General features: G+C 59.6%; 46 protein-coding genes, 1 tRNA gene and 1 pseudogene (1 of these 48 cut by a window edge). 18 read left to right on the top strand and 30 right to left on the bottom strand.

Annotated features, from left to right (window positions below; genetic code table 11):
• Positions 1 to 235 carry the 3' end of a magnesium transporter gene (gene mgtE, locus BWR59_RS29105; protein WP_081569153.1) on the top strand. Its footprint begins 1,208 nt before the window's first position, so only the last 235 of its 1,443 coding nucleotides appear in the window; its start codon lies off the left edge, out of view; the stop codon is at positions 233 to 235.
• 139 nt (positions 236 to 374) lie between these two features.
• On the opposite strand, the gene BWR59_RS29110 is transcribed toward mgtE, so the two are convergent.
• The 3 genes from BWR59_RS29110 to BWR59_RS29120 all read right to left on the bottom strand — a co-directional run bounded on the left by BWR59_RS29110 (position 375) and on the right by BWR59_RS29120 (position 1,629).
• Positions 375 to 701 carry an Arc family DNA-binding protein gene (locus BWR59_RS29110; RefSeq protein WP_081569154.1) on the bottom strand — a complete coding sequence of 109 codons (327 nt, stop codon included), beginning with the start codon at positions 699 to 701 and terminating at the stop codon, positions 375 to 377.
• A 443-nt stretch (positions 702 to 1,144) separates the two neighbouring features.
• On the bottom strand, positions 1,145 to 1,342 hold the full coding sequence (locus BWR59_RS29115; protein ID WP_081569155.1) for a PA3371 family protein: 198 nt from the start codon (positions 1,340 to 1,342) through the stop codon (positions 1,145 to 1,147).
• 53 nt (positions 1,343 to 1,395) lie between these two features.
• Positions 1,396 to 1,629, bottom strand: a complete 234-nt coding sequence (locus BWR59_RS29120) for a hypothetical protein (protein ID WP_081569195.1) — start codon at positions 1,627 to 1,629, stop codon at positions 1,396 to 1,398.
• A gap of 462 nt (positions 1,630 to 2,091) precedes the next feature.
• On the opposite strand from BWR59_RS29120, the gene BWR59_RS29125 reads away from it, so the two are divergent.
• From BWR59_RS29125 to BWR59_RS29135, 3 genes are all read left to right on the top strand, one after another.
• Positions 2,092 to 2,163: transfer RNA gene (locus BWR59_RS29125), tRNA-Arg, on the top strand.
• 393 nt (positions 2,164 to 2,556) lie between these two features.
• Positions 2,557 to 2,928, top strand: coding sequence for a DUF3302 domain-containing protein (locus tag BWR59_RS29130; protein WP_081569156.1), 372 nt, complete (start codon positions 2,557 to 2,559; stop codon positions 2,926 to 2,928).
• A gap of 3 nt (positions 2,929 to 2,931) precedes the next feature.
• On the top strand, positions 2,932 to 3,891 hold the full coding sequence (locus BWR59_RS29135) for a biotin/lipoyl-binding protein (RefSeq protein ID WP_081569157.1): 960 nt from the start codon (positions 2,932 to 2,934) through the stop codon (positions 3,889 to 3,891).
• A gap of 84 nt (positions 3,892 to 3,975) precedes the next feature.
• Here BWR59_RS29135 and BWR59_RS32980 read toward each other — a convergent pair whose 3' ends face one another.
• From BWR59_RS32980 to BWR59_RS29180, 11 genes and pseudogenes are all read right to left on the bottom strand, one after another.
• Entirely contained in the window at positions 3,976 to 4,761 is a 786-nt protein-coding gene (locus BWR59_RS32980; protein ID WP_230982111.1) for a bifunctional aspartate transaminase/aspartate 4-decarboxylase, read from the bottom strand.
• 46 nt (positions 4,762 to 4,807) lie between these two features.
• A pseudogene (locus tag BWR59_RS32985) lies at positions 4,808 to 5,680 on the bottom strand (bifunctional aspartate transaminase/aspartate 4-decarboxylase); the annotation flags it as partial.
• 82 nt (positions 5,681 to 5,762) lie between these two features.
• On the bottom strand, positions 5,763 to 7,448 hold the full coding sequence (gene aspT, locus BWR59_RS29145; protein ID WP_081569158.1) for an aspartate-alanine antiporter: 1,686 nt from the start codon (positions 7,446 to 7,448) through the stop codon (positions 5,763 to 5,765).
• Between the two features lie 38 nt (positions 7,449 to 7,486).
• Positions 7,487 to 8,896: a TrkA C-terminal domain-containing protein gene (locus BWR59_RS29150; RefSeq protein ID WP_218191300.1), complete on the bottom strand. Its 1,410-nt coding sequence runs from the start codon at positions 8,894 to 8,896 to the stop codon at positions 7,487 to 7,489.
• Positions 8,884 to 9,186: a hypothetical protein gene (locus BWR59_RS32675; RefSeq protein ID WP_218191303.1), complete on the bottom strand. Its 303-nt coding sequence runs from the start codon at positions 9,184 to 9,186 to the stop codon at positions 8,884 to 8,886. The genes BWR59_RS29150 and BWR59_RS32675 overlap by 13 nt, the downstream gene beginning before the upstream one ends.
• A gap of 360 nt (positions 9,187 to 9,546) precedes the next feature.
• Entirely contained in the window at positions 9,547 to 9,966 is a 420-nt protein-coding gene (locus BWR59_RS29155) for an organic hydroperoxide resistance protein (protein ID WP_081569159.1), read from the bottom strand.
• 115 nt (positions 9,967 to 10,081) lie between these two features.
• Positions 10,082 to 10,795: an SDR family NAD(P)-dependent oxidoreductase gene (locus tag BWR59_RS29160; RefSeq protein ID WP_081569160.1), complete on the bottom strand. Its 714-nt coding sequence runs from the start codon at positions 10,793 to 10,795 to the stop codon at positions 10,082 to 10,084.
• Positions 10,796 to 10,865: 70 nt separating this feature from the next.
• On the bottom strand, positions 10,866 to 11,522 hold the full coding sequence (locus tag BWR59_RS29165) for a DsbA family oxidoreductase (RefSeq protein ID WP_081569161.1): 657 nt from the start codon (positions 11,520 to 11,522) through the stop codon (positions 10,866 to 10,868).
• Positions 11,519 to 11,734 carry a 4-oxalocrotonate tautomerase family protein gene (locus BWR59_RS29170; RefSeq protein WP_081569162.1) on the bottom strand — a complete coding sequence of 72 codons (216 nt, stop codon included), beginning with the start codon at positions 11,732 to 11,734 and terminating at the stop codon, positions 11,519 to 11,521. The genes BWR59_RS29165 and BWR59_RS29170 overlap by 4 nt, the downstream gene beginning before the upstream one ends.
• A 220-nt stretch (positions 11,735 to 11,954) precedes the next feature.
• The gene (mqo, locus tag BWR59_RS29175) at positions 11,955 to 13,592 is read right to left on the bottom strand and encodes a malate dehydrogenase (quinone) (protein WP_081569163.1); all 1,638 of its coding nucleotides are present in this window, start codon (positions 13,590 to 13,592) and stop codon (positions 11,955 to 11,957) included.
• Between the two features lie 351 nt (positions 13,593 to 13,943).
• Complete coding sequence (locus BWR59_RS29180) at positions 13,944 to 15,584, bottom strand: methyl-accepting chemotaxis protein (protein ID WP_081569164.1); 1,641 nt, start codon at positions 15,582 to 15,584, stop codon at positions 13,944 to 13,946.
• 464 nt (positions 15,585 to 16,048) lie between these two features.
• Between BWR59_RS29180 and BWR59_RS29185 the strand changes: the two genes are divergently transcribed.
• Positions 16,049 to 17,653 carry a tetratricopeptide repeat-containing response regulator gene (locus BWR59_RS29185; RefSeq protein ID WP_081569165.1) on the top strand — a complete coding sequence of 535 codons (1,605 nt, stop codon included), beginning with the start codon at positions 16,049 to 16,051 and terminating at the stop codon, positions 17,651 to 17,653.
• Positions 17,650 to 18,342: a HAMP domain-containing sensor histidine kinase gene (locus BWR59_RS29190; RefSeq protein ID WP_081569166.1), complete on the top strand. Its 693-nt coding sequence runs from the start codon at positions 17,650 to 17,652 to the stop codon at positions 18,340 to 18,342. Before BWR59_RS29185 ends, BWR59_RS29190 begins: the two co-directional genes overlap by 4 nt.
• A gap of 261 nt (positions 18,343 to 18,603) precedes the next feature.
• Here BWR59_RS29190 and BWR59_RS29195 read toward each other — a convergent pair whose 3' ends face one another.
• From BWR59_RS29195 to BWR59_RS29205, 3 genes are all read right to left on the bottom strand, one after another.
• The gene (locus tag BWR59_RS29195) at positions 18,604 to 19,830 is read right to left on the bottom strand and encodes an alkaline phosphatase family protein (RefSeq protein ID WP_168184547.1); all 1,227 of its coding nucleotides are present in this window, start codon (positions 19,828 to 19,830) and stop codon (positions 18,604 to 18,606) included.
• A 249-nt stretch (positions 19,831 to 20,079) separates the two neighbouring features.
• Positions 20,080 to 20,802, bottom strand: a complete 723-nt coding sequence (locus BWR59_RS29200; RefSeq protein ID WP_081569168.1) for a FadR/GntR family transcriptional regulator — start codon at positions 20,800 to 20,802, stop codon at positions 20,080 to 20,082.
• Positions 20,803 to 21,026: 224 nt separating this feature from the next.
• A complete protein-coding gene (locus BWR59_RS29205) occupies positions 21,027 to 22,769 on the bottom strand; it encodes an IlvD/Edd family dehydratase (RefSeq protein ID WP_081569169.1) in 1,743 nt (580 codons plus the stop codon).
• Positions 22,770 to 22,991: 222 nt separating this feature from the next.
• On the opposite strand from BWR59_RS29205, the gene BWR59_RS29210 reads away from it, so the two are divergent.
• The 7 genes from BWR59_RS29210 to BWR59_RS29240 all read left to right on the top strand — a co-directional run bounded on the left by BWR59_RS29210 (position 22,992) and on the right by BWR59_RS29240 (position 30,873).
• The gene (locus BWR59_RS29210; protein ID WP_081569170.1) at positions 22,992 to 24,305 is read left to right on the top strand and encodes an MFS transporter; all 1,314 of its coding nucleotides are present in this window, start codon (positions 22,992 to 22,994) and stop codon (positions 24,303 to 24,305) included.
• Positions 24,306 to 24,512: 207 nt separating this feature from the next.
• Positions 24,513 to 25,505: an AraD1 family protein gene (gene araD1 / locus BWR59_RS29215; protein ID WP_081569171.1), complete on the top strand. Its 993-nt coding sequence runs from the start codon at positions 24,513 to 24,515 to the stop codon at positions 25,503 to 25,505.
• A 78-nt stretch (positions 25,506 to 25,583) separates the two neighbouring features.
• Positions 25,584 to 27,170, top strand: a complete 1,587-nt coding sequence (locus tag BWR59_RS29220) for an aldehyde dehydrogenase (NADP(+)) (RefSeq protein WP_081569172.1) — start codon at positions 25,584 to 25,586, stop codon at positions 27,168 to 27,170.
• Between the two features lie 212 nt (positions 27,171 to 27,382).
• Positions 27,383 to 28,708, top strand: coding sequence for an MFS transporter (locus BWR59_RS29225; protein WP_081569173.1), 1,326 nt, complete (start codon positions 27,383 to 27,385; stop codon positions 28,706 to 28,708).
• An 88-nt stretch (positions 28,709 to 28,796) separates the two neighbouring features.
• Positions 28,797 to 29,090 (top strand): DUF5629 family protein, encoded by a 294-nt coding sequence (locus tag BWR59_RS29230; protein ID WP_081569174.1) that lies wholly within the window; start codon positions 28,797 to 28,799, stop codon positions 29,088 to 29,090.
• Positions 29,091 to 29,351: 261 nt separating this feature from the next.
• Positions 29,352 to 30,521, top strand: coding sequence for a lactonase family protein (locus BWR59_RS29235; protein WP_081569175.1), 1,170 nt, complete (start codon positions 29,352 to 29,354; stop codon positions 30,519 to 30,521).
• A gap of 172 nt (positions 30,522 to 30,693) precedes the next feature.
• Positions 30,694 to 30,873 carry a hypothetical protein gene (locus BWR59_RS29240; protein WP_081569196.1) on the top strand — a complete coding sequence of 60 codons (180 nt, stop codon included), beginning with the start codon at positions 30,694 to 30,696 and terminating at the stop codon, positions 30,871 to 30,873.
• Between the two features lie 316 nt (positions 30,874 to 31,189).
• On the opposite strand, the gene BWR59_RS29245 is transcribed toward BWR59_RS29240, so the two are convergent.
• Genes BWR59_RS29245 through BWR59_RS29255 form a run of 3 tightly spaced genes read right to left on the bottom strand, consistent with a single transcriptional unit; the run spans position 31,190 to position 36,430 of the window.
• Entirely contained in the window at positions 31,190 to 33,307 is a 2,118-nt protein-coding gene (locus BWR59_RS29245) for a TonB-dependent receptor (protein ID WP_081569176.1), read from the bottom strand.
• A complete protein-coding gene (locus BWR59_RS29250; protein WP_081569177.1) occupies positions 33,304 to 34,521 on the bottom strand; it encodes an MFS transporter in 1,218 nt (405 codons plus the stop codon). The genes BWR59_RS29245 and BWR59_RS29250 overlap by 4 nt, the downstream gene beginning before the upstream one ends.
• Entirely contained in the window at positions 34,511 to 36,430 is a 1,920-nt protein-coding gene (locus tag BWR59_RS29255; RefSeq protein ID WP_230982112.1) for an IucA/IucC family protein, read from the bottom strand. The genes BWR59_RS29250 and BWR59_RS29255 overlap by 11 nt, the downstream gene beginning before the upstream one ends.
• Positions 36,431 to 36,776: 346 nt before the next feature.
• Between BWR59_RS29255 and BWR59_RS29260 the strand changes: the two genes are divergently transcribed.
• The 4 genes from BWR59_RS29260 (at position 36,777) to BWR59_RS29275 (ending at position 38,803) form a co-directional block, all read left to right on the top strand.
• On the top strand, positions 36,777 to 36,968 hold the full coding sequence (locus tag BWR59_RS29260; protein ID WP_081569178.1) for a hypothetical protein: 192 nt from the start codon (positions 36,777 to 36,779) through the stop codon (positions 36,966 to 36,968).
• Entirely contained in the window at positions 36,965 to 37,195 is a 231-nt protein-coding gene (locus BWR59_RS29265) for a hypothetical protein (protein WP_081569179.1), read from the top strand. The genes BWR59_RS29260 and BWR59_RS29265 overlap by 4 nt, the downstream gene beginning before the upstream one ends.
• Before the next feature lie 269 nt (positions 37,196 to 37,464).
• Positions 37,465 to 38,439: a hypothetical protein gene (locus BWR59_RS29270; RefSeq protein WP_081569180.1), complete on the top strand. Its 975-nt coding sequence runs from the start codon at positions 37,465 to 37,467 to the stop codon at positions 38,437 to 38,439.
• A complete protein-coding gene (locus tag BWR59_RS29275) occupies positions 38,429 to 38,803 on the top strand; it encodes a hypothetical protein (protein WP_081569181.1) in 375 nt (124 codons plus the stop codon). Before BWR59_RS29270 ends, BWR59_RS29275 begins: the two co-directional genes overlap by 11 nt.
• Before the next feature lie 63 nt (positions 38,804 to 38,866).
• Here BWR59_RS29275 and BWR59_RS29280 read toward each other — a convergent pair whose 3' ends face one another.
• From BWR59_RS29280 to BWR59_RS29325, 10 genes are all read right to left on the bottom strand, one after another.
• Positions 38,867 to 39,478: a glutathione S-transferase gene (locus BWR59_RS29280; protein ID WP_081569182.1), complete on the bottom strand. Its 612-nt coding sequence runs from the start codon at positions 39,476 to 39,478 to the stop codon at positions 38,867 to 38,869.
• Positions 39,478 to 43,119, bottom strand: coding sequence for an AAA family ATPase (locus tag BWR59_RS29285; RefSeq protein WP_081569183.1), 3,642 nt, complete (start codon positions 43,117 to 43,119; stop codon positions 39,478 to 39,480). The genes BWR59_RS29280 and BWR59_RS29285 overlap by 1 nt, the downstream gene beginning before the upstream one ends.
• Entirely contained in the window at positions 43,116 to 44,357 is a 1,242-nt protein-coding gene (locus BWR59_RS29290) for an exonuclease SbcCD subunit D C-terminal domain-containing protein (RefSeq protein ID WP_081569184.1), read from the bottom strand. Before BWR59_RS29290 ends, BWR59_RS29285 begins: the two co-directional genes overlap by 4 nt.
• Positions 44,358 to 44,545: 188 nt before the next feature.
• Positions 44,546 to 46,222: a BatD family protein gene (locus BWR59_RS29295; protein ID WP_081569185.1), complete on the bottom strand. Its 1,677-nt coding sequence runs from the start codon at positions 46,220 to 46,222 to the stop codon at positions 44,546 to 44,548.
• Positions 46,219 to 47,940 (bottom strand): VWA domain-containing protein, encoded by a 1,722-nt coding sequence (locus tag BWR59_RS29300; RefSeq protein ID WP_178111256.1) that lies wholly within the window; start codon positions 47,938 to 47,940, stop codon positions 46,219 to 46,221. Before BWR59_RS29300 ends, BWR59_RS29295 begins: the two co-directional genes overlap by 4 nt.
• A gap of 8 nt (positions 47,941 to 47,948) precedes the next feature.
• Positions 47,949 to 49,016: a VWA domain-containing protein gene (locus BWR59_RS29305; RefSeq protein ID WP_081569187.1), complete on the bottom strand. Its 1,068-nt coding sequence runs from the start codon at positions 49,014 to 49,016 to the stop codon at positions 47,949 to 47,951.
• Positions 49,009 to 49,503: a DUF4381 domain-containing protein gene (locus tag BWR59_RS29310; protein WP_081569188.1), complete on the bottom strand. Its 495-nt coding sequence runs from the start codon at positions 49,501 to 49,503 to the stop codon at positions 49,009 to 49,011. Before BWR59_RS29310 ends, BWR59_RS29305 begins: the two co-directional genes overlap by 8 nt.
• Positions 49,500 to 50,444 (bottom strand): DUF58 domain-containing protein, encoded by a 945-nt coding sequence (locus BWR59_RS29315; RefSeq protein ID WP_081569189.1) that lies wholly within the window; start codon positions 50,442 to 50,444, stop codon positions 49,500 to 49,502. The genes BWR59_RS29310 and BWR59_RS29315 overlap by 4 nt, the downstream gene beginning before the upstream one ends.
• A 4-nt stretch (positions 50,445 to 50,448) precedes the next feature.
• Positions 50,449 to 51,408 carry a MoxR family ATPase gene (locus tag BWR59_RS29320; RefSeq protein ID WP_062390247.1) on the bottom strand — a complete coding sequence of 320 codons (960 nt, stop codon included), beginning with the start codon at positions 51,406 to 51,408 and terminating at the stop codon, positions 50,449 to 50,451.
• A gap of 322 nt (positions 51,409 to 51,730) precedes the next feature.
• A complete protein-coding gene (locus BWR59_RS29325) occupies positions 51,731 to 52,090 on the bottom strand; it encodes a hypothetical protein (protein ID WP_081569190.1) in 360 nt (119 codons plus the stop codon).
• Positions 52,091 to 52,543: 453 nt separating this feature from the next.
• Here BWR59_RS29325 and BWR59_RS29330 point away from each other — a divergent pair, with 453 nt between their 5' ends.
• Complete coding sequence (locus BWR59_RS29330) at positions 52,544 to 57,400, top strand: NAD-glutamate dehydrogenase (RefSeq protein ID WP_081569191.1); 4,857 nt, start codon at positions 52,544 to 52,546, stop codon at positions 57,398 to 57,400.
• Positions 57,401 to 57,671 lie beyond the last annotated feature (271 nt).

The raw sequence follows: 57,671 nt of genomic DNA on the forward strand, positions 1-57,671 counted from the left end.
GGTGATCGGCGTTGTGGCTTATCTGCTTTACCACAGCTGGTCGCTGGGCGTAGTGATGACCGCGGCCATGACACTGAATCTGCTGCTCGCGGCCTTCATGGGCGTAGCGATCCCCATGACCCTGGCGCGATTCGGGCGTGACCCGGCGATGGGCGCCAGTGTCATGATCACCGCCATGACCGACAGCGGAGGGTTCTTTATCTTCCTCGGGCTCGCGACAGTGTTCCTGCTGTAGGCCTTGCGCAAAAACAAAGAACCGCCGCTGAGGCGGTTTTTTTTGTCTGTGTGTTAACCGCGATCAAGCGAGTTCGACCAAACGGCAGGCACAAAAAAGCCAGCTCAAGGCTGGCTTTCAAGTCTCTGGCAAGTGCGACTTATTCGTCGTCGTTCGCCAGGCTGGTGTCATGAGCGATCAGGGAAACCAGAGCGTTTTGCTGACGATGGGCGAGCTGGCGGAAGCGTTGCAGCAGTTCGCGCTCATGCAGCGACAGCTCGGGGCTGTCCAGGCGCAGCTTTGGCTCGTCACCGAGCGCGCCTTCTTGAATCAGGCTTTGTTCGAGACGCGCAATGATTTCAGAGTTCATGCTGCGATGGTTGTCCTTGGAAACCTCCGCAATACGCTCGCGCATGCCTTCAGGGAGACGGACAACGAACTTGTCAGCTGTGCGACTGGAATAATTGGCCTGTTTCATAGGGCTCATATATTTAACCGATTTAGTTCAAAGGGGAGGCGGTTCTTGCATTAGGCCGCGAGATGTCATCGTCTGACTGTCTTTTTGGCGAAATGTTCAACCGGCCAACATAAAGGTCCGTCATCATGCATCAATCCGTCGGAACCTTGGCGTCAAATCTGTGACAATATTGAACTAGATAAAGGCGTTTAGCCAGCACCAATTATCAGAAATGCGTTCTGGTTTGCAAAGTTCCCGGACACCACTCATCCGGACGATAGCCGCAGGGTACGTGGGTTTGCGCCATGATGGCTATCTGTCTTCAGAGTAGAGGTGTCTGGGGAAATTTTCGAGAAAGCTGACAAGAAAGAGACGAAGGGTCTGTCAAAGAATAGATAGCAGGTGTGTCACGAGTGTGCACAAACCGTATCAGATCGCGCTACAAAAGCCGGATCAGGCTGTTTCAACACCGGTCAAGGCTTGGCCTGGCGCAACACCGGGTCGAATTTGATCCGTCGGCCTACGAACAAGGCAGCCACGAACAGACTGGCAAAGATCCCCGCAACTGCCTTCGCTACGGTCCCCAAGGTATCCATTGACGATGGGAGCAGTTGATCGACTGCAAGGGCCATGATGGTGAGAATCATGAAAGACAGTGCTGCTTTTGACATGGCGGTTCTCTTGACGGTGGACAGATTGGCAAATCCCGTTTCAAGTCGAGGGGTCAGAATACCCAGCGTTCCGAACGATCCACTGGAATGGCTTCATCAGTGTCATTAGCCAGCATGGCGTCGGAGCGGTGCGCCGGCATTGCGGCGAAACGCGGGGCCTGCTTCATCATGTAGTGGGGTTGAGCCTGAACGGCGACGCTCTCGGTTTTGCTGCCATCGTCATGGAAATGGAAAGCCACCAGTGCGACGAGGGCTGCAGCATTCAACAAGGAGAGAGTCATGTTCATCTCGGGTACCTTCGCTTGGACTTGGTTATAGAAGGGATTTGCACGAGCAAGAAGAATGCAGTCTGCATGCCAAGCGAATTCAGATAAAAAATACAATTGAATCAATAACTTATATATCGGATAGGTGGCATTCGGGTTGCAGATTGCAATGATGTCATTTTGCGGTATTGCAAATTGCATGATGCGGATTCCAGAACACCTTGGTGTTCAACGGACTACAGCCTGAAAAGACAATGACGACATGACAAATCGGGGGCTTGCCGTTAACATGCTCGCCGTCCCGCTGGCACGGTTTTGAGCGCTGGCGCCGGGTTTTAGCCTATCGATCAGGGTCTCAGATTCGGCCGGTAGCGCAAGACACCGCAAGAGGGTTCGTTCGGCTTTCAGGGAACTGTAACCCGATGATAACGCTGAAAAATGCTTGATCGGTTTGTCTGAAAACCGGAAGATGTCCGCCGCAGTGCTCCCTTAGTTCAATGGATAGAATAAGCCCCTCCTAAGGGTTAGATGCTGGTTCGACTCCAGCAGGGAGCAATACCCATGGCCTGCTCAAGGCATGGCGGCTACGGATTCCCTCGGGGCATCCCTCCGGATGCCACCCCGACACGCCGGACGATAAATTCCTGATACCCCCCAAAAGCTTCCAGACAGTCCCGGCCACGTCGTGGTCCAGGTGAACTTGCGCTATACCTATTGAAGTTAATCACTGGCAAGAGTGGAAACAATCCGGTGGCTCAACACCTCTACTAATGGCAAGGGCACATGCAAAGTGCACCCTATTCATTAGTTACCTATCCATTCTCTGCTTTGCTGCAAAGGCGCGGTCTTCCTTTAACGCAAGCGGATGAGTTTTCTGTTGTCAGGGGGCGCAGCTATCGGAGGAGGAACTTGCAGAGACCGTTCGCGTCTGCCGAACAGGGAGAACCCATGCTGGACTACTTCGCTCTTGGGCTATTGATCTTCGTAGGCATCGTACTTTTCTATGGGATTATCGTATTGCACGATATCCCTTATGAGATTGCTGTGCATCGTAATCACCCCCATCAAGATGCAATCCATGCAACCGGATGGGTAAGCCTGTTTACGCTGCATGCGCTTTGGCCGTTTTTATGGATCTGGGCGATGTTGTATCGAGAGGACAGGGAGTGGGGGTTCGGTGATGGAAAATCCCCCCGCAGTCATGTCGTGCATCTTGAGCAGCAGGTCGCGGATTTGCAGCGTCGGCTCGACAGGCTTGAAGGCGGGGGGACTCCCACGCCATCGGCGCCGGAGTCATATGACGATGGTGTGGGTATCTGAATCATGGATCTTCTACTCATCCTCACCTACGCCGCGTTCTGCATTGCGTTATTCAAGATATTCCGTATACCACTTAATAAATGGACGGTGCCGACAGCGGTGTTAGGCGGCGTCGTTCTTATTGGCGCGCTTATTTTCACGATGAACTACAACCACCCCTACTCGGAGGTGGCGCGTTCCTATTTCGTTTCTGTGCCCGTCATTCCGGTTGTCAGTGGTTTGGTGGTCGAAGTTCCTGTGCAATCCAACCAACTCCTGGCCAAAGGCGATGTGCTTTTTCGCATTGACCCTACACCCTTTGAAAACCGCATGAAGTCGATCAAGGCACAGTTGGTCGCCGCAAAAGGGGACTTGTATCGCATCAGAGAATTGATCAGGCGAAACTTCGGAACCCAGCGTGAACTGGAAGCGGCTATTGCCAGGACGGACGATCTACAGGCTCAACTGGCTAATGCGCAGTTCGAACTGGACAACACGGTTGTCCGGGCGCCGAGCAAAGGCTTTGTCACCCATGTAGCGCTACGCCCCGGGGTGATGGCGACCAAATTGCCGCTGCGGCCCTCAATGATTTTTATCCCTGATGAGGGCCAGTATTTCGCAGCCTGGATGCGGCAGAACAGCCTATTGCGTCTGTCGGTTGGAGATGAGGCGGAGGTAGCGTTCGATGGCATCCCTGGCAAGGTTTTCGAAGGACGGGTGAAAAGTGTCATTGCAGTGATCGCCGAGGGGCAGGTTCAGCCATCCGGCACCTTGATCGGTTTTACCGGTTCGCCACCCGCCGGACGTGTGCCGGTGATCATCGAGATCACCGATCCCGACTATGCGCAATACAGCAAACAGATGCCCGGTGGCTCGTATGGTCAAGCTGCGCTGTACAGCAAACACTTTCATCACATCGCTGCGATGCGCAAGATTCTGCTACGCATGTCCGCCTGGATGAACTACATCTTCCCGTTTCATTGAGTCGACTTCGGGCTCAGATGCATTGCTGTGGCGCGACCAGCATCAATGGCGCAGGTCTGCGCCATCGATGCGTGTTGAGGCGGTCTATTTCTTGGTGCGCTTGGGTTTGGCGAGCGCTTTTGGCGTTTCGTCGGCTGCGCCTTTCACGCCCGCGTTTGCCGCTGCATTTTCGGCTGCTTTTGCTGCCGGTGTCGGGACCTTGGCGCCGGTTGCCTCGACGAATCGGTCGTAATACTCCTGGGACAGTTTGCGTATCGCCTTACCGATATTGGCGTAGTCATATTCGTTGAGGTTGGCCAGCGAAACGCGCCACGAAGGGTGCGGTGTGCCGAATCCTTTGCCTGGCAGCAGAATCACGCCGGTTTCTTCGGCCAGACGGAACAGCGCCTGATTGGGCTTGAGCTGGCCCAGCATCCACTTGACGAATTCGGCGCCGTGCATCTGTGTCGCCAGCTCTTCCAGATCGATGAGGTGGTAGTAACGTACCGAGTTGGCGTCGTACGGCAGTGGCAGGCCCAGCTCCCGGTACAGGGCCTCTTTGCGTCTGAGCACGATGCGTTTCATCTCGGCCTTGTAAGCGCCGGGTTCGTCCATCAGGCAGAACAGTGAGAACAACGTCATTTGTGCCTGAACGGGGGTCGACAAGCCGGCGGTATGGTTCAGCGCCACTGTGCGGGTGTCGGCCACCAGGCGGTCGATGAATTTGAGCTTTTCGGGCGCCGTGGTGATCGAGCTGTAGCGGTGATTCAGTTGCTCGCGCTTGGCCTTGGGCAGGGCGGCGATCTTGGCGTCGATGATGTTGTCTTCGTGGGTCGCGACCACGCCCATGCGCCAGCCGGTTGCGCCGAAGTATTTGGAGAACGAATACACCAGGATGGTGTTGTAAGGGCAAATGGCGCAACAGCGAGACGAAATTGTCGGAGAACGTGGCATACACATCGTCGGTCAGGATGATCAGATCAGGGCTTTTTTTGACGATTTCGGCGATGTAATGCAGTGTCTCGTGATCGATCTTCACGGAAGGAGGATTGCTCGGATTGACCAGGAAGAACGCCTTGACCTTGGGATCCAGCAGCTTGTCGAGCTCCTCGTGCGTGAACTGCCATTTGTTGGACTGTGGCGCATCGACCGACAACAGCACCAGGTTGTAGTCGCTCAGTTGCGGGATTTCGATGTACGGGGTGAAGATCGGCATGCCGAGCGCAATGGTGTCTCCGGCGCTGATGACGTGGTTGGCCTTCAGGCTGGCGAACAGATAGGTCATGGCCGCCGTCCCGCCTTCCAGCGCGTACATGTCGAAGTTGCCGACGAAGGGGTAGGTGCCAATCATTTCTTCATGGATGTAATTGCCGACGATGACCTCGCTCATCACCAGCATGCGGTCGGGCACCGGGTAATTGCAGCCAAGAATCGCCTCGCACATTTCATAGATGAAGTCGCCCGCATTGAGCCCCATCTGGTCGCGAACATAAGACACCGCCGCTTCGATGAAACGCACGCCGGGAACGCTTTCATGTTGTTTGGCGAACAGCTCGAAGCGCGCCTCGATCCCCTCTCGTTTCGGAAAGCCGCCGACATGCTGCATGTACATGTAGGAGCGTTCGGCTTCGGTCATGGCAAACAGGCCGAACTGGAAAAAACCATGGCGTGGCGTGGTCGCCAGGAAGTTGGGGTTGCCACGTCCAGCGTTCAGCATCAGCTGGTTGCTCTGGGCTGCACGCTGCATCAGGGCGTCTTTCAGTTCGAAAGGGCTCAACAGCGCAAGTTTGTCCGGGTCGCTAAAATCCATCTCGCTTCTCCTTGACGCATCAATGACAAAGCAAATTGCCAACCTCGTTCAGGTACGCGCCGGCCACCAAAACATCACCTCTTCACATCAGGGCCACAATCAGTGGGCCCAACAACGTCAGAAACACATTCGCCAGCGCGTAGGTAATGGCGAACGGCACAGTGGGCACCGTGTTCTCGGCCTTATCCAGAATCTCGCCGAAAGCCGGGTTGGCGCTGCGTGAGCCGCTCAGCGCACCGGCGAAAATCGCGGTGTTGTCATAGCGCAGAACGTAGCGTCCGGAGAGCATGGTCAGGATCAACGGCAACACCGTCACCACCACCCCGATGCCAAAAATCAGCAAGCCTTGGTTGGCCACGGTTTGCACCGCCTGCAGGCCTGAGGAAATCCCCACCACCACCACGAAACCCGCCAGGCCCAGATCCTTGAGGATCTGCACCGCGCCGCTCGGCATTTCGCCGAAGGATTGGCGGCGCGAGCGGAACCAGCCGAACAGCAGACCCGACAGCAGCGCACCGCCGCCGCTGCCCAGCGTCAGTGGAATGGAGCCGATACGCGCAGTCAGCAGGCCGATCAGCAGGCCACAGACCAGGCCCGCGCCCATGTACACGAAGTCGGTTTTGGCGCGGGGAACGATGGCGTGGCCTACTTGCTCAACCACGCGTTTGACGTCCTGGTCGGCGCCGAACAGCGTCACCACGTCGCCCAGCATCACCACGGTCTCAGGCACCAACGGCATGGCCTTGCCTTGTCGTGAAATCTGCGACACGTAGACGCCGTGGCGAACGTCTTGCGCGGCGGCATCGCGAATATCGCCAAAGCTGCGTTTGTTGTACTGAGTATTGGTGATCACCACATCGCGGCGCTGCATGGTCAACTCCATGCCTTCCACAGCATGCAGCTCAGTCCCCAGTGTTGGCGCGATGGTCACGACAGCGGGGCGTTTGCCGACCACCAGCACGATGTCACCCGCTTGCAGCAGCATGTCGGGGCTGGGCTGCAGGATCTGGTTGTCGCGCTTGACGCGCTCGATGGTGATCGCCGCCGCTGTGCTCTGTTCGATGGCCTCGATGCTGGTGGAGGTGTTGGCAGGCAGCTGGAAAATCCGCCCCACCAGATCCGGCGCTGCGGCCTGCTGGCCCGGCCCGTACATTTGCACTCCGGCCTGGGTGGCCGTTTCGGCTTTCAAGGCGTCTTCCTTGATGCTGCGGCCCATGAATTTGGGCAGCACGTTGACGCAGACCAGGATGGCGCCGAACGAACCGAACACATAGGTGACCGCGTAGCCGATGGCAACATTGCCCTGAAGGCGCTGGACCTCGTCGGCCGCCAGCCCCAGCCTTGCAATGGCGTCGCCGGCGGTGCCGATGATGGCCGACTGGGTGAGGGCGCCAGCGGCCACTCCGGCGGCCAATCCCTTGTCGAGATCGAACCACTTGGCCAATACCACCACGGTCAGCAGACCGCTGATGGAAAGCACGGCCGCGAGGATGATTTCCTTGACCGACTGTTTGCCCAGCGACCTGAAAAAGTCCGGACCACTTTCATAGCCCACGGCGTAGATGAACAGGGCAAACATCACTGACTTGACCCCGGCATCGATTTCGACGCCCACCTGGCTGACCAGTACTGCCACCAGCAACGAGCCGGCGACGCCCCCCAGCTGGAACTTGCCGAACTTGATCTTGCCGATGTAGTAGCCCACGGCAATCGACAGAAACAGTGCGATTTCCGGCGACTTGTGGAATAGATCGTGTAACCAGCTCATGAGCCCACCTCGAATGAATGGATGAAACTGTCTGACGGCTATCCGGACTGCATGGAACTGGTCAGTTCGACAATCAAAGGCCCCATCAGGGGCAGTACGACATTGGAAATCGCGTAGGTGATGGTGTAACCCAGCAATGGCGTGGAGTTGCCGCAGGCGTTCTGGATCGCGCTGAGCGCCGGGGTGCTGCACTGCTGTCCGGCGATGGCGCCCAGCAGCACGGGGGCGCTGAGCTTGAGCAGGAAATGACCCGCGAGCAGTGACACCGTGGCCGGCACCACAGCAATGAGAACGCCGAGCATCGGCAGCGTGAATCCGTACTGCTTGACCAGTTCGATCGCCTGGGGGCCGGAGGACAGGCCGACGCCGGCAATGAAGCCCGCCAGACCCAGGTCTTTGAGCAACGCCAGCGCGTCGGGGTTGACCGTGTGCAGGTCAGCGCGGCGAGCGTGATACCAGCCCAGTGCAAGTCCGGTTACCAGTACGCCGCCGCCGGTTCCGGCAGAGAAAGGAATGCCGCCGATCTTCAGCGTGAAGCTTCCCAGCCAGGTGCCCAATGCGATGCCGAGTCCGATGATGCCGATGTTGCTGGTGAGGCGGTCGGGCAGCGATTTGCCGATGCGGCTGAGCAGTGGCTCGGAGGTACGGCGCCCGAGCGCCGTTGCATCGTGAATCTGCAAGACGTCCTGCAGTTGCAGGCGCGTCGCGGGCAGGGCGGGCAAAACCTGATCGCCACGACGAATCGCCGCCACATGAACACCCGCTGGAAGAGGTAACTCTGCCAGCTGCAAGCCGGCCAGGTCAGGTTCCAGCAGCACGATGTCGTAAGTATCCAGCGCGACCGACAGGGTACTGGTGTCGGCTATTTCGGTGCCCAGCCAGTCCGCCGCTTCGATCAACGAGCCGCGATAGCCCATCAACAGCACTTGATCGCCTCGGTGCAGCTTGATCGAGGACGACAACGCCAAAGGGTACCCTTTGCGCTTTACCAGCACGATGCTGCTCTGTTGGCCCAGCCGCTGCTGAACAGCTGCAACACTCTGTCCTGCGGACGTCTCTATGCGATAAGCCCGGCCGACGACAGTGGGCGCGGCCGACACACCGTCTTGTTCTACGCTGCCGCCCATCGCTGCCCAGAGTTTTTCTGCTTCGCCTTTCAGATCGATGCGCAAGAACAACGGGAACAGTTGGCTGGTGACAATCACGATAGTGATCAGGCCGCAGATGTACGTGATGGAGTAAGCGGTCACCACATTACTCTGCAAACGGACAATCTCGGTGGCGGGCAAGTCCAGGCGTGATATGGCATCGGTTGCTGTGCCTACGACCGCGGACTCTGTAGTGGCGCCGGCCATCATGCCCGCCGCAGTGCCAGGGTCCAGGTTCATGATTTTTGTCGCCAGTAATACCAGGGCCAGCACGACAATCACTTCAATCAGACAGAACATGCCCATTGAATGCCTTTGGCATTAAGACTGGCAAAGAACTGCGGGCCGCCGCTATAGCCCAGTGCAAAGATGAACAACATGAAAAAAACATTTTTGATATCTGCATCGACCGAGATATTCAGTTGCCCGATCAGCAGTGCCGCAACCAGTGTGCCGCACACGCCCCCCAGTTGAATGGGGCCGAGGCGGATCTGCCCGATGGCATATCCGAAAGCCAGCGCTAAAAAGAGTGCCAGCCCAGGCACTTGTTGCAGTGCCTGGGTGATAAAGGTGAGCAGTGCTCCGTCCATTTAACATCCCATGTTAGTTGGCGGTGAAAGCGAGTAAGTGGTGGTTTTGAGGGTGATGCTTTGGGCAGCGCTAGTGCAGAAGACTGATATGAGGGATAGCAGAAGCGTTGCTATTGGACACGCAAGCCGACCAGCGTTAGTGCATTTAGAGGTCGTGTAGTTGCGCCGAAATTGCAGCCAGAGCGCTGTTTTCCTGAAGTTTACGGCCGGGTTTTCGAGAGCTCGAAATCAAAGGCGGCTTGAGCAATCGTCAATGACTCTTCGCTCAATAACTGCGCGCCGATGCCTGGCCAAACGGGGGAGGGTGGCATGCTTGATGACGTGACCGTTTCGGCGCGCAGAACTTTATCGTGTCAGGCGTTAGACCAACGTCACGACCGCATTGATGTTACCCCGCGTCGCCTTCGAATAGGGGCAGGCTTCATGCGCCGCATCGACGACCTTCTGCGCGGTCTCGCGATCCAGGCCCGGCAGGGAGACATTCAATCGCCCCTGAATCAGATAGCCGCCGGAATTAGTGCCCAGATCCACTTCGGCATCGACAGTGGTGTCGGCGGGCATCGCGACTTTCATCTTGGCGGTCACGACTCCGATGGCGCCGATGAAGCAGGCCGACCAGCCCGCCGCAAACAGTTGTTCGGGGTTGGTGCCTTCGCCTTTCGCGCCAGGTGAGGACAGCTTGATGTCCAGACGCTTGTCCGAACTGACAGCAGTGCCATCGCGTCCACCGGCGGTGTGGGTCTTGGCGGTGTACAACACTTTTTCCAGATTCTTGTCCATGTTGTGCTCCTTAACGATAAGTGCGGGCCACGTTGGCTGACGCGGCTTCATGTGTGCCGTCTCCAACAGTAGCCCGCTTTGTGCAGATATCGAGTTTCGCCAGGCAATCAGCGACTCAGTGGCCGGCGCTTTGGCCGCCGTCGACGTGGAGGATTTCCCCGGTGACGAACGCAGCGCTGTCCAGATACAGAACCGCGCCGACGATGTCTTCGACTTCGCCCATGTGGCCCATCGGGTGCAGGCTGCCAAGCGCTGCGTGGGTTTCTTCGCCGTGCATCGGGGTCTTGATGATGCCTGGGGAGACCGCGTTGACACGGATGCCGCGCTTGGCGTACTCGATGGCCAGCGAACGGGTTGCTGCGTTCATGCCGCCTTTGGTCAGCGACGCGAGCACCGAAGGCACCCCGTCGATGGCGTGGTCGACCAGCGTGGTGGTGATGCTGACGACGTGACCGCCGCCACCCTGTTTTTCCATCTGCGCAATGGCGTGCTGCGACATGTGGAAGAAGCTGCCCATGTTGGTGGCCACGGTGTTTACGTAGTCCTCGCGGCTGTACTCGGTGAACGGCTTGGCGAGAAAGATCCCTGCGTTGTTGACCAAGGTGTCGATGCGGCCAAAACGGGCCACGCCTTCACGGATGATCTTCTCGGCGGTCGCAGGGTCAGCGATGTCACCGGCAACGGTGAGGATGTCCGGATCGCTCGATGGCTTGATCGAGCGCGAAGTGGCGATGACCTGGTAGCCGAGTTTGCGGAAACCCGCGACGATACCTGCGCCCAGACCCTGGGATGCACCGGTGACAATGACGACTTTTTTCGAATGGCTCATGATGTGTTCTCACTAAGTTAAAAGATTGATTGGGTAAACGGGTAGATCAGGTAAACGGTTAAATCAGGCATCAGGCGGCTGCGGACTCGCGTGCCATTTGCCGGATGACTTCTTCGTAGTGCTCGACCGACTGTGATCCGGTCACCAGTTGCCGGTCGTTCAGCACCATCGCTGGCACCGAGTTGATACCGCGCTGTTGGTAAAAGCGCTCAAGTTCACGGACTTCGCTGGCGAATTCGCCCTTGGTCAGCACCTCGCGAGCGCGGTTGCTGTCCAGGCCCACTTCATCGGCCAGGCGCACCAGCGTTTCCTGATCGGCGAGGTTCTGCCCGTCGCTGAAATACGCCTTGAGCAATGCTTTCTTCAGAGCGATCTGCAGACCTTCAGCGTTCGCCCAGAACAACAGGCGATGGGCATCGAAGGTGTTGTAGAAGTGACTGCGTTTTTCCAGGTCGAAGTGAAAGCCGACTTCCAGGCCTCGGGCGACGACCATCTCATTGCGCGAAGCGACCTGATCCGCCGTGCGACCGTATTTGCGCATCATGTGCTGGACGGCGTGTTCGCCCTCGGCCGGCATGTCCGGGTTCAACTCGAAGGGTTTGAACGTCAGCTCGACCACCACTTCGCCAGCCAGATTTTCGATGGCCTGTTCCAGCGCGGTCGCGCCCAGCGCACACCATGGGCAGACGACGTCCGACACGAAGTCGATTTTGACGACCCGGCTCACGAGCCAGACTCCGTCAGGTTCTTGCGGTACTCGGTGGTGGAGATGCCGGCATAGCCCCAGTTATCGGTGTCGACTTCTTCGATCACGACGTGGGTCAGGTGCGGATCCTTGTTGAGCACGGTCTGCATGGTCTGGGTAATTTCGGCGATGACCTGGGCTTTCTGTTCCCTGGTCACACCATCGCGGGTGATACGGACGCTGATGAAAGGCATGGAAAAGTCTCCAGTGTGCTTTCCACCGAAATGGTGGAAGAGCAAGTGGTGTGGACTTTAGAAACTTGCCTCGGCGGGATAAAGACGGGGGCGGGTACTTCATTTGTGACGCGGTGTAATGAATCGAGCAGAAGGCTTGATCGAGGTCTGAATTCCGCAAACGAAAAAGCCACGGGATTTGAGCCCCGTGGCTTTTTTTTACAGCGGCGACCGTGCTGTTTTACAGCGCCATGTCGTTCGCAGGTTTGCTCTCAACCGGCTTGCTCGGCGCGGGGCTGGTGCCGACGCTCTGATCGAGCACCGGAGGCGTGCCCAGTTGCAGGACTTCGGCGGTGTAGTTCCACTCTTGCTGTACGGCTGCAGGCGAGTCGTTCAGCTTGGTGCCGTAGCTTGGAACGATCTGACGGATCTTCGCTTGCCATTCCGGTGTGGCGACCTGGGTTTTGAAGATCTTTTCCAGTACGTTCAGCATGATCGGTGCAGCGGTGGACGCGCCCGGCGATGCGCCCAGCAGCGCGGCGATACTGCCGTCCTGGGAAGAAACGACTTCGGTGCCCAGCTTGAGCACGCCGCCTTTGTCGGCATCACGCTTGATGATCTGCACACGCTGACCGGCTTGCCACAGACGCCAGTCTTCTTTCTTGGCGTGCGGGAAGTATTCCTGCAGTGCCTTGAAGCGGTCGTCGTCGGACAGCATCAACTGACCGGCAAGGTACTCGACCAGCGGATACTGCTCGACACCGACTTTGGTCATCGGCCAGAAGTTGTGGGTGGTCATGCTGCTGAACAGGTCCAGGTACGAACCCTGTTTCAGGAACTTGGTGGAGAAGGTCGCGAATGGGCCAAACAGGATCACGCGCTTGCCGTCGAGCACTCGGGTATCCAGGTGCGGAACCGACATGGGCGGCGCGCCAGTGGAGGCAATGCCGTACGCTTTGGCCATGTGTTGCATCGCAACGGTCGGGTTTTCGGTCACCAGGAACGAACCGCCAACCGGGAAGCCGGCGTAGTCGCGAGCCTCGGGAATGCCCGACTTCTGCAGCAGCTTCAGAGCGCCGCCGCCTGCACCGATGAACAGGAACCTGGCGTCGGTACCGGTGGTAGTGCCGTCCTTCAGGTTCTTGTATTCAACGTGCCAGGAGCCGTCTTCGTTACGCGTGATGTCGTTGACTTCGCTGGACAGCTTCAGGTCGAAGTTGGGGCGGGTCTGCAAGTACGACACATACTGACGGGTGACTTCGCCCCAGTTGACGTCGGTGCCGATTGGCGTCCAGGTGGTCGCCAGCTTCTGAGAAGGATCGCGACCTTCCATCATCAGCGGGACCCACTTGGCGATCTGCGCCGGGTCTTCGGAATACTGCATCGGACGGAACAGCGGGCTTGCCTGCAGGGCGTCGTAGCGCTTCTTCAGGAACTTGATGTTGTCATCGCCCCAGACGAAGCTCATGTGCGGCGTGGTGTTGATGAACGACGGCGGGTTCTTCAGAACGCTCTGCCGGACCTGCCAGGAAAGGAACTGGCGAGTAACCTGAAAGGCTTCGTTGATCTCGATGGCCTTGGAGATGTTGACCTTGCCGTCTTTGTCTTCAGGCGTGTAGTTCAACTCGGCCAGGCCTGAGTGGCCGGTACCGGCGTTGTTCCAGCCGTTGGAGCTTTCTTCGGCGACGGCGTCCAGACGCTCGACCATTTCCATCGACCAGCCCGGTTCCAGCTCATTGAGCCAGACGCCCAGGGTCGAACTCATGATACCGCCGCCGATCAGCAGCACGTCCACTTTCTTGGTTTCAGCGGCGTGTGCCTGAAGCATGCCTACCGAAATCGCCAGGCCCAGCAGAGCCTTGCTCGTCGTTTTGATCATTGCGCAATCCAATTGGTAAAACGTTATCCGCCTGCCGCTTGTGTCGAGGCGATACCAGTGCTGTTCGCGTCAGTTCTGACATGAACGATAGTCCGGTTTCGCGCCCGGCGGGCGAGGGGTAGGGGTTCAAGGTCGATGGGGCAGACCTCGAGTGCTGTGTCCCTCCGCGCTGGCTTCTTGTTAGATCATTGGATTCAGCAGCTTGAGTAACATCAAACCGTCGCAGCACCTGGTCATCAGGTCCAGGCGCTTTGCGACGGGGGCGGGATTGTACCCGAAATGTGATTTACGACAAAACACATGACGATTTAGTCAATACGCCAATGTGTCACAGGTGGCGAAGGGGTGGCTTCAGACTGTGAACTTGCCCACCATCGTATTGAACGACACCGCCAGACGCGACAGTTCCTGGCTGGATGCGCTGGTCTGATTGGCACCTGCGGCGGTCTGAGCGGACAGGTCCTGGATGTTCACCAGATTGCGGTCGACTTCCCGCGCCACTTGAGCCTGTTCTTCGGCGGCGCTGGCGATGACCAGGTTGCGTTCGTTGATCTGGCTGACGCCTTCGCTGATGCGTTCCAGCGCCAGCCCTGCTTCGGTGGCCAGGGTCTGGGTATTGACCGCAATCGCCTGACTCTTGCCCATGGCCTGCACGGCTTCGTCGGCGCCATTGCGCACCAGGGTGATCATCGCTTCGATCTCGCCAGTGGACGTCTGAGTACGATGGGCGAGGGCGCGGACCTCATCGGCAACCACGGCGAAACCCCGACCCTGCTCACCGGCACGGGCAGCTTCGATGGCAGCGTTGAGCGCCAGCAGGTTGGTCTGTTCGGCGATGCCGCGAATCACGTCCAGCACTTTGGTGATGTCACGAATCTGACCGGCGAGGGCCTCGACGCGTTGGGTCGAATCGTTGATCTCCACGGTCATGGTGTTCATCGCGGTGACCGCTTGCTGCACCTGACGCTGGCCCTTGAGCGCATCGTCGGCGGTCTGGGTCGAGACTTGGGAAGCACTGGCGGCGTTGCGGGCGACTTCTTCGACAGCGGCGGTCATCTGATTGACTGCCGTCGCAGCCTGCTGAATCTCGTCGTTCTGGCGCTGCAGCCCACGGGTGCTGTCGTCGGTGACGGCGGTCAGTTCTTCTGCGGCTGACGCCAACTGGTCCGAGGCATTGGCGATCTGCTGCACAGTGCCCTTCAGGCTGCCTTGCATGTTGGACAGCGCCTTGAGCAACTGACCGGTCTCATCCTGGCCGCCGACGGCGATCGCTTGAGTCAGGTCTCCGCTCGCCACACGAGCCGCGCTCTCGACAGATTGATAAATCGGCCGGGTAATCATCCGCGTGACGATCAGGCCCAGGGCAATGGCACAGATCACGGCCAGCAGCGAGCCGATGATCAACACCCAGGTCACCTGGCGATCAGTGTCCACACCGGCCTGGGTGGCTTCGTTGGCCTGGCGTGCGTTGGATTCGATGATGATTTTCAGCTCGGCCATGGTCTTGCGGTACGTCGGCGTGACGCTGCTGGCGGCCAGTTTGCTGGCTTGTTCGATGTCGCCGCTCTGGATGACCGCGAGGGTGTTCGCAACCGCTGCCACATAGGCCTGCCAGTCACGCTCGAAGTCATCACCGGCCGCTTTTTCGTCAGCCTGCAGTGGCGTGCTGCGGTAAATCCTGAAGTCGGTTTCTGCCTGAGCCTGGTTTTCCTTGAGTGACTGAATCGCCGCATTGACTTCATCCGGGCTCGCCTTGATAGCGCTCAGGCCGATGGCTTTGAAGAAGTCGCGGTTGGTGGCGATGACGTTGGCTTTCACCGAGTCGACTTTGGTGATCGACAGCAGGTTATTGGTAACAGTGCTCTGGAACAGGTCATACAGGCGTGAAATACCCATGTGTCCTAGCACGCCCACTGCGACCGTAATCAGCGCGCACAGGCAGAAGGCAGACAAGAGCTTGGACTTGAGTTTCAGGTTGGTCAGCCAGGACATTGAATGTTACTCGGGCAGGAGAGGATGTAGCGACAGACGCAAGCCGCTTTCACTCCCTATCGGCGGGGGTATGACGGACTTTACACATTTCGGAACAGCGACGACGAGCGCCCTGTTTCGTGGGTTTTATTCGCCGTTTCGGATCCATGATCGACTGCACGAAAGGACATTCATGTTTGGTGATTCGCGACCGACAAACTGCGTCACAGATCGGTCGTCGGTATTCACGGCGTGCAGCCTGGCAGTCGCTTTTTCCCGTTGCGATCACCTAAGCTTTACCCCTGCGCCGCCGATAACCCGGGCAAGCGGCGTCTTGCCGCACCCGAAGTCGCCCAGGCGTGTGTGAAATAGCTTGATGGCAAATTGATGTTGGCTATCATCTGCCCCCGCAAAAAAACGGGCGCCGTGAAGTCGATCCGTTGTATAGCCCTTGGGCTGACTTTTCTCCCGTGACAGGAATCTCGATGCTGGCGTGGAACCAAAAAAGCTTTCTGATCGTCGATGATTTCTCCGATTTCCGCAGTTCGGTCAGGTCGATGCTGCGCGAGTTGGGCGTCAAGGAAGTGGACACTGCCGATACCGGCGAACAGGCGCTGAAGATGTGCTCGCAGAAGCGCTATGACTTCATCCTGCACGACTTCAATCTGGGCGACGGCAAGAAGAACGGCCAGCAGGTCCTGGAAGACTTGATGACCGACAAGCTGATCAGCCACGAAAGCGTATTCGTCATGGTCACTGCCGAAAACAGTCAGGCCATGGTCATGAGTGCGCTGGAATGGGAGCCCGATGCTTACCTGACCAAGCCTTTCAATCGCGCGAGCCTGGCTCAGCGTCTGGAGAAGATCGTCCAGCGCAAAAACTTGCTCAAGCCGATTCTTCAGGCGCTGGATCGCGGCAAGCCGGCCGAGGTGCTGGCGGCCTGTGTCAACCTGACCAAACAGGACCCGCGTTTCGCGCCGCTCTGCCTGCGCTACAAGGCAGACGCCCTGCGCGACCTCAACCAGAACGAGCCGCTGGAAGCCTTTCTCAAATCGATTCTCGCCGATCGCCCGCAGCCATGGGCATATGCGGCGCTGGGCAAGTTGCTGTTCAAGCGAGGCCGTAACGCCGAGGCGCAGGCGGTGTATGAAGACGCCATTCGTGCCTTCAATGCCATGCCGGTTCTGTTCGACGGTCTGGCCGATGTCCTGATGGCCAGTGGTGACAATCGGCGGGCGCAGAAAATGCTCGAAGAGGCTGTGCGTCTCTCGCCTTATGCGGTGCGCCGTCAGCGTCTGTTGGGCAAGCTGGCACTGGAAAACCAGGATTTCGACGGTGCATCGAAGGCCTTTCGGCAGGCGGTTTCCCAAGGGCAGTTCTCGCGCTTCAAGGACCCTGAAACCAACCTCGGCCTGGCCCAGGCCTTGATCAGCCGTGGCAGTGAGCGCGGACTGGATGCGCGCACCCGCGTCGAGATCAACCAGACCTTGGGCGAAGTCGCCAAGGAACACACCAACGATGCCGGCCTTCAAGTGCGTGCGCGCTTGATGAAGGCCACCAGCGTTGCCAGTTCCGATCCGGAAATGGCCGCCAAGTTGACCGAGCAGGCCATGGCGCGTCTGGAAGGCATGGAGCAGTTCCTGAGTGCCGACGCTGCCCTGGCTGTGGCCTCGCAACTCAAGCAACTGGGGCAGGAAGCGGCCGGCGCAGGCATTCTGAAAAGCTGTGCGGAGATCTACGGCGACGACCCTGCGGTCATGCAGAACATTGCCAAACAGACCGACGATCCGGAAATCCTCAGCGCCGGCAAGGCCGCTGTCGATCTGAACATGCAAGGCATTCGCAGTTACCGCGCCGGCAAGCTGGGCGAGGCTCAGGATTTCTTCCGCCAGGCGCTGGCGTTGCAGCCGAAGAACATCAGTATCGCGTTGAACATGGCGCAATCGCTGCTGCACGTGGGTGTGCAGAACCTCGATACCGCCAGCCTTCAGGAGTGCCAGAACAGTCTGAAAATGGTGGGCAAGATGCCCGACACCGATCCACGTTACGACCGTTATCAGAAACTGCGACTCAGGGCGTTCGGCGAATGACAGATCAGGATCAGGGGCTCGACTTCTCCATGGTGATTGCCTCCACCGTGCACGACATGAAGAACTCGCTCGCCTCGCTGATTCAGGCGCACGGGGAGTGGGTCAAGGCGTTGCCCGAGACGCAGCGGGGCACTGCGGAACAGGGCGTGATCGATTACGAATTCGCGCACCTCAACGGCATGCTGGTCCAGCTGCTGGGGCTGTACAAACTCGGGGTCAATCAGCTTCCGTTGCGCCCGGATTATCACGAGCTGGACGACTTCATTGAAGCGCAACTGGCGTTCCATCAGGAAGTGCTCGACAGCCGCGGCATCGTTGCTCGTTACAGCGTGGATGACTTCGGCCTGCCGGGGTTCTTCGACCGCGAGCTGATCGGTTCAGTGGTGTCGAACGTGGTGATCAACGCCATCCGTTTCGCGCGCCATGAGGTGTTGATCACGGCGGGGCAGGTCGGTGAGCAACTGGTGATCAGCGTCAACGACGACGGCCCGGGTTTCCCTGAGCACATGATCGAGCACCAGACCGATTACGTCCTGGGCATCAACCAGAGCAGCGGCAGCACCGGATTGGGCCTGTATTTTGCGGCCAACATTGCGAAACAACATCAGCGCCAGGGTGTACCGGGACACATCGAGATCGCCAACGGCGGTGAGCTGGGCGGTGGGTTGTTCAGTATTTATTTGCCGTGATTCTTGCGTCAGACGGCACACCGGCTGACTTCACGGTAAATGCGGTTCCGTGGGAGGGAGCCTGCTCGCGAATACGATTTTTCAGTAAAGGTGAGTGAACTGACACCCCGCATTCGCGAGCAAGCTCCCTCCCACAAGTATCCGCGCCAGCCGACAGATCTCGCTTGGCATTCGCCGCATTTAGCTGGGGGGTGTCCAGTTGCCACCGAGGGTCTTGTAGAGGTCGATCTGCTTGAGCTCCCGTTTCGTGTGCCAGGGCTCTCAGCGCTTCACCGGCACCTCTGACACCAGCCGTGAAACCGGCACTTCATTGAGCACCACGGTGTAGTTCAACTGGCCGATGGTTGGCGGCAGTTCGCTGTCGATGTATTCGTTGGATGAGTCGGTGAGTTTGGCGATCAGTTGTCCTGAGCGATAGATCCGCAGCGGTTGCTTGCTGCCCTCGGTGACGCGCCAGCGCAAACGCACTGTTCGGTTGGCGGAGTTCAGGCTCGCGGTCAATTGTCGAACGCCCACGTGGCCAAGCAAAGGCACGCCGTCAATGGCGTACCGTTGCGGGTCAGTGTTGACCCCCAGATGCACGAGGATGGTTGGCGCGATGTCGGCCACGCTGGCAAACCCATAAAGGCCTTCAAGGCCGGGATCGATCGGGTCCTCGATGGGACGGGTCAGTTCTTCGTTGGCGGGTTTGTCGAGGGCGATGAAGGTGGTTTTCTCGCTGTAGCTTTGCTCGCCATGGTCATAGCCATCCGGTGGTCGCCTTCCGTGATCGGTGGTCAGCATGACCAGCCAGTCTTCCTCGGGGTTGTCGTGCTTGCGCTTGGTGAGCGCCGCGAGGATCTGCCCCAGCTGTTGGTCGGTACGGGTTATTGCTTCCTGATAACGCGGACCGAAACCGTTTTCGTGGCCCGCGCCGTCAGGCTGATCGAGGTGTACGAAGATGAAGTCGAAATTGCCGGTGCGTAACTCCTGGACAGTGCGATCGGTCGTGCATTGATCGTCGCCCCCGCACTTGACCCCCAACTCGATGAACCCGGCGTTGATATCGTCGACAAAATTGTCGTTGATCGGATTCCAGCTGACGATGCTCGCGGTGTGCCTCGTGGGTGAGGAGAGGCTGATCAGTTTGAACAGGCTGTCGGTCTTGTTGCGCAGGCCACTGTCGTTGCTGCCGACCCTGTGTCGATTGGCCCACGCGCCGGTGAGGATCGTCGCCCAGCCGGGGCCGCTGAGGGTGGGTTGTTGAGTGACGGTGCCTTTGATGCCGCCTGTATAGCTTTTGCCCAGATGAAATAGCGCGATGTTCGGCGCTTTCCCCGCCTCGATGACCTGTTTGAGCTGCTCGTACTGCACGCCGTCGATGCCCACCAGCATGGCCTTGTGCCGATGGAAGTCGACCGCGTCTCCCAGCAGCATGTTTTTTAGCAACAGAGTGGCCAATAACCCCAGGAGCAAACCGATGCCGCAGAGCTTGGCGATTGGATACATGATGAGCCTCATTTTTTGCACTGAGGTCGCGGGCAATAAGGCATGGAAGGGCGACTAATCCGTGTCGGTCGTGAATGGGAATGTATTGGTTATAGCGGAGTTTTGAAGAGGCGGGAGGGCACCGGAAAATTTGTGTTCATCAGTGATTCCTGTTGCAGCCTGGCTTCCCGGCGCAAGCGATTTCAACGGTGGCATGGCCGGCAAACAGAACGCGGTCCGGCCGTACTGTTAAAGACGTGCGTAACCAGGTCACAACTTCATCCCTTGCCCCAACACCACATTCAACGCATTGCGCGCATCGTCCAGTTGCACGAGGGTCGCGTGATGCGCACCCAGAGCGTCGCGGTTTTCGATGGCGGTGAGAATCGCCTTGTGCCGGGGCAGGGCCAGTTCGTGCAGGTTCGGGCGTTTATTGGAATGCTTCAGTGCTTCGCGCAGCGCCAGCGACAGCATGTTGCACAGGTGTGCCAGCAAGTCGTTGTGGGTGGCGTCGGCAATGCGACTGTGGAAATCCAGGTCCGGTTGCAGCACGGCCTCCACGGTAGGCGCGGCTTCCATACGCTGGTAAGCCTCGCCTATCGCGGCGATCTCGTCCGTAGTGGCGTGCTGGGCGGCGAGCGCGGCTGCGGCGGGTTCGATGATGCTGCGCACGCTGGTCAGCAGGGCGAAGAACTCGTTCTGCGGTGAACTCTGCATCAGCCAGTGCAGCACGTCCGGGTCGAGCATGTGCCACTCACGGCGGGGTTTGACCACCGTACCGACACGCGGACGCGAATACACCAGCCCCTTGGCCACCAACACTCGCGTGGCTTCACGCAACACCGGCCGACTCACGGCATATTCTTCACAGAGCAGGGCTTCGGCGGGGAGCTTGTCGTCAGGTTTGAAACGGCCTGAAACGATCTGCATGCCGATGTCCTGGACAATGCGTGAATGCATGCTTTTGCGGTCGGAGGGCTTACGGTAATCCATGGGGGCGCGAGGCAATCCTGAGCGGTGAATGCCGCGCATCATAGCATTGGCGGATAAAGGGGGGCGTAGCTGGAAAATTCAGAAGCATCATGTGGATAACTGATCGTGCCCACGCTCCGCGTGGGCATGCAGCCTGGGACGCTCCGCGTCCGCTGCTGAGGGACGCCGAGCGTCCTGCCCTGCATTCCCACGCGGAGCGTGGGAACGATCAAGCACCCGGTGGATTAGTGCGAGTGCCTTGGCACTTCCGACCCGCGCATGCCCACCAGGAAGTCGAAGTCGCAACCCTGATCCGCCTGCATCACATGGTCGATGTACAGCTGACGATAGCCGCCGATCAACAGCTGTTGCGGCGCTTGCCAGTCCGCCAGACGCGCGGCCAGTTCTTCCTCGGAAATATCCAGGTGCAGACGCCCGGTCGCGCAATCCAGCTCGATGTAATCGCCTTCCTGCACCACCGCCAACGGGCCGCCCGCTGCCGCTTCCGGCGCAACGTGCAGAACCACGGTGCCGTAGGCCGTGCCGCTCATGCGCGCGTCGGAAATCCGCACCATGTCGGTCACGCCCTGAGCCAGCAGCTTGGCCGGCAGACCCATGTTGCCGACTTCCGCCATGCCCGGATAACCCTTGGGCCCGCAGTTCTTCATCACCAGAATGCTGCTGGCGTCGACGTCCAGCTCAGGATCGTTGATCCGCGCCTTGTACATGTCGAAGTTCTCGAACACCACTGCACGACCGCGGTGTTTCATCAGCGCAGGGGTGGCGGCGGACGGTTTGAGCACGGCGCCCAGCGGCGCCAGATTGCCACGCAAGACGCAAATGCCGCCGTCGGCCACCAGTGGATTGTCGATGGCACGGATGACTTCATCGTCGCCGTAGATGGGCGAGTTCTTCACGTTTTCCCAAAGCGACTTGCCGTTCACGGTCAAGGCTTCAGGGTTAGGGATCAGGTTGTTCTCGCCCAGGCGACGCAGCACCGCAGGCAGACCGCCCGCGTAATAGAACTCTTCCATCAGGAAGCGCCCGGAAGGCTGCAGGTCCACCAGGGTAGGCGTGCCGCGACCGATGCGGGTCCAGTCGTCCAGCTCCAGGTCCACGCCGATACGCCCGGCGATGGCCTTGAGGTGGATCACGGCGTTGGTCGAGCCACCGATGGCTGCGTTGACGCGAATGGCGTTTTCGAAGGCTTCGCGGGTCAGGATCTTCGACAGGCGCAGGTCTTCATTGACCATCTGCACCGCACGCATGCCAGACATATGCGCCAGCACATAACGACGGGAATCCACAGCCGGAATCGCAGCGTTGTGCGGCAGCGAAGTACCCAGTGCTTCGGCCATGCAGGCCATGGTCGAGGCCGTACCCATGGTGTTGCAAGTGCCTGCCGAGCGCGACATGCCGGCTTCGGCGGACAGGAATTCATCCAGGCTGATCTGCCCGGCCTTATACGACTCGTGCATCTGCCAGACGATGGTGCCGGCGCCGATGTCCTTGCCTTTGTGTTTGCCGTTGAGCATCGGGCCGCCGGTGACGACGATGGCCGGTACGTCGCAGCTGGCAGCGCCCATCAGTAGAGCAGGGGTGGTCTTGTCGCAACCGGTCAGCAGCACCACGCCATCGATCGGATTGCCACGAATCGCTTCTTCCACGTCCATGCTCGCCAGGTTGCGGGTCAGCATGGCGGTTGGACGCAGGTTCGATTCGCCGTTGGAGAACACAGGGAATTCAACCGGGAAACCACCGGCTTCGATGACGCCACGTTTGACGTGTTCGGCGATGGTGCGGAAGTGGGCGTTGCACGGGGTCAGTTCGGACCAGGTGTTGCAGATGCCGATGATGGGCTTGCCCTGGAACTGGTGGTCGGCGATGCCCTGGTTCTTCATCCAGCTGCGGTACATGAAGCCGTTCTTGTCGGCGGTACCGAACCATTGGGCCGAGCGCAGGACAGGTTTCTTATTGGAATCAGACATAAATCAGCACTCTTATTGTAAGACTAAAAGCTTCGTGTGCTGACTAAAATAGGCCGAAAATCGTCTGAGTGGAAGAGTTGTAACCTTAAATAGTATTACTATATAGTCGTTTCCCATCGAGGGACGACCCTGCCAGCCCGACTCACAGCAGTAAGGCGCACACGAAGGCCGCGGCGATCCCCGTAAAGCTTCCATAACAAAAACAACGTGGAGACCGCATACATGAGCCAGGAACTCAGGCTTATTCGTCGCATCACCCTGAAACTCATCCCCTTTCTGATCCTGTTGTACCTGATCGCGTATGTGGACCGTTCCGCCGTGGGCTTCGCCAAGCTGCACATGGGCGCGGACGTCGGCATCGGCGATGCGGCTTATGGCCTGGGCGCGGGTCTGTTCTTCATTGGCTACTTTCTCCTGGAAATCCCCAGCAACCTGATGCTCGAACGCTTCGGCGCGCGGCGCTGGTTCGCACGGATCATGGTCACCTGGGGCGCGATCACCATGGGCATGGCCTTCGTTCAGGGCCCGACCAGCTTCTACGTGATGCGCTTTCTGCTCGGCGCGGCCGAAGCGGGCTTCTTCCCAGGCGTGCTGTACTACATCACTCAGTGGTTCCCGGTGCGCCATCGCGGCAAGATCCTGGGGCTGTTCATCCTTTCGCAACCCATCGCCATGATGATCACAGGCCCTATTTCCGGCGGGCTGCTGGGCATGGAAGGCATTGGCGGTCTGCACGGCTGGCAGTGGCTGTTCCTGTGCATCGGTGCGCCGGCAATCCTGCTGACCTGGCCGGTCCTGCGCTGGCTGCCGGACGGTCCCAAAGACGTGAAATGGATGGACCCGGTGGAGAAAGACTGGCTGGCCGGTGAGCTGAAAAAGGATCTGGACGCCTACGGCCAGACCCGACACGGCAACCCGCTGCACGCCCTGAAGGACAAACGCGTGCTGCTGCTGGCGCTGTTCTATCTCCCCGTAACCCTGAGTATCTACGGCCTGGGCCTGTGGCTGCCGACGTTGATCAAACAGTTCGGTGGCACTGATCTGGTCACTGGCTTCGTGTCCTCGGTGCCTTACATCTTCGGCATCGTCGGCTTGTTGATCGTGCCGCGCAGCTCCGACCGCCTGAACGATCGTTACGGTCATCTGGCCGTGCTGTATGTGATCGGTGCGCTGGGCCTGTTCCTTTCTGCTTACCTGAGCGTGCCGGTGCTGCAACTGGCGGCGCTGTGTCTGGTGGCGTTCTCGCTGTTTTCCTGCACTGCGGTGTTCTGGACCTTGCCGGGCCGTTTCTTCGCTGGCGCCAGTGCGGCGGCGGGGATCGCCTTGATCAACTCGGTGGGCAATCTGGGTGGCTACATCGGCCCGTTCGTCATCGGCTGGCTGAAGGAAATCACCGGCAACCTGGCGTCCGGCCTGTATTTCCTTTCGGGTGTGATGGTTTGTGGATTGATCCTGACCGGCATCGTGTATCGCGTTCTGGAGCGCAAGCATGTGCTGCCGGAATCCGAATTCTCGGCCAGCGCCCGGTCGCGATAACGCGCGCGCCCCTGTAGCAGTCCGGCTTGCCGGCGGCAGCGATTTCGAAGCCGTCATCGCCAGCAAGCCCGACTGCTACAGAATCGGTTTCGTATGAGGGTTCCGGAAACACCCCGGAACCTGTAGCAGCACGGCTTGCCGGCGGTGGCGATGTTGAATCAGCCGCCGCAGCGAGCCACGACGCATTAATCTGGAAAGGAGAATTTCATGCATTTGGTTCAATTCGAATTGGGCAACGGCGAGCGCCGTGTCGGTCTGGTGGATGGCGCGCTGGTGCGTGAAGTGCAGGGCGCGACCAGCACCCGCGAACTGGCGCTGGCCGCCATCGACAAGAAAATCTCCCTGGCCGAACAGGTCGACAGCCTGGGCCTGGGCGACAGTCACGACTACTCGCAACTGCGCGCCGACCTGATGATCCTTCCGCCGCTGGACCATCCGGACCCTGCGCATCTGCTGGTCAGTGGCACCGGCCTCACTCACCTGGGCAGCGCCTCGGCTCGCGACAAAATGCACCAGCATGGCAATGACGAGTCGGCCATGACCGACACCATGCGCATCTTCAAGTGGGGCATCGAAGGCGGGAAACCGGCCGCTGGCCAGGCTGGCGTGCAACCGGAATGGTTCTACAAAGGCGACGGCGGCATCGTCATTCGTCCCGGTGAAGCCTTCCCGCAGCCGCCGTTTTCCGAAGATGCAGGCGAAGAGCCGGAGCTGAGCGGTCTGTACGTGATCGGCAACGACGGCAAGCCTTATCGTCTGGGTTTCGCCATCGGTAACGAGTTCTCCGACCACGTCATGGAGCGCAAGAATTACCTGTACCTGGCGCATTCAAAACTGCGCGCCTGCTCGTTCGGCCCGGAGCTGCGCGTAGGTGATCTGCCGCAGAATCTGGCAGGCACCAGCCGCATCCTGCGCGACGGCGAAGTGCTGTGGGAGAAGGAGTTTTTGAGCGGCGAGGCCAACATGTGCCACAGCCTGGAAAACCTCGAATACCACCATTTCAAATACAGCCAGTTCCTGCGCCCGGGCGATGTGCATGTGCATTTCTTCGGCACCGCGACCCTCTCGTTCGCCGACGGCATCAAGACCCAGCCGGGCGACAAGTTCGAGATCAGCCAGAGCGAGTTTGGCGCGCCATTGGTCAACGGCATCGCGCCGACCGAGGCGGTGTTTGTGCCCGGTGGCATCAAGCAGCTCTAAAGACCTGATCAAACGCTGATCCCAATGATCCTTCTCACGCGCAGCGTGGGAACGATAAAAGTTACCGGAGTACCTTTCATGCCTCAGATCCTGGGCCACAACTACATCGGCGGCGCGCGCAGCGCCGCAGGCAATGTGATTGTCTACAGCGTCGACGCCAGCACCGGCGAAAACCTGCCGCACGATTTCTACCAGGCGACAGCGGAGGAGGTCGACGCCGCTGCCAAAGCTGCTGCATCCGCCTACCCGACATACCGCTCGTTGAGCGCTGAAAAGCGCGCGCAATTTCTCGACGCCATCGCCGACGAACTGGACGCGCTGGATGACGACTTCATCGCCACTGTCTGCCGCGAAACCGCACTGCCGACCGCGCGGATTCAAGGTGAGCGCGGCCGCGTGACCGGTCAGATGCGCCTGTTCGCCAAAGTCCTGCGTCGAGGTGATTTCTACGGGGCGCGCATCGATCTGCCGCTGCCGGATCGCAAACCCGCGCCGCGTCCGGATCTGCGCCAATACCGTATCGGCCTCGGCCCGGTGGCCGTGTTCGGCGCCAGCAACTTCCCGTTGGCGTTTTCCACGGCGGGCGGTGATACCGCATCGGCTCTGGCTGCCGGGTGCCCGGTGGTGTTCAAGGCCCACAGCGGTCACATGGCCACCGCCGAGCTGGTCGCGGATGCCATGCTGCGCGCCGCCGACAAGACCGGCATGCCAAAAGGCGTGTTCAACATGATCTACGGCAGCGGCGTCGGCGAATGGCTGGTCAAGCATCCGGCGATTCAGGCAGTGGGCTTCACCGGATCGCTGAAGGGCGGTCGTGCGTTGTGCGACATGGCGGCTGCACGCCCGCAGCCAATCCCGGTGTTCGCCGAAATGTCGAGCATCAACCCGGTGATCATCCTGCCTCAGGCGTTGGGCCTGCGCAGCGAACGTATTGCCGCGGAACTGGCGGCCTCCATCGTTCAGGGCTGCGGCCAGTTCTGCACCAACCCCGGCTTGATCATCGGCCTGCGCTCGCCTGCGTTCAGTGAGTTCCAGAAGCGCCTGGCGGCACAGGTCAAGGATCAGTCGCCACAGACCATGCTCAACGCCGGCACGCTGAGCAGCTATGTCCGGGGTCTTAAAGCGCTGCACGCTCACCCTGGCATCGAACATCTCGCAGGCGACGAACAGCAGGGCGATCAGGCTCATCCGCAGTTGTTCAAGGCCGACGTCAGCCTGTTGCTCGGTGGCGATGAATTGCTGCAGGAAGAGGTGTTCGGGCCGACCTCGATCATCGTCGAGGTCACCGATCAGGCACAGCTCACCGAGGCGTTGCTTGGCTTGCATGGCCAACTCACCGCAACGCTGCTGGTCGATGGCGATGACATGCAACGCTTCAGTGAGCTGACCGCGCTGCTTGAGCAGAAGGTCGGTCGCATCCTGATCAACGGTTATCCAACGGGCGTGGAAGTGGTGGACTCGATGGTCCACGGCGGCCCGTATCCGGCGACCTCCGATGCGCGCGGCACCTCGGTCGGCACACTGGCAATCGATCGTTACCTGCGCCCGGTGTGCTTCCAGAACTACCCCGACAGCGCCTTGCCCGAAGCTCTGAAAAACGCGAACCCGCTGGGTATTCAGCGGTTGGTGGATGGGGTGAATACCGTGGAGGCCATCAACGCCTGACGCAACACCTGGGGGAGGGCGCTCGCGATTGCGTTGCCCGATCGTTCCCACGCTCCGCGTGGCAACGCCCCGCAGGACGCTCCGCGTTCTTGTGACGCGGAGCGTCACGGGATGCATTCCTACGCAGAGCGTGGGAACGATCACCGTAAAGCTACCAACAGATTTACTGCAACCCACCCGACACCCACATAAAAACAAACGAGGTGCGCCCTATGACCGCCAACGCCATACCGCTGGAACAGCTCGACACCGACGCGCTGGAAGACAGCATCTACCGCAAGGTGAGCTGGCGCATCGTGCCGCTGTTCATCTGTTGTTTCCTGTTCGCCTATCTGGACCGGGTCAACATCAGCTTCGCCAAACTGCAGATGGCCAGCGACCTGGGTTTCAGCGAGACGGTCTACGGCCTCGGTGCCAGTCTGTTTTTCGTCGGCTATTTCCTATTCGAAGTTCCCAGCAACGTGCTGCTGCACAAGATCGGCGCACGAATCTGGATCGCCCGGATCATGGTCTCCTGGGGCATCGCATCGGCCTGCATGATGTTCGTGCAGACCGAATTCTGGTTCTACACCCTGCGTTTCCTGATTGGCGTGATGGAAGCCGGCTTCGTGCCAGGCGTGCTGTATTTCTTCACTCAGTGGTATCCGAGCACACGGCGTGCGCGGGTCAACTCCTACTTCAAAAGCTCCATTTGCCTGTGCGGCATCGTCGGCGGTCCGATTGCGGGCATGATCCTGGGCCACTTCGACGGCGTGATGGGCCTGGCAGGCTGGCGCTGGCTGTTCCTGATCGAAGGCATTCCTTCGGTACTGCTTGGCGGCGTGGTGTTCTGGCTGGTCAAGGACCGCATCGAAGACGCACCGTGGCTCAGCGCTCAGGAAAAACAGGTGGTGCTGTCCCGCATGGCCAAAGAGGCCAAACCCGCCACGCCGCAGAAGGTCAAGGACATCTGGAAACACCCGACCACCTACGTCATGTCGGCGATCTACCTGTGCCTGGTCATGGCGCTGACCGGCCTGTTGTTCTGGATGCCGCAACTGATCAAAAGCGCAGGCGTGACGGACACCATGAACATCGGCTGGCTGACCGTGATTCCCTATGTCGGCGCGGTGATCGGCAACCTGTTGATCGGTGCCAGCTCAGACCGTCATCGCGAGCGTCGCTGGCACATGGCGGGCTGCGCGACCCTGACCGCCGCGGGCTATCTGGTCTGCGCACTGTTCCCCGGCCAACTGCTGCCCCTGATGATCGGCATGACCATGATCATGACCGGCATCATCGCCTGGATGCCGATCTTCTGGACCATTCCGCCGCGTTTCCTGACCGGCATCGCCGCAGCAGCGGGCATCGCCCTGATCAACTCCCTCGGCCAGCTCGGCGGCATCATCGCGCCGTTCATGGTCGGCCGCATCAAGGACCTCACCGGCACGGCAACCCCTGCCTTGTTCGCGCTGTTCGCCGTCAGCGTGCTGGCCATCGCGCTGATTGTGTGGGGCATTCCGCAGCGTTATTACGTGAAGGAAGCGGCTCAGGATTGATCGTTCCTACAGCTCTGAAGGCGCTCGCATCTCCACGTGAGCGCCTTTTGACCTATCATTCGCGCTTTCACCTACGCGAATGACTGCCATGACGACCACCCCGCAAACCCTGCGTGCCGAACTGCAAACTGCGCTGACCTCCCACAGCATGCTGGAGATCGATGGCCTGCACGCCTTCGAATTCTCGCTGGACGAAATGCTGCAAATCGAAAGCATGGACGGCCGCGAGCGCAAGGTCTGGCGCTTCTCGCTGGCACAGATCGATGCCGCCGAGTTCCACAGCGAACTGCAGAGCTGGGTCATCAATGACGGCAACGCCGACCACCGCCTCCTGGTGCTCAATGCGTTTGCCGCCAGTGATGAGGATGAAGAAGACGAGTAAGTGCATCGCTTCACCGAACACCGCATGACCCCGTGGGAGGGGGGCTTGCTCGCGAACTCGACGGCACGTCCGATGATTTTTTGCCGGCTGAACCTCGGTCTTCGCGAGCAAGCTCCCTCCCACGGGGGTGTGGCCCGCCGCTCTTGCTCAAAGGGCCTCACGAACCTGATCGCCCAGGCAACTACTGCGCTGAAACCGCTGTCATAGACCTGATTCTCGCGTGAACAGCGCGCCAACAACACCAACAACGAGATCGCCCAAATGACTCCCAGACTCCTGCCCTGGCTGGTGCTCGCCAGCAGCCTTACAGCCATTTCCGTACAGGCCAAATCCATGACCGACTACGACGTACTGGTGGGTGCCTACACCGCCGGCGCCAGCGAAGGCATCTATCGTTATGGCTTCAACACCCAGACCGGCCAGCTTGAAGCCAAGCCGCGCCAGGTGATCAAAAGCGAAAACCCGTCCTGGTTGACACTCTCCAAGGATCAGCATCACCTGTTCGCGGTCAACGAGAACGGCCCGGGGCAGACCGATGTGGTCGGCAAGGTCAGCAGCTTTGCCATCGATCCCAAGACTCATGCCGTGTCCTTCATCAATCAGATCGACAGCAAAGGCGAGGAGCCGACCCACTCCAACCTGAGTCTGGATGGGCGCTTCCTGTTCGTCGCCAACTACGCCGTGCATCCTGATCCAGGTGGCTCGCTGGCGGTGGTGCCCGTCGGCAAGGACGGCAAGCTGTCGCCGGTCGCCCAGACCTCCACTCACGAAGCGAGCAAGGTCAATCCGGAGCGCCAGGCCTCGTCCCACGTTCACTCGGCCGTACCGACGCCTGATGGCAAATACCTGATCGCCATGGACCTGGGCGCCGACAAGATGTTCGTCTTCAACTACGACGCCAAGAAAAACCAGCCACTGACGCCCGCCAAAACGCCTGCGGTAGACCTGCCACCGGGCAGCGGACCGCGCCATCTGCTGTTCAGCAAAGACGGTAAACACGCCTGGCTGACCATGGAAATGAGCGCACAAGTGGCGGTGTTCGACTACCACGATGGCGCGTTCAAGCGCACGGCATTAGTGGACCTGGCGAATAAAGACGGCCAGCAATACCGCGCTGCCGGTGGCCTGCACACCTCGCCGGACGGCAAGTTTCTCTACGTCGCCAACCGTGGCGAGGCCAACGAGCTGGTGGTCTTCAGCATCAATTCGAGCAACGGGCAGCTCAAGGAAGTGCAGCGCCGTTCTGTGGAAGGCAAGGAGCCGCGTGAATTCAGCTTCGACCCCAGCGGCCATTTCGTGCTGATCGCCAACCAGAAAAGCAACCAGATCGTGACCGTTCGCGTCGACCCGAAAAACGGCCTTTTGGGTGAGACGGTGCAGAAAGTCGACTTCGATTCACCCTCCGACTTTCGTTTTCTGACTGACAAGTGACACATTGCCGCAGGCTCGAGCCCTTGATTTACAAGGGTTCGGGCCATGTATTAATTCAAGTGATAAGGGCTAGTGCCAGAAAAGATTTTTTCTGAAAGCTCCTCGGGCGTAACTTTCATTCCACGGCCACGACGGTCAAGACTTGAAACGAAACAACACCGAGGTACGCATCATGAACTTCAATATCTTCTCCATCATCGCCGCGTCTGCCATCTCAGCCACCGTTGCATTGCCAGCCAGTGCCAGTGTCGACGTCACAGACAAAAAAGTCAGTTCGACCCAGAGCTACACCCCGAAATACCTGCAACAAAGCGCCAACTTCTATGCCGCTCTGGATCATAAGACCCAGTAATGAATAGAACTCTCGAAATGAATCCATTCCCCGTTATCGACACTTTCGTCAACGAGGCTGCCGACACCGGGGAATGGATTTGCAAGAAGTTGAATTAAACACGCTCTAACCGCTTCGAAATTGAAAGAACGCTTTCGCGAGCAACTTCGCCGTTAACAGGTTGATGCGACCCGCTGACCATTGTGTGTCAGGCCATGTATCAAATGTAGGCGAGCTTGCTCGCGAAAGCGTTGAATTCCCTCCCTTTGGTCCCCGTCTGCTGAATAAGCGATGGGGATTTTTTTATGCTTGATTATTCATTCGTTCGCACAGGGCATTACCAATTGACTGCGTAGCTCATGCCGAACGTGCGGCCCTGCGCATGAGCGAACGGAGCACGCGCATTCGCCTGGCTGAACAGCGTCTGGTAGTGGCGGTTTGCGACATTGTAAATTCCCGCCTCCAGACGCCCGACCGGCAGTTGTGTTGATCCCATGACATCGAACATCGTATAGCCTTCGATCCGGCGGCCGTTTTTGTCGTTGAAGGCCGCCTTGTAATCGGCCAGATGCATCGCCTGCACGCGGATGGAATAGCGATCAGGGTTGTATTGCGCAAACACTGTGGTTTTGGCCGGTGACACTCGTGTTGCGGGCAAGTCGATCCACTTATTTCCTTGTTGCGTTTCACCTTTCGCCCAGGCGTAAGTTGCGCCTGTGGTCCAGGATTCGCTCGGGCGGTAACTCAGATCGGCCTCAACTCCGCGCACTCGTTCCTTCTGATTGATCAGTCGCAGTACGCGCTCGCTGGCATCGTAAAACTGGGTAACATCGGAAGTGTTCTGATAAACGGTCGCCTGGCTTTTCCATTCGTCCCAGTCTCCCCGCCAGCCCAATTCATAACTGTTGACCTTGAGTGCCTGCGCATTGAGCTGGTTGATGTCAAAGGTGCTGCTGACATCGCGCAAATAGCGCTGGATATCTGGCAGAGAAAATCCCTGGCTGAAGTTGGTGAACATTTCCTGCGCGTCGCTTAACCGATACACGACACCCAGGTTATAAAGGGTATCGCCGTATTCAAGCGTGCCGCCGGGGAGAGTGGACCAGCGTCCGGTCTGCACGATTTCGCCATACGCGATGCTGTCGCTCACCTCGCTTTCGATCCAGGTCTTGCGCACGCCGCCGCGCACTGTCCAGTCTCCCAGTTCGTAGGACAACTGACCGAACACGGCTCTGGTTGTGGTGACGAGGTCAGGTCCGAGTTCAAAGGTTGTCCCAGACTTGCGATAACTCAGACCGTCGACGAGGTACTGATCACCACGTTGTCGAGACAGCTCGTGGTCATAGTCCGCTCCCCACACAAGGTGTCCGGAGGCAGCCCCAATGGCAGGCATCTGGCTCTCGACGGCTGCGCGCAGGCCGTAAACGTCCTGCACGCTGTTGTTGTTTGAAACACCCGCCTTGCCGCGACGAAGATCCGGAAAAAATAGAGCATCCGATCGCCTCCAGGAGCTTTCCACCTGCAAGCTCTGTTTGAAAAAGTCGGTGTCGCTGTAGGTCAGGTTGATGGCCTGGTTATGGGTAGAGGGCTGGTCACCCAGGCTCAATCCCTTGACTGCGATCGCTTCGCCAGGACTTTTCGGGTCCTTGGTATAGCGGGTGTCCTGCTTGTCCTTGTAGTCCTGCAACGACAGCCCGAGCTTGCGTTCGGAATCCAGCTCATATCCGACCCTGGCTTGCAGGTCGTAAGTGTCGGTATCCATGTTGCTGCCTTGCGAGGTGTCCTGCGCAATGCGTTTTCCATCGCCGTCGAACTGATCGTTGCGCTGGGTCAGCGCTGCGGACAGATACCCGTCCAGCGCACCGGCCTTTGCGCTCGCGCTTTGAAAGGTCTCATAGGCAAAACCGTCAGCCCGCAAGTTATTGGCGGTGGTGATACCCGCCTTGCTGCTGAACGCCAGTTCGTCGCCCTGATTGCGCTTGGTAATGATGTTGACGATGCCGCCCGAAGCGCCGGCACCATAGATACTGCTGGCGCCTGAAACCACTTCGATACGTTCGATGCTCTCAGGCGAGATGCTGTTCAGTTGGCGAAAGTTATCCCGTGTCGCGTTCTGCGAAACCCCGTCGATCAACACCAGCAAACTGCGCCCGCGCAGTGTCTGACCAAAATTGCTCATCCCTCCGGTGGACGGAGCAAGGCCAGGAACGAGTTGACCCAGAATGTCGGAGACCCTGCGCCCGGCAGTGCTCTGTTGACGAATCTGTTGGTTGTCGATCACCTGCACCGATCCAGGAATGGAGGCGATGCTTTCTTGTGTTCTGGTGGCTGAAACGACCATCTCGGACAGATTCAATGTTCCCGAGCCGTCCCGGTTTTGGGTTTGTTGCGCAGCAACCGGGAGAGCGACCGAACCTAGCAGGGGCAGTAAAAAGCTGAGTGTACGTTTTGTCATTGTTGTGTCTTTTGTGGGATGGGTAAAGAAGGGTTCAGAGCAGGGGTAAATTGCACCGAGCGAATGAGCCGCAGGGTGAGGGCGGCGACGAGGTAGGCGATAACAACCAGCCAAAAGCTGTGCGCTACACCAACGACGCTCATGCCTATGCCCCCGATGAATACTCCGCATAGCCCACCGGCCTTGGCAGCGCTGGTGCCTAGCCCCAGGGCGAGGCCATGTCTCGACGGCGGTAACGTGTTGGCGATCAGCGCATAGGCAACCGGTAGCAAGGCGCCTTGCCAGATGCCCCAGATCAGTCGGCTGATAACGAACGTGATCCATTCATCGGCCAGGGCTGCTACCGCGAGGGTCGCGGCACAACCCCATGTCACCCATTCGATAACCCCCAATGTTCTGGGTGGATGCCAACGGTCGAAGTGCCTTGCCCATAATGGGGCGGACAACGCGAGGCTCACCGCGCTGACCGCATAGCTGGCTCCGACCCACATCGGTGTGGCGTGCAAAACCTGGGTCACGTACAGGGAATAGAAAGGTTGCTGCATGGCCTTGGCGGCTTGTATGAAGACGATGATCAACATCAGGGCGCACAGCCATCCGTGAGGCAGCACCAGGGACTGTTTACTGCTGCGAGGGACTACCTGCCCGGACGTTGCAGGAAGACGCAGACAGATCAGGGCGCAGCTCATACATATGGCAGTGGATGAGTGACAAACCCATGCGAAGCCGTAGGTCTCCATCAGCCAACCACCCAAAACCGGCCCTGCCAATGCCCCGATCGCTGTGGCCGATTGCAGTTTTGCGAGTATCCGCCCTCTACCTTGCTCGAGCCTGAAGCTCATGGCATAGGCTTGGGCGGCAGCAAGAAATCCCGCGAGGGCGCCTTGCGCGCTTCGCGTCGAGATGAGCGCCCAAGGGTCCGATAGCACTCCTGCAAACCATTGGCATGCGGCAAGAGCGACGAGTGCGCGAACCATCATCGGCTTGTGGCCGGTCCTGTCACCCAAGCGCCCCCACAAAGGTGTAACGATCATGGTGGCGAACATGGGGCCGGCATACACCAATGCGGACAACAGCCCGCTGTATTGGAACTGGTCCGGGCGAAGCAGCGACTGAATATGCAGCGGCCAGAAAGGGCCGCTCATTTCCATCGCCCCCATGGAGATCAGCTGGACCAACAGGAGTGCTCTCATTGCGGCAGAATCAGAGCGCATGGAGTGCCGGGTTCAAAGGGTTTTTCAGGCGTCCGACGATATCGGTAGCGCTGTTGTGCAGACGCATCCGAAAGAATGACTTGGCAGGCCAGTCATGTTCGAGCAATGCCTCTCGCTCTGTCCGCCATCGATGAGGTTCTGATCGTTCCTGCAGGTTTTCAAAACAGCGGCTCACATGTGCATGCAGTGTTTCCCACAATGCAGATTCAGATATCTCCCAATGTCGAGTGATCAACAGAATCAACTCACCGAAATGACACATGAAGGTGGTGTGCAACAGCTTGTCCCGTACATGGCTGGGGTCGTCGTACAGCGTCATGGACGGATCCTGCAGTAGTAGATTCAGCCCTCGTGCATGCAGCGCCGTTCTATCGATCCTGATATCACCGAAATCCCGCAGCGGCAGACGTGCCGGTTGCCCGTTTTCGTCCATTACCATGAAGCTGTTCTGCTGATGCGCTTCGAAGGCGATGCCATACAACACGTACATGCCCAGCAGGCCAGGTAGTGATGCATCGAGATATTTATCAAGAAAGAGCTGCGCTGCCTCTGCCGAATCCGAGCCTTCGGAGAGCGATACCCATTGGCGCAGGAGAGGTTGCTCGTTGTGATCGACGGCAAAAAGGCTTCCAACAGGTATTGCCATTTCTCCGGAGCGGATTTGCTCGCTCGGGTTGTTCCGAAACAGCACGGATAAATGTCGGGAGCGCTCGTCCGGGACCTTCTCCGATTTGAAGTGAATACCGATGCACTCAGGAACAATTGCCAACCGCTGGTGAATTTCAGGCTCCTGCCGCAAGATGGTCGACAAAAGGGCAGACACTCTGGGCCCCATACATGCGGACCTTGGCGAAACTGTTCGTTGGACACTGGTCAACCGCACGCCCACCGGAAGTTTGACCATCGGTGCAGTGGTGCTGGCCTCTGGCAGAACGGTTCGAAAGGACATCGTCGGGTGCCCCACAAACGCCTTGATGTCAGTAATGAGCAAGACTCGGTCGCGAATCTCGTTGGCAAACAGCATTGGAAGCGTTTCGGATGCTTGCCAGGGATGGACGGGTAGCTGAATGTAGTCATCGGCCTGAAGACCTTGGCGCTGCAGGAAGGTATTCAGCTGTTGCCGAACGCCCGGGAACCATAGATCGAGATTGGCGTGATACCCGGGAATTTCCGGCATCAGCTCAATGTGAGCAAAGTCTTTGTGAAGCGCACACAGTGATATTTCGAAGCTGGCTTCGAATTCGGGTGAATAGCCAACGACCTCCTCAATCGACAGGCCCAGCTTTGTCTTGAAATTGGGATGCCATGGATGCCCGGTCGTGCCCCACTGCTCCAGCAGAGCGCTGGCATTCAGTGTCGGTTCGCGGCTGATGCCCAGCAGGAAAGGTTGATCGTTACCTCCATAACGATCCGCGAGGTGTCTACTCCAGCTGTCGTGGAAGACCACGCATAACGTGTCGTTGATGAAGCTGTCATCTAACTCTTCAGAAAGCCGGTCCAGGGTTTCGGGAGGAATGACCTCAGCAAAGAGCGGTATAAGAAGTCCAAGCAGTTCTGAAGGTGACGAAACAGTCTGAGGGGGTTGCTCGCCCAGATGAAAAAATGTGTTTCCTGTCAACGACCAGCCACTCATCCTGTGGGAAATAAGGCGCTCGAAGGTCAAGCAAGTGCGGTCATCCACAGTTAGTGATTTTTGATCGTCAGGTAATGTTTTCAGCAGAAGTGGATTAATGATGTTTTCGCGCAGTAATGCCTGAACTAATCGTTGCAGTGCACGCTTGGATGCCTTACATACGGCGTACTCAAAAGCGTCGTGATTTATACCGTAGCGACTGAAGCACGTCGTGCTGATCGCCTTGCGCCATTGAAGTGTCAGCATTTCCGGAAGTTTAGGTTGCAGCGCTTTCACGTCCGAATCCTTTGGTTAGCATCGTCGTTAACATTGCCCATTGCCGGGAATGATAATGATTATTGTTGTGTGTAATTGGTGCGGCGCAATTTAATCAGGTTGCCAGTTGTTTGCTGTCATCCATGTTCTTCCGATGGTGAAGGGCATTTCTGAAAGGCTTGTGGGATGTGATGAATCGAAAGTTTCTAAAAACGGGGTGACGATTTAGAGCAAATCTATTACGCCGATTGACAGGTTGAATAATCAACCAAACTGATCTTCTGAATCGTTCCTCATCGTTTTTAAATAATAGTGAGTTCCAGCATTCTGGGCGCCTGAAAAACAGGAACCACCCGGAGTTACTGACATGGCCACTGCCATTCTTCATTCACTTAAACAAGGCGCCTATACCGCCCTCGCTTTGTATGTAGTTTTCATTGCAGTGGTCACTGTCGCCAGCATGAATCCACAGCTGACTGCACCGGCATCGGTGTCCGCTCAGTCCTCAGTCGTCCAGTTTGATCAGGGCGCTGTCGACAGGCAGGGGCGTGCGTCGTGAGAGGGGCGAACTTCTGGGTGATCGTGTTCTTCGCCCTGATCAACAACGGTTGCTCGTTGCTGGGGCATGGCGAGGGTTCGGTGGGCGGTGTGGCGCGGAGTATGGAATTCAAGACTGAAGTCGCCGAAGCCATCGAGTTGCAACGGGCGCAGAAGCTCAATGCGGGCAATCCGCCGCCGAAATATGGCGAGTTGTTTTCTGACATTTTCCGGTGGACGGTGGTGTGAGGGTAAAGCAGAACCTGTGGCAGTCCGGCTTGCCGACGATTGCGTAATTGAAATCGCTGCCGCCGGCAAGCCGGACTGCTACAGGTGGGTCGTTCTCTGGAATGTAGGTCCCTGAGAACTCAGGCGTAGGGAGTTTCCGAAAATTCGCATTCGGGCCGTTTTTGACAACCTGCTGGATGACATCTCCAAGCTCTCAAATTACTGTCCGGCTTCCATTGGCCCGGAAAGGACTCCGCGCAGCTGCAATTCTTCAACGCAGGAAGCTCGACGTGTCACAACCCTATGCATTCGTTAACGATCAAGCCCGGCACTATATTCACCTTCGAGATCAGCATCTCGCCCTCTCCATGAACGCTCGTTCGAAACTCGATCAGCTCAATCCCTTCCTCCGTAACGGCATGGTGAGGCCCGCAGACGTGGTAGTCGTCGGTGACGGTTCGACCAACATGTGCACACCCGAAGAAACCCGATTGATGGAACTGGCCTCGCAGGTTCGCGGGGCAATGATCGGCATGTCCACACGTGAAAGTTCTGTGATGACGCATAACTTCGACCTGCTGCAAAGTTTCATGTCGTACGGCTCTATCGGTATTGGAGCCAGCACGGCGGCATGGAGCAGGCATCTCAAGGATCTGGAAGAGCTGCTCAAGCAGACCGAGGCACTGCATCAACGCTGGCGTGCGGGCGCAATGACAAACGATCAGTTCTTTGCCCAACGCCGTGCGCTGTTTACCCGGATGGAGACGAGCCTTAAAGGTATTGGTCGCTTTGGATCGGGTTTGAATAACCAGGGCAAGATGAAGCAGATCCTGGGGATTTCCAGCAAAAGCTACCTGCATACCGGTGACATCAGGGGCTATGCCGGGAAGGTCCGGAGCCTGTCCAAAATGGCAGGTGCGATGAGTAAAGGTACGTACGTGGGCATTGCATTAGATGTTGGCGCGGGAGCGCTGGAGATTAAAGAGGCGTGTTCTACAGGGCGGGAAGAGGAGTGTACTCGGGCGAAGTATGTGGAGACTGGTAAAACGGCGGGTGGGATATTTGCCTCTATGTATGCCGGGAGTGCAGGAGCGGTAGCCGGCCAATCGATCTGTGTAGGGCTTGGAGTCGCGTCAGGAGGGGCCGCGATAGTAGGCTGCGCGCTCGTCGCGGGTGCAGTTACGGCATGGGGAGGTGGGAAATTCGGGTCTATCGCTGGAGAAAACTTAACCACTCTCCTACATGGAACTGTCCATGGACGGTAACTTCATTCTGGAGATGAGCATCGCTCTGGGGACCTTTGTTTTTTTGATTGATGTAGCGGTGTTTGTTTGGGTCGCATTCTTCAAGCTGGAGCAGATCGAAGACGCACTTGGAAACAGCAAACTCAACATCGACGCTAAACGGTTTGGAAGTGATAGTGGCTTGCTGGGCCGTCAGTACAGGTTGTCGACTACGATAAGCGCGTTACTCTTCACAAACATGTATGTGCGCAAAGGCTTGGTGGATCTCAATGATGTGAAGCGCATGCCAACCCACCTGAAGCGGTGGGTCCTGATTCCCTTTTTAACTGCAGGGGTATTATTTTTGTTTGTGCTTGTTCTGATGTTTGTGGCCGGAAAAATATAGCGAGGGCGATTTCAAGGCCGCCCCGCCGGCATCGGAACGCCGCCCGGCCTCCCAGCCGCGCGGCTACAAGGTTTTGTGTTTTACCATGGCCTTTTTAAACAGCTCTGAATCCAGAAACCGCTGCAGCCAGCCCTGCAAACGTGGATAGGGCGATTGCCAGAACCACTCAGGATCGACCCCGCAAAACTGCCGCACGAACGGCGCCAGGGCAATGTCGGCGAGGGTCAGGTGATGGGTCAGCAGACAGTCGCGATCCCTCAACAATACCTCCAGCTTGCTCAGAAACACCTCACCTTGGGCGCGATAGTGTTCCTGGCTGAACTCGGGATAGCGCACCGCATATTTGTAGCGGTCGAGATCGGTCTTGAATGTGCTGTCGTTTTCAGCGATCAATTCAGCGATCTGCTGCTGCGCGGGGCTATCGCAAGTCATGGACCAATCATCCGGATCGTTCTGCGCCAATGCCCAACGCATGATGTCCAGGCTCTGCTCCAGCACCTGGTCGTCCAGTACCAGAACCGGCACCGTGCCTTTAGGCGAACGTTCGAGCATCTCTGGCGGCTTGGCCTTGAGGCTGACCTCGACCAGTTCGACCTCGGCGCCGGAATAGGCCACCGCCATGCGCGCCCGCATGGCATAAGGGCAGCGGCGAAAGGAATAGAGCAGGGCGCTCATCACGTCACCTCCAGGGTACTCAGGCCGTTGCCCTGGCGACGCACCTGAATCTGCACCGGAATCCGCTCGTGCATTTCCTGTACGTGGGAAATCACCCCGACCTTGCGCCCTTGCGCCTGCAAGCCATCCAGCGCGTCCATCGCCAGTTGCAGCGATTCGGGGTCAAGACTGCCGAAGCCTTCGTCGATGAACAGCGACTCGATCTTCAGTGTGCTCGACGCCATGGATGCCAGACCCAGCGCCAGGGCCAGCGAAACCAGGAAAGTCTCGCCGCCGGACAGCGAATGCACCGAACGCAGTTCATCGCCCATTTCGGTGTCCATCACCAGCAGGCCGAGCATGCTGCCGCCGCGTTTCAGGCGATAGCGCCGCACCAGTTGCTTGAGCTGGGCGTTGGCGTGATGCACCAGCAAGTCCAGGTTGTAGGCCTGGGCAATCTTGCGGAATTTGTCGCCCTCTGCCGAACCGATCAACGTCGCCAGTCTCGCCCAGCGCAGGTATTCGCTGTTGGCGGCCTGGATGCGCGCCTGCAATTCGCTGTTGGCGGTGCGACGGCGCTCGTCTTCGCTGATCTGAGCCCGCAGATCTGCACACAATTGGTCGTGGTTTGTTGACAGGCTCTGGGCCTCGGACAGCGCTGCAGCCAGTTGTTCCGAATCGCCCATATCGGCGTGCTGCGCCTGATGCTGTTGCAACTGAGTCTCGCGCTCCTGCACCAGCACTTTCGCCTGCTCCAGGGCTTTTTCACTGGCCTGCAAGCGTTGGCGCAACTGACTGACGCTGTCGTCACTCAGGCCTAGTAGTGCGTCGAGCGCGGCGTCGTCGAGTTCGCTGTGCTGGCTGCGCCATTCGCTGATCTGCCGATCGAGGTCGGCCAGGTCCTGTTGCAGCCCTTGCTGACGCTGACGTTCGCCTTCGAGTTCTGTGGTGAGTTTGATCGACTCGCTGCGCGCCTGCTGCAAGGCCTCGGCGATTGAGGCCTGAGCCTGACGCGCTTGCTCCACGGTCTGTTCGAGTTGTCGCTGCCAGTGTTCTGCGCTGGAGTGTTCGCCGAGGATTTCCTGCAAGCGTTGCTGCACGACGGCCTGCTGTTGCTGGCTGGCCTCAAGCCGCTGTTGCAACTGCTGATGCTGTTGCAGACGCGATTCTTGAGCGATCTGCTCGCGCTCGATTTTCTTCGCTCGCTCGCTGTGTTCCTGTTGTTCGTCCTTTTGCTGATCGAGCTGTTCGACCCGGCGTGCGATGTCGTTGTCCAGCTGCATGAAGCTTTCGGTCGCCGACTCGCGCCACAGTGGCAGACTCTCGGCGGGCAGCAGCGGTTCGAATTCCACCAGCGAGGTTTCGAATGCCTTGTTGTCCAGCGAGATATTGCGTTGCTGATCGTCCAGCAATTTCATCGCCTGCTGGCTGGCTTCGCGGGCGGCCTGCACTTGGTGTTGCAGGGACTCGGCGTCGCGCTGGACCTTGAGCAGCCGCGTCTGGCGCTGCTCGCTGCTGAGGATTTCCTGCGCCAGTTGATGCAGACGCTCGCTGAGCCAGTCGCTGCGCAGGTGCTCGGGTTGCTCCAGCAGACGCGGAAACAGCCCATGGGCTTCCAGTTCCGGCGTGAGTTTTTGCAGTTGTTCGCCGAGTTGATCCTGCTGCGGTTTCGACTGCTTGAGCTGGTTGTTCAGCTCGGCGACTTCGGTACGCAGTTCCGCGAGCTTTTCGCTGAGCTGGCTGACCTTTGAACGCGCTGCGGTTTCTTCGCTGTCGTCATGACCGGACAAGGCTTGCAGCAGCGCATCGGACTGGTGATAAGGATGATCTTCGCTGCCGCACACCGGGCAGGGCTGATTATCCACCAGTTGCTCCCGCAGTTGCTCGACGCTGGCGCTGCGGGCCAGACGCTGACGTTGCAGCAACTCGACGGTCACCTTCAGCGCCTGCTCGGCGGCTTCGTGCTCACCCTTGAGTTTCAGGCCTTGAGCGATGCCCTGCGCGCGCCGTTCAGTGGCTTGCTGCTGTTGCATCTGCACGTCGTGCAAGCGACCGGCAATGTCCTGATGACGTTGCCACAGACGCTCCAGTGAATCGCTGGCGCTGTGCTGCTGGCGGTTGTCTTGCAGCAATTGCCCCAGTCGTTCGATTTCCTGACCGACCGCATCGGCTTTGACCTCGGCCTCGTCGTACAGCGCTTGCAGCGCGGTACGACGTTCGCTCAATACCTGCTCGGCCTGGGTGGCAGCCTTTTCCAGCGCAGGCAGCTCTTCGCGGCCTTTGTTCAAGCGCGAGCTGAGCAAGACGATCTGCTGCAGGCGAGGGCGATAGGCTGCCCATGACTGGCTCAACGAATCCAGCGCGGCACTGTTCTGCAATTGCTCGGCGATGCTCTGCAATCGCGTTTCGACCTGACGTTGCTGGTCGGTCAGTTGATTGAGCGCAGTCTGCCCGTCAGTGCTGGTTTGCTCGGCAACGCGCGCCTGCTCGCTGATCTGCTGCAGCTCGTTGTTCAGGTGGTTGAGTTGAACCTGCTGCTCGAATGCCGCGCGCAAGGTCGGCGCGGCCGTCTGCTGCTGTTCCTGCGCCTGCACCAGAGCGCTTTGTGCCGTGGCAAGTTGAGCCTCCAGATCCGTCAGGCGGGTCTGAAGCTCCGCCTGTTGTTGGGCGTGCGCCTCAACGGTCGCCGCCAACGGGCTGAGCTGGGTGTCCAGTTTCTTGCGCTGACCGAACAAGTGCCGCTGCGGCGCCAGACGCTCCAGTTGCCCGAGTTGCTGGCGGTCGGCGTTCTGCTTGTCCAAGGTCTGTTGCGCGCTGGCGAGTTGTTCGCTGGCCGCCAGATGTTTGTCGCGCAGGCGGTTCAATTCACTCAGCCACTGCTGCTTGAGCTCCAACTGACGCAGTTGCGCCTGAGCCAGTTTCAGTTGTTGCTGGGCGTCGGCAAAACGTAGTTCCAGCTCGGCCCGCTGTTCGGGCTCCAGCGGGGTGAGGTTGCCGGCCTGGGCGTTGAGGGTTTTCAACGCCTCTTCGGCTTCCTTGCTCTTGCCGTAGGCGCGACGCCCGAGCTGGCTGTAGATTGCCGTGTCGGTGAGCTTTTCCAGCAGTTCGCTGCGCTCCTTGTCATCGGCCTTGAGGAAGGCGCTGAACTCGCTCTGCGCCAGCATCACGGCACGGGTGAACTGCTCGAAGTTCAGGCCCAGTCGCGTTTCGAGCAGAGTCTTGTATTCCGATTTGTTCTGGCTGCTGAGGATCTGTTCGCTGTCCAGATCGGTCAGGGTCTGGCGGCTGGCCTGGAGCTTTTTCGTTGCATTGTCACGGGCGCGGTTGGTTTCCCAGCGAGCACGATAACGACGCTTGTCGATACCGACGAAATCCACTTCCGCGTAGCCGCTGCCGGTGCCGCGCCGCAGCAGGTTGCGCGGGTCGTTGGTGCTGATGTCGCCGTCGATTTCCGGCACCTTCGACTGGCCGACATTGTTCAGGCGCGGAATAGCCCCAAACAGCGCCAGACACAGCGCATCGAGCAGCGTGCTTTTGCCGGCGCCGGTAGGGCCGGTGATCGCGAACAGGCCGGCGCTGGCCAACGGCTCGGCCGTGAAGTCCAGTTCGAAGGGCCCTGCCAGGGATGCGAGGTTTTTCAGGCGAATGGCAAGAATCTTCATGGCTGTTCGCCCTCCAGTTGCACGTCCTGGAGCAGGGTGGCGAAGTCCTGCAACGTCTGTTCGTCGACCTCGGTGCCGTAGCTGTCGAGCCAGGCGCGGCTGAACAATTCCTGCGGGCTGAGTTGATCCAGTTCGATCAGCTCGCGATCCTCGTCGTCATCGCGTCCGCCTTTGCCAGCGTATTGCGCCGCGATGCGCACCAGGCGCACGGCCTTGTTTTCCAGCGTGGCTTCGATCTGATTGCGCAGGTCCGGTTGCGGCTCGTCGAGTTTCACCCGGACTTCGAGCCATGGCTGGCGATCGATGTCGGCCAGCAGATCGATGTCCGGCAGGTCCTTGAGTTGCAGCAGGAGTTCGGCCAGCGGTGCCGGGCCGATGCGTTGCAGGTTGACCGCGCGCGGAATCAGCAGCGGTTTGACGCTGGCAAGCTTGCCGCCTTCGCAGTCGATTTCGAGGATCTGGTGCTGATAGCCGATTTCCGAAAACGACAGGGGAATCGGCGAGCCGCTGTAGCGAATCCGCTCCTCGCCGTTGACCTTCTGAGGCTTGTGCAGATGGCCGAGGGCGACGTAGGTGATGGTCTCTCCGAACAGGCTGGCGGGCAAGGCTTCGGCGTTGCCGATGATCAGGCTGCGCTCGGAGTCTTCCGAAACCGAACCGCCGGCCATGTGCGCGTGGCTGATGGCGATCAGCGCCTGGCCTTTCTTGCGCTTCTGGTTGGCGGCGGCGATCAGCATCTCGTGCACCTGACCGATGCCGCGCAGGTAGTTGTCGCCCAAGGTCGGGCCAGTGACTTCGGCGGGGCGCAGGAACGGCAGCGCCAGGCACCAGCCGAGCACTTTTCCCTTGGCGTTGGTCAGCGGCAGCAGCAGACGATCGACGTCGAGCACGCCATCGTCCAGCCACAGCACACGCCCCAGCGCGTGGGTCCGCAGACGGCGCATGAGTGGCGCGGGCAGTTCGATACGCGAGCCGGAATCGTGGTTGCCGGCGATCATGACGATGGTCAGTTGCGGGCTCTGTTCGTGGGCGCTGACGATGAAGTCGTACAGGCGCTCCTGGGCTTTGACCGGCGGGTTGACCGTGTCGAAGATGTCGCCGGCGATCAGCAGCACGTCAGGCGCGCGCTCGGCCAGGCGGGCCAGCAGCCAGGTCAGGAAGCTGGCGTGTTCGAAGTCCCGCTCCTGGCCATGGAGGTTTTGGCCCAGGTGCCAGTCGGAGGTGTGGAACAGACGCATTGGGGTACCTTGTGTTGAATGGTTTCGTAGGGCCGCACGCCAACCCCTTTTGATCGTTCCTACGCTCTGCGCGGGAATGCCGGGTCGGCCGCTCTGCGGCCAATGTGACGCACAGCGTCACGGGTTGCGTTCCCACGCCGAGCGTGAGGAACGATCAATGCGCGAAGAGGCGCATCGATCCAGAGAAATCACTTGGGATACAGCGGGGGCAAACTTTCGGCGCCATTCGGGTCGATCGGTTTCTCAACGGCTGGAAGTGCCTTCACCGCTTTCCATAAATCTTCACCCAGCCACAGCTTGCCGGTCTCGCTGTAAAGCGCACCGTTCAGGCCATCCAGCGCATCGGACAGCGGGACGAAGCGCGCGGCCATGTCGGCCAGGGTTTCCGGTTGCTGGCGGGCCCAGGCGTCCAGTGCCTGACGAGTCGCTTGAGGATCATTGGCCAGGCTCGCGCGTTTCAGGTCGTCAAGCACCGTGCGTGGGCTCGGCCCGGTCTGCGCAGCACGTGTCAGGGCCGGTTGCCAACGGGCTCGCCACCAGAGGCCGAAGCCCAGCAGCGTGGTGAAACTCAACAGCACCGTGCACAACTGCCACGGCCAGACCGGCGGGCCGATGACCGTCACGCCGCTGTTGTCACTGACCGGCATGTCGACCGCCAGCGCCGGATTGGTGCTGACCTGCAAGGTACGCGCGGGCAGAAAGCTGTGTTCCAGATGATCTTCCAGCGTGTTCCACCAGACCAGGTCCACGGCGGGGATGTCGATAGCACCTGGACGATTGGGCACCAGCGCCTCACGCTCCTCTCGGCTGCCCACCAGGCCGCGCTCACTGGCCTGATTGCTCAGTTGCGGCTGGTCCGGATAGCGCCGAAGCGCGCTGACTTCGGTGGCAGGCAACGGCGGCAATTGCGCGCTGGACAAGCCTTCGGCCTTGACCACCAAGGTGCGTGTCAGTGAATCGCCGATCTGGCTGTGCGCCGGATCAGGGCTCCAGTTCTCGCTCAGGGTGATGCTGCGCGCCGGCAGCCATGGCGTGTTGGCCGGATAGTGCGCCGGTTGCGGCTTGACCTTCAGCGGCAACGGATCGGACATGACGCGCATCAGCTTGCCCGGTTTTGGGCTGGTGGCAACGGTCGGTTGGCTGGTCGCCGCGGCCTGGGTTTCGGGAATGTCCTGAACCATCGTCGCGCTGAACTCCTGCGCCGGGATGGTCATATCGCCGCTGTGTTGCGGATACAGCGCGTAGCGCATTTCGATCACGCCATGACGAATGCCGTTGATCTGCTTCTCATAGGTACGGGTCTCGCCGAGCTTCTCGATGCGCGCGTCCGGCACCTGCAGCGGGGTCAGGTTGCTGTCATCGAACAACGACACCGAGTGATAGATGCGCACCGTCAACACCGCCTGGGCCTGCACGTACACCGTGTCCTGATCCAGGCTGGCTTCCATGAACACCGGCGCCAGCTTTTGCGCCTGGGACTGTGCGGAAGCCTCGACGACCTGTAACGCGATCGGCTGGCTGATCAGCTCGCCCAGTTGCAGCGGCGGAATCTCGATCGACCCGCTGTGCCTGGGCATCAGCGTGATCAGCCAGCGGGTGGTGGCGTGAACGTTGCCCTCAAGCGTCGTCAGACTGTTGAGCTGGCGGGTGTCGCGCACTTCGAAGTCGGCGTCCAGCGCGCTCATGTCAGGCTTGCCGAACAGCGTGGCGTCGTCGGATTCAAGGGTCAGCTCGACGGTCTCGCCGGTGTTTACCCGCGTGCGATCAACGCTGGCCTGCAACGTCGCAGCGGGTGTGTCGGCCTGCGCCACAAGGGCTACCAGGCATAACAACCAGGCGATAACGACAGTGTGCACACGACTCATCGGGCTTTTTCCTGATGCTGCTGTTGTTCGTACCAGAATTTGCGGCGCAACAGCTCACCGGGTTCGTCGGGAATCTGCCGCAGCCATTGTTCGAGGGCCTGACGCTGTTCGCCGCTGATGTGGCTGTCGGCAGGTCGGCTCGGCGCTCGGGTCGGTTCGTCGTCATCCGGCATTGCATCGGACGTTCCGCTGCCGCCGGAGAGTTGCGCACTGCTGGCGCTGCTGTCGTTTTCTTCTGCGTTCTGACTCGACGTCTGCTGGCTCTGTTGCTGTTGATCGGAGCTGCCGCCGCTCGGGTTGTCGGCGTCTTTCTCGCTTTCGCTCTTGCCTTCGCTGGCGTCTTCGGCCGCGGCCTGTTTGTTCTGCTCTTGAATCTGTTCGATCAGTGCCTTGTTGGCCGTGGCAGCGGGGAATTCGGGCTGCCGCTCCAGCGCCTGTTCGTAAGCGTCGATGGCCGCTTCGAGCTCGCCGCTTCTGGCCAGGGCGTTGCCGCGATTGTAATGGTCGGCAGCGGTGTTGCCTTGAGCGAAACGCTGAGCGGCGCCCGCATAGTCGCCTGCTTCGTAGAGTGCGATGCCTTGCCACTGAACGTTCTCAAAATGTCGTGCAGCTTCGGCGGGGTGATGGCGCTGCAGCAGATGCTGCCCCTGCTGATCCGGCCGCAGAAACAGATCCTTGAACTCGAAGGCGTAGCTGTGTTGCGGAACCAGCATCAGCAATGGCAGGCAAAGCACCCAGCCACGCCGACCGGCGCAGGCCGCCAGCAACAGCAGTGGCAGTAATAGCCAGTAACCCTGATCGGCCCAACTGTCGAGTCTTACGGTCTGGCCCTGACTGCGCATCTCTTTGGGGCCGTCGAGCAGGCCGAGTTCGCGCAGGTCGTCATCGTCCAGTCGCAACTGACTGTAATGGCCGCCCAGTTCTTCGGCGAAGTCCTTGAGGCTGGCGCCGTCCAGACGCGGCACCAGGATGCCGCCCTGAGCATCTTTGAGGAAGCCGCCTTTCTCCTGAGTTACCGGCGCGCCTTCGGCGGTGCCGACGCCAAGCATCAACAGCTGCGGGGCATGGCCGGTCATGGATGCGCGCATTCCCTGACGCTCCGCATCGGTCAGCGATGAGCCGATCCACAGCACACGCCCCTGACCCAGATCGCCCTGTTGCAGCAGATTCAGCGCCTTGATCAGGGCCAGATCGGCGCGCTGGCCGCTCTCCGGCATGATCGATGGCTTGACCGCATCCAGCAGGTTTTTGCTGGTCGTCAGGTCATCGGACAGCGGCACCAAGGTGTGGGCGCTGCCGGCGTAGACGATGATCGCGGTCTGCGAATCGCGGCGCACTTGCAGCAGGTCGAGCAGCTTGCGCCGCGCCTGTTCCAGCCGCGAGGGCGGGCTGTCGGCGGCGAGCATTTCGGGGGTCGTTTCGAACATTACCACCAGCGGGTCGGCCGGTTTCTGGCTGGTCTGTTCAACGCGCTGCCAACTGGGCCCGATCAAGGCCAGCAGTGCCAGCAACCAGCCAAAGCCCAGTGCGATCCAAGGCAGTTTGCTTTCACGACCGCTGCCGCCGCTGAGCAATACCGAGTGGAAGGCGCTCGGCAGAATCATCTGCCAGCGGCCGGCGCGTTTTTGTCGGTTCCACAGCCGCCACAGCAACCAGCCCAGCAACGGCAGGAGCAGCAGCCACCAGGGGCGCATCCAGTGTGGCCACAACGCGAACAGCGACGAGATCATCGGCGCCTCCGCAAACGATTGAAGCGCTGACGCCATTGCGGGCCCGGATGCAGCGCTGGCTGACGGGCAAGAAAGCGATACAGCGGGTTGTGCGGCCAGCGTTCGTGGACCACCAACAGAATGCTCAGCAGGAGAGCGAACGACAGCGGCCAGTGATACAGCGCAAGGGCGGGGCGGGCCTGGGTCGGTTGCTGTGTGACAGGTTCGAGGGTGTCGAGGGCCTTGCCGATTCGCTCCAGCTCTGCGCCGTCGCGGGCACGGAAATACTGGCCACCGCTGATCTCGGCGATTTCCCGCAGGGCGGGTTCGTCCAGATCCAGGCTCGGGTTCAGGCCCAGAATGGTGGTCGCGCCTTTGTCGGGGTCCGCGCCAATGCCGATTGGATAGATCTTCACGCCTTCGCCTGCTGCCAGACGTGCTGCGGTGGCGGGATCGATCTGGCCGGCGTTGTTGGCGCCATCGGTGACCAGAATCAGCACTCGGCTTTGCGCCGGACGCAGGCGCAGGCGTTTCAGGGCCAGACCGATGGCGTCGCCGATGGCGGTATTCTTGCCGGCGATGCCGATGCGCGCCTCGTCCAGCCAGACGCGCACGGTCTTGCGGTCGAACGTCAGCGGCGCCTGCAGATAGGCCTGGCTGCCGAACAAAATCAGGCCGACGCGATCCCCTTGACGGTGTTCGAGAAAGTCGCCGAGCAATTGTTTGACCAGTGTCAGGCGGCTGACTTCATCGTTCTGCCAGACCATGTCCGGATAGTCCATCGAGCCCGAAACATCCACCGCCACCAGCAGATCACGTCCGCTGGACGCCACCGGCAAGGGTTCGCCCAGCCATTGCGGCCGCGCAGCGGCGACCAGCAGCAACAGCCAAAGGGTGACGAAGGGCAACTGCCGACGCCATCCCGGCAGATGCGCACGGGCACGGCGACCGGCCAGACCCTCCAGTTCACTCAGGAAACTGACCTTGAGCGCCGCCTCGCCACTGTCCGCGACAGGCAACACGAAGCGCAACAGCCACGGCAGCGGCAACAGGGCGAAGACCCACGGCCAGGCGAACTCAAACATGTTTGCGAATCCACGTCTCGACCGATTGCGTCAGGCCATTGATAGCCTTGTCGTCGAGTTTGCATTCGGGCTTGTAGGCGCCTTCGACAAGAATCATCCAGCGGGTCAGCCCCGCAGCCGGGCAGCGATTGTCGAGAAACGCCAGCCATTTGCGGCCGTTGAGCGTATGGCTCTGGCTATAGGGATAGTGGTTGCGGCAAAGACGTTTGAGCAAGCCGTTGATCTGTTGCAGCCACGCACCGGCCGGCGCGCCATCGTAGGGTTTGGGCAACTGGGCCAGCTCGATCAGCGCCGCCTGGCGCAGGGGGTCCAGCGGTTGTTCGGCGTTTTCGCGGGCGGCCTTCTTCGGCAGGTAGATCCGCGCGCGCCACAGGCCATAACCGAGCAACGGTAATAGAGCGAGCAATACCCACCAGCCGGGGGCGAGCGGCCAGAACGGCACGGGCTCGGGCTGAATCATCGGCTGCAACTGGTCCAGCAGGCTCATTTCTGCTTTACCGGTTGTTGGGCATTCAAATAATCACGCAGTTGCTCAACCATTTCTTGCTGAGTGCTCAGCGGAATCAGCAATACCCGCAGTTTCTTCGCCAGCAATTCCCAACGGGCCTGACGCGCTTCGCCTTGAGCGCGGTAGGTCTGACGCAAATCGGGGTTGAGGGTGTCGAGCTCCAGCTGCGCGCCTTTCTCGGCAAAACGCAGCAGACCTGCCGCCGGAAGCGCATGATCCAGCGGATCGGACAGCGGCAACAGCAGCAGGTCGCAATGCCGGGAAAGGAGGGCCAGTTGCTGTTCGGCGGAATCGGACAGCGCGCGCTCGTCGCAGAGGATGAACACCAGACTGCCTGGCCGCAGCACTTCCCGGGCACGACGCAGCGCCACGCCGAAAGTGTCGCGGTCGGCGGCGGCCTCGGTGTGCAGCGACTGATTGACCCGCACCAGTCGGTTGAGCAGCTGCAACAGGCTCTGCTTGCTGCGGCGCGGCTTGATTTCGTAGTGTTCGTTATCGCCGAATACCAGCCCTCCGACCCGGTCGTTGTGGCCCAGAGCGGCCCAGCCGATCAGCGCCGCAGCCTGCGCCGCCAGTACCGATTTGAACATCTGGCCCGAACCGAAAAACAGCCGTCGGCTCTGCTCGACCATGAGGAAGATCGGCCGCTCGCGTTCCTCGTGGAACAGCTTGGTGTGTGGCTCCTGGGTCCTTGCCGTGACGCGCCAGTCGATGGTGCGCACATCGTCGCCAGCCTGATAGACCCGCACCTGATCGAAGTCCACGCCACGACCGCGCAGCTTGGAGTGATGCAGGCCAATCAAGGGGCTGCGCTGGCTGGGCGAAGAAAACAGCTGCACTTCCCGCACGCGATGACGCATCTCGATCAGCTCGGCGAGGCTGATGCGGATGCCCGGTTGGGAGATCAGATAGGGTTGCATGGGCTCAGGCGACGGCAACGACGTCGAGAATGCGCTGGATCACGCGGTCCTGATCAATCCCGGCGGCTTCCGCTTCGAACGACAGAATGATGCGATGACGCAGCACGTCGAAGACCATTGCCTGAATGTCTTCGGGGCTGACGAAGTCGCGACCGGCCAGCCAGGCGTGGGCGCGGGCGCAGCGGTCCAGGGAAATCGAGCCTCGCGGGCTGGCGCCGTAGCCGATCCACTCGGCGAGTTCGGCGTCGAACTTGGCGGGGGTGCGGGTCGCCATGACCAGTTGCACCAGGTATTCCTCCACCGCGTCGGCCATGTACAACCCAAGGATTTCCTTGCGCGCGGCGAAGATTGCCTGCTGGGTGACACGCCGTTCCGGCTTGGTTTCGCCATTCAACGCCTCGCCACGGGCCTGCTGCAGAATCTTGCGCTCGACGTTGGCGTCGGGGAAGCCAATTTTTACGTGCATGAGAAAACGGTCGAGCTGGGCTTCGGGCAGCGGATAGGTGCCTTCCTGCTCGATCGGGTTCTGGGTCGCCATCACCAGAAACAGCGGCGACAGATCGTAAGTGCTGCGGCCCACGCTGACCTGACGTTCGGCCATGGCCTCCAGCAGCGCCGATTGCACTTTGGCCGGCGCGCGGTTGATTTCGTCGGCCAGCACCAGATTGTGGAAGATCGGCCCCTGCTGAAACACGAAACTGCCGGTTTCCGGGCGATAGATCTCGGTGCCGGTGATGTCGGCGGGCAACAGGTCGGGGGTGAACTGGATGCGATGGAATTGCGCTTCGATACCTTCCGCCAGCTCTTTGATGGCCTTGGTCTTGGCCAGACCCGGCGCGCCTTCGACCAGCATGTGGCCGTCGGCAAGCAGCGCGATCAGCAGGCGCTCGACCAGTTTCTCCTGCCCCAGGATCTGAGTGGAGAGAAAGGTTCGCAGCGCGATCAACGCTTCACGATGTTCCATCGATGACGGTTCCTGGCAGGGTAGGCAGCAGCGCCAAAACGGCACCGAAGCTGGGGGCGTTACTTTAATCCATCCGAGGGGGTGGCGACTAACCGGCCAAGGGGTTTTTTCAGTGTCTGTCGCGTTTGGCGGGGTAAAAACGAGAATTGTCTGACAAGTCGCAGGTATTACCCCTGTTGCGCGAGATTTATGGTGTCAGTATTCCGTTGGTGGGCGTTTCGAGCCTTGATATCGGCATGGATATGCCCGTGGCGGCAGCCTGCCGCTGGCAGCGACATCCAGAGCGCCACCGCTGGCAAGCCGTGCTCCTACAGCGTCGACTTCACCCCAGCTCGCTGACGTAAGCCCCCACATTCTTGAGGATGATGCGCAACGTGTCATCCAGATCGCGCACCTCGCCAGCCGGGGTGCTGTGCGTGATTTCGTAGGTGGTCTCGCCGCCGAAGGGCTTGGCGTCCGCAGCGTCGATTTCCACTTTCAGCTGCGTTGCACTGAAGGTCACTTTCAGATTCGAGTCGACGTGGATGGTGTCATCGCGAAAGGTGATGTCGACTTCGTCTTCATCGGGAAAACGCGCCAGCAGGAACAGATCGCCGTTAGTGGCATGGCAGCAGGCCAGCGCCATGTCATCTTCTTCCTCGTCACAAGGGTTGTAGATGAAGCTGTCGGTGGTCATTTTCATGGGCGTGGTTCCTGTGGCTGGGTTCGGGGCAGGGGGAGATTTTGCCAGTCCTGAGCAAATATTGCCTGTTTGACGGGTTGAGCCAACCCCAAGACCACCCATACGGTCCATCCTCCCCCGCCTCTGAAACATTCCGTTGCGACCCGATGTCCGAATATGTCGCAGCACCGCAAGCAGGTGCGGGGTCGCTCTCGTTAAGCTGCGTAGCAGATGAACGGACGTGTGGCCGAGCCTGCCTGGGCAGACGCCCACCGATCTTCATTCGGGTCGATTCAATGTGACGACGCACACACGACGAGCGTTAGTACTTGAGGCAGGTCTTCACGCACTGCTCGTTGTCACGTTTTGCTGACTATCATCGAACAGGCGCAAACGTGGCAAAAACACACTCATGCACGACCCCGAAACACGCATCTCTCCTATATAAAAGCCAAGCCAAGCGGAGTACCACAGATGGCGTTCTTCACCGCAGCCAGCAAGTCCGACTTTCAGCACCAACTGCAAGTGGCACTGGCCCAGCACATCAGTGAACAGGCACTGCCACAAGTGGCGCTGTTCGCCGATCAATTCTTCGGCATCATTTCCCTCGACGAACTGACCCAGCGCAGGCTTTCCGACCTCGCCGGTTGCACTCTGTCTGCCTGGCGTCTGCTCGAGCGCTTCGAACACAGCAAACCGGAAGTCCGGGTCTACAACCCCGATTACGAACGTCACGGCTGGCAGTCGACCCACACCGCCGTAGAAGTCCTGCACCACGACCTGCCGTTTCTGGTCGACTCGGTGCGCACCGAACTGAACCGCCGCGGTTACAGCATCCACACGCTGCAGACCACCGTGCTGAGCGTGCGCCGCGACGAGAAGGGCCAACTGGTCGAACTGCTGCCAAAAGGCAGCACGGGCGACGGCGTGCTGCAAGAATCGCTGATGTACCTGGAAATCGACCGCTGCGCCAATGCTGCCGAACTGAACGTTCTGGCCCGCGAACTGGAGCAGGTGCTGAGTGAAGTGCGCGTCGCGGTCGAAGATTTCGAACCGATGAAGGCCAAGCTGCACGAGCTGCTGGCCGGCATCGACGCCATCGAATACAACGTCGATGCGGACGAGAAGGCCGAGGTCAAAGTGTTCCTCGAGTGGTTGGTGAACAACCACTTCACCTTCCTCGGCTATGAAGAATTCACCGTCAGCGGTGACGGAGAAGGCGGTCAACTGACCTATGACCAGTCGTCCTTCCTTGGTCTGACGAAGCTGCTGCGTGCCGGCCTGACAGCTGAAGACCTGCACATCGAAGGCTATGCGGTGAACTACCTGCACGAGCCGACCCTGCTTTCCTTCGCCAAGGCTGCGCACCCGAGCCGCGTACACCGCCCGGCGTACCCGGACTACGTGTCGATCCGCCAGATCGACGCCGACGGCAACGTCATCAAGGAATGCCGCTTCATGGGCTTGTACACCTCGTCGGTGTATGGCGAGAGCGTGCGCAACATCCCTTACATCCGCCGCAAGGTCGCTGAAGTCGAGCGCCGCTCCGGCTTCGACGCCAAGGCGCACCTGGGCAAGGAGCTGGCGCAAGTCGTTGAAGTGCTGCCTCGTGACGACCTGTTCCAGACCCCGGTTGACGAGCTGTTCACCACCGTCATGTCCATCGTGCAGATCCAGGAGCGCAACAAGATTCGCGTGTTCCTGCGCAAGGACCCGTACGGCCGCTTCTGCTACTGCCTGGCCTACGTGCCACGCGATATCTACTCCACCGAAGTGCGGCAGAAAATCCAGCAGGTGCTGATGGAGCGCCTGAAGGCCAGCGACTGCGAGTTCTGGACCTTCTTCTCCGAATCCGTGCTGGCCCGTGTGCAGCTGATCCTGCGGGTGGACCCGAAGGTCACCCTGAACATCGATCCGCAGCAACTGGAAAACGAAGTCATCCAGGCCTGCCGTTCGTGGAAGGACGATTACGCCAGTCTGGTCGTCGAAAGCTTCGGTGAAGCCCAGGGCACCAACGTTCTGGCCGACTTCCCGAAAGGCTTCCCGGCAGGCTACCGCGAGCGCTTCGCCGCGCACTCGGCCGTGGTCGACATGCAGCACCTGTTGAACCTGTCCGAAGCCAATCCGCTGGTCATGAGCTTCTATCAGCCGCTGTCGGGCGACAAGGCGCAGCTGCACTGCAAGCTGTACCACGCCGATACCCCGCTGGCGTTGTCCGACGTGTTGCCGATTCTGGAAAACCTCGGTCTGCGCGTGTTGGGTGAGTTCCCGTATCGCTTGCGCCACACCAACGGTCGCGAGTTCTGGATTCACGATTTCGCCTTCACTTACGGCGAAGGTCTGAACCTTGACCTGCAGCAGCTCAACGACACCCTGCAGGACGCCTTTGTGCACATCGTTCGTGGCGAAGCCGAGAACGATGCGTTCAACCGTCTGGTGCTGACTGCCGGTCTGCCATGGCGCGACGTAGCACTGCTGCGCGCTTATGCCCGTTACCTGAAGCAGATTCGTCTGGGCTTCGACCTGGGTTATATCGCCAGCACGCTGAACAACCATGCCGACATCGCCCGCGAATTGACGCGGTTGTTCAAGACTCGCTTCTATCTGGCGCGCAAGCTGTCCGGTGGCGATCTGGACGACATGCAGCAGCGTCTGGAAACGGCGATTCTCTCGGCACTGGACGACGTTCAGGTGCTCAACGAAGACCGCATCCTGCGTCGCTACCTTGACCTGATCAAGGCGACCATGCGCACCAATTTCTACCAGACCGACGCCAACGGCCAGAACAAGAGCTACTTCAGCTTCAAGTTCAACCCGCGTCTGATTCCCGAGCTGCCGAAGCCGGTGCCGAAGTTCGAGATCTTCGTCTACTCGCCGCGTGTCGAGGGTGTTCACCTGCGTTTCGGCAACGTCGCACGGGGTGGTCTGCGCTGGTCCGACCGTGAAGAAGACTTCCGCACCGAAGTGTTGGGCCTTGTGAAAGCCCAACAAGTGAAGAACTCGGTCATCGTGCCGGTCGGCGCCAAGGGCGGCTTCCTGCCGCGTCGTCTGCCGACCACCGGCACCCGCGACGAGATTCAGGCCGAAGCGATTGCCTGCTACCGCATTTTCATCTCCGGTCTGCTGGACATCACCGACAATCTGAAAGAAGGCGCGCTGGTTCCTCCGGCCAACGTCGTGCGTCATGACGACGATGACCCGTACCTGGTAGTGGCGGCCGACAAAGGCACCGCGACCTTCTCCGACATCGCCAACGGCATCGCCATCGACTACGGCTTCTGGCTGGGCGATGCGTTCGCCTCCGGTGGTTCGGCCGGTTACGACCACAAGAAAATGGGCATCACCGCCAAGGGCGCATGGGTGGGCGTGCAGCGTCACTTCCGCGAACGCGGGATCAACGTTCAGCAGGACAGCGTCAGCGTGATCGGCGTCGGCGACATGGCCGGTGACGTGTTCGGCAACGGCCTGTTGATGTCTGACAAGCTGCAACTGGTGGCAGCGTTCAACCACCTGCACATCTTCATCGATCCGAACCCGAATCCGGCCACCAGCTTCGTCGAACGTCAGCGTCTGTTCGATCTGCCGCGCTCGGCCTGGACCGATTACGACACCAGCATCATGTCCGAAGGCGGCGGTATCTTCCCGCGCAGCCTGAAGAGCATCACCATCACCCCGCAAATGAAAGAGCGCTTCGACATCACCGCGGACAAGCTGACGCCGACCGAATTGATGCACGCGCTGCTCAAGGCGCCGGTGGATCTACTGTGGAACGGCGGCATCGGCACCTACGTCAAGGCCAGCTCCGAAAGCCACAGCGACGTCGGCGACAAGGCCAACGACACCCTGCGAGTCAACGGCAACCAGCTGCGCTGCAAGGTGGTGGGCGAGGGCGGTAACCTGGGCATGACCCAACTGGGCCGCGTCGAGTTCGGCCTGCTCGGTGGCGCAACCAACACTGACTTCATCGACAACGCCGGTGGTGTGGACTGCTCCGACCACGAAGTGAACATCAAGATCCTGCTCAACGAAGTGGTGCAGGCCGGTGACATGACCGAGAAGCAGCGCAACCTGCTGCTCGAAAGCATGACCGACGAAGTGGGCAACCTGGTGCTCGGCAACAACTACAAGCAGACCCAGGCACTGTCGTTGGCGGCTCGTCGCGCCTACGAGCGCATCGCTGAATACAAGCGTCTGATGAACGATCTGGAATCCCGTGGCAAGCTGGACCGCGCCATCGAGTTCCTGCCCGCCGAAGACCAACTGGCCGAGCGCATCGCCGAGCAGAAAGGCCTGAGTCGCGCCGAGTTGTCGGTACTGATCTCGTACAGCAAGATCGACCTCAAGGAAGCGCTGCTGGAATCCCGCGTCCCTGATGACGATTACCTGGCCCGCGACATGGAAACCGCCTTCCCGCCGTCATTGGGCGCGAAGTTTTCGGAGTCCATGCGTCGCCACCGTCTGAAGCGCGAAATCGTCAGCACCCAGATCGCCAACGATCTGGTCAACCACATGGGCATCACCTTCGTGCAGCGGCTCAAAGAGTCGACTGGCATGAGTGCAGCCAACGTCGCCGGTGCCTACGTGATCGTGCGCGACATCTTCCACCTCCCGCACTGGTTCCGTCAGATCGAGGCGCTGGACTACAAGGTTCCTGCTGAAATCCAGCTGGCGCTGATGGATGAACTGATGCGTCTTGGCCGTCGCGCCACCCGCTGGTTCCTGCGCAGCCGTCGCAACGAGCTGGACGCGGCACGGGACGTTGCGCACTTCGGTCCGCACATCGCGACCTTGGGTCTGAAACTGGACGAGCTGCTGGAAGGCCCGACCCGGGAAGTCTGGCAGGCGCGTTATCAGGAGTACGTCGAGGCTGGCGTGCCGGAGTTGCTGGCGCGAATGGTCGCGGGCACCACTCACCTGTACACACTGCTGCCGATCATCGAAGCATCCGACGTCACTGGCCAGAACGCGGCCGACGTGGCCAAGGTGTACTTCGCGGTGGGCAGTTCGCTGGACGTCACCTGGTACCTGCAGCAAATCAGTGCGCTCCCCGTGGAGAACAACTGGCAGGCCCTGGCCCGCGAGGCGTTCCGCGACGACATCGACTGGCAGCAACGGGCGATCACTGTGTCCGTTCTGCAAATGCCGAACGGCCCTGCGGATGTAGAAGAGCGCCTGAACCTGTGGCTGGAGCAGCACATGCCGATGGTCGAGCGCTGGCGCGCGATGCTGGTCGAGCTGCGTGCCGCGAGCGGCAACGACTACGCAATGTACGCCGTCGCCAACCGCGAACTGCTCGACCTGGCCATGAGCGGGCAGACTGCTGTGGTTTGATGGTTTAGTTGAGCTGAGGACGGAGCCCTGCATCGAGAGATGTGGGGCTTTTTTGTGTGTGTTGGGCGACAGATATTATTCATCTTGAACGCTGATTACGAATGAGCTCGCATCTTCCCCTGCATATCCTTCGTTGTGCGGACTTTTCCCATCCTGAATAGGAGTGTAGGAATCAGTCCTGTAGTCCCTTTCTGAAAACCCCGCAGTCCTGTCCTTTTGTGTTTCAGCGCTCGGACAGGGCCGCGTGAAGTCCCTACATTCCGCCGCTTTC

Source organism: Pseudomonas sp. Bc-h (genome assembly GCF_002080045.1).
Lineage (GTDB): Bacteria > Pseudomonadota > Gammaproteobacteria > Pseudomonadales > Pseudomonadaceae > Aquipseudomonas.

Excerpts from the sequence above, each read along its gene's own strand:
- BWR59_RS29110 (WP_081569154.1), bottom strand. The coding sequence starts at position 701 with ATGAGCCCTATGAAACAGGCCAATTATTCCAGTCGCACAGCTGACAAG.
- BWR59_RS29115 (WP_081569155.1), bottom strand. The coding sequence starts at position 1,342 with ATGTCAAAAGCAGCACTGTCTTTCATGATTCTCACCATCATGGCCCTT.
- BWR59_RS29120 (WP_081569195.1), bottom strand. The coding sequence starts at position 1,629 with ATGAACATGACTCTCTCCTTGTTGAATGCTGCAGCCCTCGTCGCACTG.
- BWR59_RS29130 (WP_081569156.1), top strand. The coding sequence starts at position 2,557 with ATGCTGGACTACTTCGCTCTTGGGCTATTGATCTTCGTAGGCATCGTA.
- BWR59_RS29135 (WP_081569157.1), top strand. The coding sequence starts at position 2,932 with ATGGATCTTCTACTCATCCTCACCTACGCCGCGTTCTGCATTGCGTTA.
- aspT (WP_081569158.1), bottom strand. The coding sequence starts at position 7,448 with ATGAGCTGGTTACACGATCTATTCCACAAGTCGCCGGAAATCGCACTG.
- BWR59_RS29150 (WP_218191300.1), bottom strand. The coding sequence starts at position 8,896 with ATGTTCTGTCTGATTGAAGTGATTGTCGTGCTGGCCCTGGTATTACTG.
- BWR59_RS32675 (WP_218191303.1), bottom strand. The coding sequence starts at position 9,186 with ATGGACGGAGCACTGCTCACCTTTATCACCCAGGCACTGCAACAAGTG.
- BWR59_RS29155 (WP_081569159.1), bottom strand. The coding sequence starts at position 9,966 with ATGGACAAGAATCTGGAAAAAGTGTTGTACACCGCCAAGACCCACACC.
- BWR59_RS29160 (WP_081569160.1), bottom strand. The coding sequence starts at position 10,795 with ATGAGCCATTCGAAAAAAGTCGTCATTGTCACCGGTGCATCCCAGGGT.
- BWR59_RS29170 (WP_081569162.1), bottom strand. The coding sequence starts at position 11,734 with ATGCCTTTCATCAGCGTCCGTATCACCCGCGATGGTGTGACCAGGGAA.
- mqo (WP_081569163.1), bottom strand. The coding sequence starts at position 13,592 with ATGATCAAAACGACGAGCAAGGCTCTGCTGGGCCTGGCGATTTCGGTA.
- BWR59_RS29180 (WP_081569164.1), bottom strand. The coding sequence starts at position 15,584 with ATGTCCTGGCTGACCAACCTGAAACTCAAGTCCAAGCTCTTGTCTGCC.
- BWR59_RS29185 (WP_081569165.1), top strand. The coding sequence starts at position 16,049 with ATGCTGGCGTGGAACCAAAAAAGCTTTCTGATCGTCGATGATTTCTCC.
- BWR59_RS29190 (WP_081569166.1), top strand. The coding sequence starts at position 17,650 with ATGACAGATCAGGATCAGGGGCTCGACTTCTCCATGGTGATTGCCTCC.
- BWR59_RS29195 (WP_168184547.1), bottom strand. The coding sequence starts at position 19,830 with ATGTATCCAATCGCCAAGCTCTGCGGCATCGGTTTGCTCCTGGGGTTA.
- BWR59_RS29200 (WP_081569168.1), bottom strand. The coding sequence starts at position 20,802 with ATGGATTACCGTAAGCCCTCCGACCGCAAAAGCATGCATTCACGCATT.
- BWR59_RS29205 (WP_081569169.1), bottom strand. The coding sequence starts at position 22,769 with ATGTCTGATTCCAATAAGAAACCTGTCCTGCGCTCGGCCCAATGGTTC.
- BWR59_RS29210 (WP_081569170.1), top strand. The coding sequence starts at position 22,992 with ATGAGCCAGGAACTCAGGCTTATTCGTCGCATCACCCTGAAACTCATC.
- araD1 (WP_081569171.1), top strand. The coding sequence starts at position 24,513 with ATGCATTTGGTTCAATTCGAATTGGGCAACGGCGAGCGCCGTGTCGGT.
- BWR59_RS29220 (WP_081569172.1), top strand. The coding sequence starts at position 25,584 with ATGCCTCAGATCCTGGGCCACAACTACATCGGCGGCGCGCGCAGCGCC.
- BWR59_RS29225 (WP_081569173.1), top strand. The coding sequence starts at position 27,383 with ATGACCGCCAACGCCATACCGCTGGAACAGCTCGACACCGACGCGCTG.
- BWR59_RS29230 (WP_081569174.1), top strand. The coding sequence starts at position 28,797 with ATGACGACCACCCCGCAAACCCTGCGTGCCGAACTGCAAACTGCGCTG.
- BWR59_RS29235 (WP_081569175.1), top strand. The coding sequence starts at position 29,352 with ATGACTCCCAGACTCCTGCCCTGGCTGGTGCTCGCCAGCAGCCTTACA.
- BWR59_RS29240 (WP_081569196.1), top strand. The coding sequence starts at position 30,694 with ATGAACTTCAATATCTTCTCCATCATCGCCGCGTCTGCCATCTCAGCC.
- BWR59_RS29245 (WP_081569176.1), bottom strand. The coding sequence starts at position 33,307 with ATGACAAAACGTACACTCAGCTTTTTACTGCCCCTGCTAGGTTCGGTC.
- BWR59_RS29250 (WP_081569177.1), bottom strand. The coding sequence starts at position 34,521 with ATGCGCTCTGATTCTGCCGCAATGAGAGCACTCCTGTTGGTCCAGCTG.
- BWR59_RS29260 (WP_081569178.1), top strand. The coding sequence starts at position 36,777 with ATGGCCACTGCCATTCTTCATTCACTTAAACAAGGCGCCTATACCGCC.
- BWR59_RS29275 (WP_081569181.1), top strand. The coding sequence starts at position 38,429 with ATGGACGGTAACTTCATTCTGGAGATGAGCATCGCTCTGGGGACCTTT.
- BWR59_RS29280 (WP_081569182.1), bottom strand. The coding sequence starts at position 39,478 with ATGAGCGCCCTGCTCTATTCCTTTCGCCGCTGCCCTTATGCCATGCGG.
- BWR59_RS29285 (WP_081569183.1), bottom strand. The coding sequence starts at position 43,119 with ATGAAGATTCTTGCCATTCGCCTGAAAAACCTCGCATCCCTGGCAGGG.
- BWR59_RS29290 (WP_081569184.1), bottom strand. The coding sequence starts at position 44,357 with ATGCGTCTGTTCCACACCTCCGACTGGCACCTGGGCCAAAACCTCCAT.
- BWR59_RS29295 (WP_081569185.1), bottom strand. The coding sequence starts at position 46,222 with ATGAGTCGTGTGCACACTGTCGTTATCGCCTGGTTGTTATGCCTGGTA.
- BWR59_RS29305 (WP_081569187.1), bottom strand. The coding sequence starts at position 49,016 with ATGTTTGAGTTCGCCTGGCCGTGGGTCTTCGCCCTGTTGCCGCTGCCG.
- BWR59_RS29310 (WP_081569188.1), bottom strand. The coding sequence starts at position 49,503 with ATGAGCCTGCTGGACCAGTTGCAGCCGATGATTCAGCCCGAGCCCGTG.
- BWR59_RS29315 (WP_081569189.1), bottom strand. The coding sequence starts at position 50,444 with ATGCAACCCTATCTGATCTCCCAACCGGGCATCCGCATCAGCCTCGCC.
- BWR59_RS29320 (WP_062390247.1), bottom strand. The coding sequence starts at position 51,408 with ATGGAACATCGTGAAGCGTTGATCGCGCTGCGAACCTTTCTCTCCACT.
- BWR59_RS29325 (WP_081569190.1), bottom strand. The coding sequence starts at position 52,090 with ATGAAAATGACCACCGACAGCTTCATCTACAACCCTTGTGACGAGGAA.
- BWR59_RS29330 (WP_081569191.1), top strand. The coding sequence starts at position 52,544 with ATGGCGTTCTTCACCGCAGCCAGCAAGTCCGACTTTCAGCACCAACTG.